Below are 57671 nucleotides of genomic sequence, written 5' to 3' on the forward strand. Positions count from 1 at the left end.
AATGTTTTTTCCACTCTGCAAAATGTTTGTGGTTGCTTGACTGCTCGACAACTTTCTCGATTTCAGCTTTGGTAAGGTCTAATTTGGTCAATTCGCTAGCCTTCTTACCTTTGCTCGCTGCAATAGCGTGAATTACTTTGACTTGATGTTGAAAATCAAGTCGCCCAAGCGTTAACATTGAGTTGTCGCTAAAATGCCCTATCTTTTCATGTCCAAAAAGTTCATTGGTAAAATGTGCTGACATAACCTGCTTTATCGCAGCGTGGTAGGTTATAGTTAGCTCATTCTCCACGTAACTTTTGAAAGAATTGTATTTAATTTTAAGGTACGCCTTTGTATACCAGATCAAGTACATAGCAACACGAATATCTGTAAGATTCTTATTAATCATCACAGTCATGCTATTTAACAGTTCACCTGTATCGGCCAAAAGAGACTCATGCATACTGGTAAAGTACTTTAAAACATCGTTCATAATTTGCATTTTGCTGTCCTCGACATAAATTTAAGTATCAGGATTATCAGCGCTGATGTGTTCATGATACACATCCACACGTACCTATAAAATGGAAAAACAATTGCGCAACAGCTTAAATCAATTCTATTTAACTCAACACTTTTCAATATGTTAGAGATAGCGGGTTCAAACTAACCATTTCAACACGATAACTATGGCAATAATTAAGCGTAAAAGTCATATTTATGCCAAACTAAAGCAAAAGCCACAACGAAATCGGTAATTCAAAAAAAATTTACTGATATGACATTGTTTTTATTTAAGATAAAAAAAGCATTACAAAAATCTAATTGAGTCAAAACCAATAATTTGGAGGGCTGCGCAATGGTTAATCTAGGGACAGAAGAGAATCGAATAATAGGATGCAGTATTTTCTCCGATCGCAGTAAACTTGCTGAACTTACAATTTCTGGAAATGGCAAATGTACACCTGACCGAGTTCCTGAAGTGGTAGAGACTAACTATTTACTTCTCAACTTAGCGTCGACACCCAACCTAAGTGTTAACGACATAAAACTTTGCTTATTCTTTTTTCACTTTGTGGCTAACGAAGATGAGCGAACAAAAATCGACAACGTGTATTCGCTCACAAATAAGGATGTAAAACTAAGGTCAATTGGTAAAGATTACTCTTTGTTTATCTATAACGTAGATGAGGACATAACTGAAGAGTACAAAATGCCGTTTGTCAGCCTCCACAATCGACTTCGAAAGGCAAATATTCACATTCCGCTGCACTCCTTAAGATCCTCGCTTGAGAATTTACATGAGTTAGGCTTTATTACCATCACCGAAATCAGCTCAGAGGCTGCTGAGTTTGAGACAGAAGAATACGTGTGGACCGATTGCATGTTAGTCAAAGTAAACTACTTTATGATGTTCACCAGACAAACTCAGAGGTGGAAATTGTCGGGTTAAAGATACTCGTTCTTCGACAATAACCGTGTCATAAATACTGGTTGTATTTCCACCAACTCCAGCGCTACCATGGCGTAGCGCTCTTTCTGGCGCTCCTTCTCTCACCCTATTTCAATCTGATTATCACTATCTAACGAGGTGCTCTATGAGTACAGCTTCGCCGTATTCGCTTTATTTAAGCAGGCTATCGGCTAATAGCAGAGCGTCTATTGCGTCACAGCTCCGCAGTATCGCTAAGATTATGGATTGGCCGGTTGATGATGTTAACCGCTTTAATCAAGTTAACTATCAAGACATGCTGCAGATACGTGCCATGCTGCAACATGCTGGCTGGTCGGCACGTTCGATTAACCGCGCACAGGTGGCAATTCGCAGTATCGTCAAAATTGCTGTGATGATGAAGCTGTCTGATAGTGAGCAGCTTAATCAGCTTTGTAGCCTAAGTAAGCTAAAACATGCCGAATACCCCGGCACTGCGCTGACTAAACAGCAGGTTCAGGCTCTATTTACACTACTGGAGCGTTCAACATCCGCAGTAGGTAAGCGCAATGTGGCGCTATTTGCAGTATTGCTTGGCACTGGCCTTCGACGTAGTGAGCTGGTAGCACTAGAGCTAAAAGATGTCGATTTGAACAAGCAAACGCTGCTGGTGCGTAACGGTAAGGGCAATAAATCCCGCACTGTATTCTTACCCAAGTGGTGCCTGAACTATCTGCAAAGCTGGCTGAAACTGCGCTCTATACAGCCTGGCTATCTGTTTTGCTCGATGTTGATAAACGGCAACGTTAAACCGGCCAAAGCCTTAAGCGTTTGGCTGGTGTACAGGCTAATCAAAGACAAGTTACAGCATATCGGTGTTGAGAATGCATCACCGCATGATTTACGCCGCACTTTTATTACCCGTTTGCTAGAGCAGAATATCGACCTTAATACGGTACGACAGATGGCCGGTCATGCGTCTATTACTACCACGACCATTTACGATAAACGCGATATGCAGTTTATGCAGCAAGCGGCAACGGCACTTAACTATGATATTTCCGGGGGCAAGCATGATAACCCCGCCTAATACGCCATTGCCCTGTCATTATTTAGCGGCGTTTTATGCCAGAAACGTGATTAGCTTAATAGATGTGGACTTGGCGATGACGAATGCTAGTCGCGCCATTATAAAGCGCATCAGCGGCAACGTGTTTGATAGCGATATTGAGCTGACTACGGCTACTGCGCTTAAGCACCTAAATATTGCTGATGCTATGCCTGAACTCACTGCCCGAGTAGAGCAAAACTTAGCGACACTATGCACCTTGTTTAATGTCGCACCAAACTTTGGTCCTGCCCTGGGCTTTTTGGTACTGATGAACATTAATCAGGGGCTTAATCAGCTGGTGGATTTTGTGGGTGGCCACTTTGAAGAAAAGGCACTGGAAAGACTGCTATGTGAGGTATCCGGTTTAAGCGCTAACGATGTCTCGCACAGCTTATCGATATTACAGCAAAACGGCGTGATATTGGTAGACCGGTATTTGAATGAGCTGCACGACATCACGATACCGGCCAGCATACTGTATGTACTGACCAGTGAGCAGATTGAAAGCAAAGCGCAGTTGCTGCGCCATCTGCTTTGTCCAAGCATCGAAACACCGTTAAAAACGGATGATTTTGGTTATGTCGATGTCGCGCTGCTGCAAGGCTATCTGGCCGAGGCGATAAGTCAGCAGCTTTGTGGCGTAAACATTCTGCTTTATGGCGAAGCCGGTAGCGGTAAAACGGCACTAGCCAAAGTGCTGGCGCAGAGTTTATCCGTACCACTCTATGAAGCCCGCAATATGCGTATGGACGATGGCTTTTTGTCTAACGAGTTTGGTGCAAAAAGCTCCGACACCCAGCGCATCCAGTACATCACTATGCTGCAAAGCTTAATGGGCGGCAGTGCCATGATGTTGCTGGTTGATGAATGCGAGAGCTTGTTCTATAGCGCCGATACGCATTACTCGAAAGAATCTGTACATCGGCTATTAGAGCAAAACGCCGTGCCGACTATCTGGATAACTAACTATGTTGACCAGTTAGAGCACAGCTACATTCGCCGCTTTAAGTTGGTGATGCCGGTTAATGCACCCAAAGATGAAGTGCTGGAGAAAATGAGCCGTGCTGAGTTTAAAGGTTTAGGGATAAGCAGTGAGTTTCATACACGGCTTAGTAAAACCCCTAACCTGACACCGGCATTGCTGGCTAACGCGTCCCATGTTGCCAGAACGCTGGGCGTGAAGCGCAATCTGGCGCAAGGCGTTATCGAGGATGTGATTGAGAACAGCCTGACGGCTTGTGATTTGTGGGATGACAGTATGCGCTATCAGGCAGAGCTGGCGTTTGATATGTCGCTGCTGAACATCAAAGAATCCGGAGAGGTGCTAAAGCAGATAAACCATGCGGTTGCCACTAATGCACCGATACGGGTATTAATCAGTGGTCCACCTGGCACCGGTAAAACCGCGCTGGCGCATCATTTAGCCGAGCAGCATAAACGGGAGTTAAAACGCGTATTAAGCTCGGATGTGCTGAGTAAATATGTCGGCGGCTCTGAGAAACAAATCGCCCGGCTATTTCAGCAAGCGCACCACAACAACCAGATGTTGCTGCTTGATGAAGTAGACAGCCTGCTCACCAGCCGGGAGCGGCTAAACATGCACCACGAGCGGCAAGTGGTGAACGAACTGCTGGCGCAGCTTGAGTGCTTTAGCTTCCCGCTCTTTGCTGCAACTAATTTCGAAACAGCTTTGGATAGCGCCATATTGCGCCGCTTTGATTTCAAGCTACAGTGTGACTACTTGAGCACACCGCAAGTGTTAACGCTGTACAAGCGCACTGTGAGCGCTCCACAGCTATCGACGTTAGAGACTGAGCAGCTAAGTTCACTTAGCAGATTAACACCCGGCGATTTTGCACTTTTAACCCGTCGTTTGCGCTTTAGCGCAGCGCACGAACATCGTCAGTTAGCGCTTGCCGTACTGACCGATGAAAACAACCGCAAGCAACCTAAAACCCCCATCGGCTTTGTGCAATAGCCACTAAGCCAACACCATAAGGAAAACACACTATGTCTATATTGAGTTCGCTCAAGGTTATCGCTCGCCCAAAAATTGAGCCCAAACCACCTATCTTAGGTAAACGCCTGAAGCTGATTGAAAAGCTGGATGAGCAGCAGGCAATGGCGCAGGCCATGTTAGATGGTCAGGCTTATGAAGCCTATAAAGACAAAAAGGTGAAAGACCCCGAAACCGGTGAGCGCAAAACCGTGCGTACACGCAAAGCGGTTCGCCCCTGGTACTTTGATGACAACGAGCACTACTACTTTGAAATCAAAGTTGGGCTTAAAACACTGGAGCTGGAAAAAGGCAAAGCGGCAATTGATGTCGGCAAGAAAGAGGATTTACCAACCGTCATTAGCACCATCATCAAGGCAGTTGAAAGCGGTGAACTGGATGCGCAGATATTGCAACTTTCACCGGCAAAACCACCGAAACCGCCTAAAGCCAAAACCACTGACAAGAAATGATGCGAAATGGCCGGTCACAGTGCCGGCCAATTCATTCAATCAGGTTAAAAAACGTTTAGCAGGTTTTGGAGGTGCATTATGGCAACCCTTAGAGAAATAGAACTGGCCTACCGCTTTAAAGAAGTGAACTGTGACATTACCGGTAAAATGGCAAACAGCCCTGAAGTTATCGGTAAGCTTTTTGACTACCTAAAGCATGAAACCAAAGAAGTGTTTATCGTGGTGAACCTCACCGCACAGCACGAAGTGAATTGCTTTGAAGTGGTAGCAAAAGGCACTGCCGATGCAATCAGCACAAGGCCGGTTGAGCTGCTACGCACGGCAGTCATTTTAAACTTAAAGGCGGTTATCCTAATTCACAATCACCCATCGGGGTTAAGTGAGCCGAGCCAAGCCGATGTGCGCTTTACCGAGCGGGTCATCGAGATTGGCAACATCTTAAATATCGCCGTGCTGGACCACGTGATTATCGGCCTTAACCAACACACCAGTATGCGACAAACCCACGCTCATATTTTTAAGTAAACACCCCATCTATTCAGGAGTAATCATTATGCGTATTCAGTACGAGGGCTTAGCTTTGCCTGTTTCAAAGCGATTTATAGATGCACTGATTAAAGCCATAGAGCCGCACCGAGAGCCATTAGCAGAATTTGTCTGCGTAAATTTTCGGGACCCAAAATACAGTGCAGAACAAGGCGGCTACCATCCCGTTGAGATACTACTGACCGGCACCAGTGGCCGTTATGACATCTGCTACATCACCGACTTTTGTTATGCCGGTATCGGCGATTGCGCAGAGCTGGTGAAGTCTTTGGACTTCGAGTTTATCGCTGGCACCTTTCAGGATATGACCGGCTACTACCCTATTGAAGTCGCAAGAGAAATCTACCCGATATGGGAAGATAACTTTTTAACCTACTGGCTGGATATGGGGGTTTTTGAGGTGGGGGTAAGCTAATGGAAGCATACAAACCTAAACGGGGTGAAGCCCACTTAAAAGCCAGCCCTAAACGCATTGCACTCGGTAATTGGTTACGAGAGCAGCGAAACGCTAAAGGTCTTACTATGCGTGACATGGCAGCGATCAGTGGCTTACCACATAGCTACTTCGGCAAGATTGAGCAGGGTATTCGGGGGTTGGATATTCTGGAGTTTCTGGAGCTCTGTCAGTGGCTAGGTATCAATTATCGTTCAGCTATAAACCAGGTAGACAAATTGTAATTCCATCTAGAACGAGGAATGCTTGCTTTACATCTAAGCAAGCATTTTTATTATATTTAAAAATTGACCTTATAGAATAAATACTAGCAAGGAATTCAAATACCTAGCGCTCGCCTAATGAATGCCTGATCGACGTACCCAATAGATCTATTCCAAATATCTTGAGTATCGCGAAGATACTGGCTTAACACATCCACATCGGCTTGTTCTGGAAACTCCAACAATTCTACCAGTCTGTGTAACGTCTGAATAGGAATGCCCATTTCCTCAAGAGAGTTAACTCCTGGCGGTAAGTGGTGACTCTCAAACATCAATTTAACGTGAGTGTAATCAATTTTGTTGCTGAAGCCCCTCTTCAGCGCATTGTGTTTAACGACATCTTCCATCAAGCTGAGCACCTTCGGTAGTGTATATCCGAATGTATTTGTGATGATCTTCAAGTCATTGTTTAGATAGAAAGAAAGAGTATTTTTTTCCCCTTCAGATATCCTCTGCCGAGCGTGATCAATCTGATCTTTAATATACTCTGAATAGCTTGCCGCATTATAATAGGCTACAAGTTTTGCAACTATGACATCAGTCGGCTTAATCGGAACCCCATTTCGGCGGAATGTGTGAGGAACTAATCTGGCAATAATATTTGCGAAGGTCTTCATGAAGTTTGTCGCAGGTGTCCAGTGAAACACAAGCGAGGCAAATTCTTTGTCGTCCATCATTTCCAATATGCTTTGTAGTTCTTCTAGTTGTTCAACACGGAAGTACGAGTGTCTCTTAACGAGATTAATGGAAATGCGATCATCGCCAAAGACATTGTTGAAGCGATCTTGTGAAAACTCAGATAAATGATCTGGCTGAACATTTGCTAAGAGATTGAGCGGTGTACCAATGTCTTGAATTCCAAGCGGAATATCAATTTCTTGATTTAGTTTATCTTCAGGGATTGCTTCCAAACAAAAGATTTTGCCAACGAAGTGAACTCCCATTCGTCCAGCACGCCCTTTAATATTACCGTGAGTGAATTTATCGATGCTGCGTATCCCGTCGCGGTTGTCATATATTACGACGTTTTTTGCAACAGTATTAACTCCCTCAATTATTGTCGAGGTACAGAGTAGAAAGCGGAGTTTTCCAGTATTGAATTGATCTATAGTATATTGCTGCAGTGCTCTGGGCAGCGCACCAAAATGCAAACCTATGCCATTCTTGAGAGCAACAGTATAATCCCAATCGACATCGAATTCGTTACTGATCCATTCGATATGAGGATTCTTAAACGAGGTGCCATGTCCTAGCTTGATAAGCTCACGAGCGACTTGTCCTGCGACCGTTGGTGATTTGCAATAAATAATCGTTGCGCCCACACATCTGTGAGCTATCGCCGCCAAAGCGTTTTTCTTCGCAACATCATCCGTCGGTTTGATGTTGAATGTCTCTACATCTAATGCGACTGTATTGAAGTCAGTGGATACAAAGGTATGTGAATAACCTAGCCTTTCGAGACCATGGATGCCTTTAACAAACGGTCCGGTTAGGTAAAATTGCTTTGAAACCTTGAGCAGCTTGCTCAGCGCAATATTCAACTCGACGACTCTCTCGTCTTGATGATCTACCTCGCCATTTTTAAATTGTCGGAATGCAAGCTTATAAAACTCGTCAATCACAAAAAGGTCGATGTCGACAATATCGTTTCGTTCATTAACCCGCTCTTGAGTTAACACGTAAACAACTTTATCAGAATGACATATTTGAGAACTATGGTGAATGATCTGGTATCTGTCACCGAACCTCTCATGCAATCGACGGCGAGTTTCGTCTGCTAGGGCCACAGTTGGAACTACCAAAACAAGCCTATGTAATGTGCCCAAACCTAGCAACGAATCTACGATAGCGCTTTTTCCCATGCTTGTCGGAGCACTGAGTACCACATTCTTGCCGGCCTTAAGCAAATCGAATATTTGGAATTGCATAGAATGGAAGACAAAGTTCTCTGAAAATGGCGTTCGGTACACATCAAGCACTCTGAGCTCTTCCGGCGTCAGATCGGAGAACTCTTTAACCAAATACGGAAACAAGCCAGATTTTCTCACCATATTTTTCAAGATGGTGGAGTGTGAAACAAAACGCTCCGGAACATCTAGAGCGCGCACGATTAAGTCCCGCCCGAGGTCTCTCGATACAGGGTTGGACAGTAACTTGTTAATAGCATGCAGGTAATTGAAGCATGAAAAGCATTCATCGCGAAGGCTGCTTTTCGCTTCCTCATAGACCAACGTCATATGGCCTCCTTTACTTTACTCTCAACCAACTGGGTCAACCGATCAAGACTCGGAGCAGGATAGATGAATACCTGGACGCAAATTCCCGTGAATGGAGAATTGTCCTTTAGATCCGAAGCAAATTTGTCAAAAAGCTCTACCGTTTCTTTTTCTAAGTCATCCTCGTAGCCTAACGTTTCTGGTTCAGTAAGTAATTTTGAGTTGTAACCTACAAACAGTACGAAAGTAAATCGATCTAGGTGGACATCGAAAGGTTGGCTGCCGTCAAGAATTTCATTGATGTCGTGACGAAGTAAGTAGTTATCATCTTTGATGTCTAGTATTTTCTTGCGAGCCACATCGATACACTCCAATATCTCTGCGTACAACTGATCACGTATCTCTGGTAATCTCACTGCAATGTCGATATCAGTTACCAACTCACTGAAGCCAATCCAAAGCTGATCATCATCTGGATCCCGGCGAACGATGTGTACGTTTTCAAGAATTTTTTCCGTTCCATTCTTTTCCATAAAAAGTAAACAGGGTATCGGCTGGCTATCGTGATATTGCCTGATCGTCGCATGCAACAGCACTCGGCCCAGGAATTCCCTAACGTCATTTAGCGAGTTGAAAACAGATTGTTTTAGCTGCTGTCGCTTTTCAACTAATGTGAGCTTCAGACTATCAGCCATTTCGTTAGGACGGAGAAAGACCTCATCTAACCATTGGCAGATATTGTCTGCGATGTGCTTATAGCGATATTGCTTGAGTGTATATTGCTGATGCAGGACTTGCCCTTTGCGCTTAGCGCAGGTCGAAATCATTTGAGCTCTGAATGGGGTCAATATATGCGGCAAATCTCTTTTGACATAGATTTTTCGGCCTGAACGAGATTGATCATTTTCTACATATTGCTTAAACCATTTAAGAAGATCGGACCGAGAGTAAGACTTGTCATCAATACTATTGATGCGTCGAGATAGTTCGCCTTTAAGTGTCACAGAGTGAAGAATATCGCACCAGATATCCTCTGCGACGGTTTCGGAACTGAGAATAACTCCATGAAGATCATTAGAGGCAAGTCGTATGTTCTTTATACCCAGTAGTTCCAATTCGCGAAGAGAAGAAAATACTTCCCATGTTGCCGAATCGACCCAATCTGAAACACAAATACCAGAGTTTGTTTGATAATTGTTAGTCCGTAAGTTCAGATCATCAATTAGCTCCTGACGACCAGGCTTGCCGTGCCTAGCGTTCTGACTGATTAAAAGGTACTCGAGGGTATTATTAACTTTTTCCTCTGTTACTATGGAGTATCTTCTGCCAAAAGCTGGATCCGACTTACACTGCATCGATTTATGCAAAATTGAGCTGTGTGGAATGGTTTTTTTGTTGCTTCCCTTGGAATTCAGAGCGAGTTGTGCAGTGCTCCATCGCAATTTGTCGGTACTTTTTACCTGAACGAAATCAATATAGCCGTCATATACAATATCAATGTCATCTGTGACCTCACAGCGAACACTTCGAATATTCTTGTCTCGGAGCATTCGAGTAACATGATAAGCAGCTACGCAGTCCTGAAATAGAAAACCGTGTTTTGCAGCTACACCACCTGAATCGTTTGATTCCATTTCAACATCCATGACTATATTTCGGGAATTTAAGAAGTATATTAAAAACTAAAAATCCCACCCCCTTACAAGCTCTCTCAACGCAAGCGTTACTCGAGCTAATTATTTTTCTTGGAGAAATGAGCCAGAATTTATACTCTTTGTACCAGAGTCTGCCACAACCCTAGATATAAAAACCACTAGTTAGGTTAATTATCAAAGGAATATCAAGAACCATTTTGAAATTTGCTAGGTATTAGTAAAAGTTAAAAGCGTCAAAAATGTAATTATAAAGTTAAATTTTAGGTGGGGAGCCATTTTAAATTTTTGAATCAAGCCAAATGCATTCTTGCAGCTGAATTTTATAAAACCGATTCAACTTTCGATTAGTTTCGATGCTAGCATTGAAATCAGACTGTTATTTCGATAACGCTTGAATATTATGGTTTAATTTCAACAACTAAAGATCAATCGCGATTAGAAATACCAGGTTTGGAGGAGTTAGTAATACTTATCTATTATGGTGCCTAGGGCCGGACTCGAACCGGCACGTTGTCGCCAACGGTGGATTTTGAATCCACTGCGTCTACCAATTTCGCCACCCAGGCATTGAGAGGACTTTTTCTTTTGTAACTAACCTAGTTACAGACCTTTGCAAAACTTTGCAAGCGACCTGCACTTTTAACCTTTGTCGAATCGTAGACTATTCAACAGGTTATGTCTACCTTTCCCTAAGACGCTTTGCATTTTGAATCCGCTGCGTCTACCGATTTCGCCACCCAGGCACTGAGGGATATTTTGAGGTAAACGCCTGCATTATACGATGCGATTAGCGTTGCGCAAGCGAATTTCTGTCATTCGCCGTTAGTTGCACAAAATATCAACAGCTTCGAAAAAGCCTTGCTGCATGCTACACTTGCGCCGTTTTTTTACTTCGGATAACACTATGTTTGCTGATGCACCCCGTGCCGGGTTACTGCGCCGTTTAGCGGCGTTGTTGTATGACTGGTTGATTTTAGCTGCGCTTTGGATGCTGGCGATGGGTATTGCCATGGCAGCTGTGGCGCTGCTAAACCAAGTAGGGCTGATTTCGCTGGCGGGTTACACCGACTATGCCGACTTTACTACCCAGCATAAAATCTGGTTTCAGCTGTATTCGGTAGGCTGCTTTTTTTGGTTTTATTTGTACTTTTGGTATAAAGGCGGCCAAACATTGGGCATGCGCGCCTGGCGCATGTTACTGGTGCAGCAAGACGGCAGCGCAATAAGCCTTAAGCAGGCAGCGTTGCGCGCCGTTACTGCACTGCTTGGGTTGGGTAACCTGTGGTTATGGTTGCGCTGGGGTAAAGGGCTGGCACTGCAAGACCAGCTAAGCGGCACTCAGGTGGTGGTGCTCACCAAAGAGCAAAGCAAGCAGTTAAACCTGCACAGAGCAGCCCGTTAATACGGGCGCTTTAGCAACCCTAATCGGCTAGACCTTTTTTCGCATAAAATATAACGACAACCCGATAAACAGCAGACTGGGCAGTAAAGCGCCAGCCAGTGGTGGTAGCTGATACACCAGCGCTACCGGGCCAAACACCTCGTTACTCATATAAAAGCCAAAGCCGGTCAATATGCCCATTAACACCCTGGCCGCCATAGTAACACTGCGCAGCGGGCCGAAAATAAACGACAGCGCCATTAATAACATGGCAATAATGGTGAGCGGCTGCAGCGCTTTACGCCAAAACGCCAGCTCGTAACGGCTAGCGTCCTGCGAGTTTTGCGCCAGATAATCCATGTAATCGGTCAGCCCCTGCAACGACAGCATTTCCGGCTTAATAGTAACCACACCCAGTTTGTCGGGCGTCAATGATGAACGCCAGCTCTGGCTTGGCCACTGTTGTTTTTCAACCCGCTCTGGCGTAAAGGCCAAACGCGTAACCTGCTGCAGCTGCCAGGCGTCCTGCTGATAGACTGCCGTTGCGGCACTGAGTAACGACACCAATTGCAGCTGATCATCAAACTGATAAATCACTACATCCTGCAGGTTACCAAAATCATCCACTTTGCGGATATTGACAAACTGATCGCCATCTTTGGCCCACACGCCCTGCTGGGCGGCAAACAGGCTGCCATCTGAAATAGCCTTGGTACGCAGCTCGCGCGCGGCTCTGTCACTGACCGGCGCGCCCCACTCGGCAATGGCCATCACCAGTAGCATCATCACCACAGCGGTTTTCATCACGGAGTTAATAATATTCACCCGGGATAAACCCGCCGCCTGCATAACCACCAGCTCACTGCTGCTGGCCAGCATGCCCAAGCCTATTAAGCCACCTATCAGCGCCGCCATCGGGAAAAAGGTTACTAAGTCGCCCGGTACGCTATACAGGGTAAATAGCGCTGCATGCACCATATCGTAATAACCGCGGCCGATAGAGCGCATCTGATCGATAAATTTAAACATGGCCGAAATAGCCAGCAGCACACTCAGCGTGAGTAAGCTGGTGCTTAAGATGGTACGGCCAATATAGATATCAATTATTTTCAGCATGTTAACTTCTACCTGCCAGCCAGGCCTGGAACCGCTGCGCAGTACTGCGGCTGCGTAAAATCAGCACGGTACCCAGTAATAAGGCAGCGCCATGTAGCCACCACATCCCCAGCGCTGGCGGAATTTTGCCATCTTCCAACGCCGAGCGGGCAATGATTAGCAGAGAATAATACCCCAGATACAATAACAGTGCCGGCAACAGGCGGCCAAATTTGCCCTGACGTGGGTTCACCCGGCTCAGTGGCACAGCAATCAGCGTAAGTAGCGGAATAGACAACGGAATGGCAATACGCCAGTGCCATTCTGCAATGGCTTCGTTACTGGGGTTGTGCAACAGTTCGGCGGTTGGCACACTGCCCAACTTGCGCCGGCGCTGCTCTACTTCCTGCTCGCGGATCTGCATTTGGTAGCGCTCAAACTCAGTCACTTCAAACGCCGGCGAGCTGACGGCACCGGTATAGCGCCGGCCTTGCTCTAGCTGCAGAATTTGTGCACCACTGGCATCTTCCCGCACACTGCCACTTTGCGCATACACTATGGCATGGCTACCGGGCTCATCACTGGCGCCACTTTGCGCCACAAACACCCGCGCTAAGCGACCACTGTCATCGCCACGGCCAACCTCGTGCACAAAAATTACCGCTTTTTCGTTTGATGTGTGCTGGAACCGCCCCGGCACCATAGATAACAGGCCAGCATTGGCATCAGCTTTTTCCAGTAGGCGGTATTCCTGCTCGGTGGCCCAGGGGCTTAAATACAAGGTGACGCTGCCAGCGAGAATCGCCATCAGCAACGACAATACCAGGGTAACACGGGTAACATACCATTCGCTGACACCGGTAGCATGCAGTACTGTCATTTCGCTGTCAGCGTAAATACGGCCATAGGCCACCAAAATGCCGATAAAGGCACTTAACGGCAGAATAATTACCGCCAGCTGCGGTAACTTTAACGCGACTATACTCATGACCAGTTGACCGGGCAGCTCACCCTCGGAAGCATCGGCCAGAATTTTGACAAAGCGCTGGCTGACGATAATGGTCATTAAAATGAGAAATACCGCCAGCTGAGATTTAAACACCTCCGCTAACAGGTAACGAAAAATAATCAAAACGCCCCCTAAAAACCTGCCTTTTTGCTGGAACCCTGGCGATTTTTCAGTAAACTTGATATTTATAGCAATTATTATCGACCAAACGGCGCAGAAAACCGAGCTTTTTTATAAATTCGCGGTAGAATTTAGCCAATAATGTGCCCGTTATCCTAGCACAGTCTCTTAGAATCAGGAGTTAGTATGGAGTTCAGCGTAAAAAGCGGAAGTCCGGAAAAACAGCGCAGTGCATGCATTGTTGTCGGGGTGTACGAACCACGCCGTCTTTCCGCCGTGGCAGAACAACTGGATAAAATCAGCGAAGGTTATATCAGCAACCTGCTGCGCCGGGGTGATTTAGAAGGCAAACCCGGCCAGATGTTGCTGTTGCACCATGTGCCTAACGTACTGAGCGAACGCGTATTATTAGTAGGTTGCGGCAAAGAACGCGAATTAGACGAACGTCAGTACCGCCAAATTATCGCCAAAACCATCAGCACCTTAAACGAAACCGGCTCAATGGAAGCAGTTTGCTTCTTATCCGAGCTGCACGTGAAAGGTCGCGACACCTATTGGAAAGTGCGCCACGCGGTAGAAACCACCCAAGACTGCTTGTATGTATTCGACCGGCTAAAAAGTAAAAAAGATGAAACCCGCCGGCCACTGCGCAAAATTGTCTTTAACGTACCCACCCGCCGTGACCTGACTATTGGTGAAAAAGCGGTTGAGCATGGCCTGGCGATAGCCGCCGGTATCAAGCAGTGTAAAGACGTTGGCAATATGCCACCGAATATCTGTACGCCACAATACCTGGCCGAACAGGCGCAGCTGTTAACACAGCACAGCGACAAAGTATCGGTTGAGGTACTGGGCCCGGACGAGATGCACAAATTGGGCATGCACTCTTACCTGGCGGTAGGCCGTGGCTCGGTAAACGGCCCTCGCATGGCGGTTATCCACTACAAAGGTGCCGGTAACGACAGCGCACCTGTGGTATTAGTGGGTAAAGGCTTAACCTTCGACTCTGGTGGCATAAGCCTTAAACCGGGCGAAGGCATGGACGAGATGAAATATGACATGTGTGGTGCCGCCTCGGTGCTGGGTACCATGCATGCGGTGGTAAACCTGAACCTGCCGGTAAACCTGGTGGCGGTATTAGCCGCAGCGGAAAATATGCCTGATGCCAACGCTTACCGGCCAGGCGATATTTTAACCACTATGTCAGGCCAGACGGTAGAAGTGTTAAATACTGACGCCGAAGGCCGGCTGGTACTGTGTGATGCCTTAACCTATGTTGAGCGGTTTGACCCTGAGCTGGTGATTGATGTGGCCACCCTAACTGGCGCCTGTGTTATTGCTCTGGGTAAACACGCCACCGGTTTAATGAGTAACCACAACCCACTGGCGCACGAGATTTTAAATGCCTCTGAGCAAAGTGGCGATCGCGCATGGCGCCTGCCGCTGTGGGATGATTACCAGGAGCAACTGGAAAGCCCCTTTGCCGACTTTAGCAACCTCGGCGGCCGCGCCGCCGGCACCATTACCGCCGCGTGTTTCTTGTCGCGCTTTACCCGCAAATATAACTGGGCGCACCTGGATATCGCCGGCACTGCCTGGCGCAGTGGTGGTAAAGACAAAGGCGCTACCGGCCGGCCGGTACCGCTACTGACCCAGTTTCTAATTAACCGGGTTGGTCAGCAGCAGGATCATTAATGCACGTTAGCTTTTATCTGCTAGGTACTGCGCAAGTAGACTTAGCGGCGCCCCAAAATGAGCTGAGCACCACGCCAGCTCATTTTGCTTTAGCCTGCCAGCTCTGTGCCGACTTGTACCGCGCCAGACAACGGGTTTTCGTTTATACTGCCAGCCAACAGCAGGCCGAAGCGTTTGACGAGCTGCTCTGGCAATTTGATGCCGAGCGTTTTGTACCGCACAACCTGGCCGGCGAGGGGCCCAAGCACGGCGCGCCGGTAGAAATTAGCTGGCAGCCGCCACGGCAAAACCGCCAGGTGTTAATTAACCTGGCCGACACTGTGCCGGCCTTTGCCAACCGCTTTAGCCAAATTATTGAATTTGTTCCCGTTGCCGAGCACGACAAGGCGCTGGCCCGGGCACGTTTTAAACAGTATCGCCAGCTGGGCTTAAACCCAGACACCATTAAAGCTGGCTGAGTAACAGGTATTATCATGGAAAAGACGTTTAACCCCAGTGAAATTGAGCAGGCAATGTATAACGCCTGGGAAGCTAAAGGCTATTTTAAACCCAGTGGCGATGAGCGTCTGGGTAATTACTGCATTATGATCCCACCGCCAAACGTTACCGGCAGTCTGCACATGGGCCACGCTTTCCAGCAAACCATTATGGACGCGCTTACCCGCTACCAGCGTATGCAGGGCAAAAACACCCTGTGGCAGGTAGGTACCGACCACGCCGGTATTGCGACGCAAATGGTGGTTGAACGCAAACTCGCTGCTGAAGGCCAACCTGGCCGCCATCAACTGGGCCGTGATGCGTTTATCGAAAAAGTCTGGCAGTGGAAGGCGGAGTCAGGCGGCACCATCACCTCGCAGATGCGCCGTTTAGGTAACTCGGTAGATTGGGAGCGCGAGCGCTTTACCATGGACGAAGGCTTGTCTAATGCGGTGCAGGAAGTGTTTGTACGACTGTACGAAGACGACTTAATTTACCGCGGCAAACGCCTGGTAAACTGGGATCCTAAGCTGCACACCGCCATTTCAGATTTAGAAGTAGAAAATAAAGAGCAGAAAGGCCAGATGTGGCACCTGCGCTACCCATTGGCCGATGGTGCCACCACAGCCGATGGTAAAAGCTATTTAGTCGTCGCCACCACGCGGCCGGAAACCATGCTGGGCGATACCGGTGTGGCAGTAAACCCGGAAGACGAGCGCTACAAAGCGCTGATTGGCAAAGAGATCATATTGCCACTGGTAAACCGGCGTATTGCCATAGTTGGCGATGAGCATGCCGACATGGAAAAAGGCACCGGCTGCGTCAAAATTACTCCGGCGCATGATTTTAACGACTACGAAGTCGGTAAGCGTCATCAGTTGCCAATGATTAACGTGCTGACACCGGACGCCACCATCCGCAGCGAAGGTGAGTGCTTCTTTACCAATGGTGAGGCTAACCCGAACCAAAGCGCTGCCATACCGGCAGAGTTTCAGGGCCTGGATCGCTACGCAGCGCGTAAAGCCATTGTTGCCGCCTTTGACGCGGCAGGCTTGCTGGATAAAGTAGAGGATCACAACAACACCCTGCCTTACGGCGATAGAAGTGGCGTGGTAATAGAGCCGTTACTGACTGACCAGTGGTATGTGCGCGTAGCACCGCTGGCGAAAACCGCTACCGAAGCGGTAGAAAACGGCCAGATTGAGTTTGTGCCTAAGCAATACGAGAACATGTACTACAGCTGGATGCGCGACATTCAGGATTGGTGTATCTCACGCCAACTATGGTGGGGACACCGTATTCCAGCATGGTATGACAACAACGGCAACGTCTATGTTGGCCGCTCGGAAGCTGAAGTGCGGGCGAAACATCAGCTGGCCGATAACATCACGCTTACGCAGGATAACGATGTACTGGACACCTGGTTCAGCTCGGCACTGTGGACCTTCTCAACACTGGGCTGGCCGGAAGATACTGATGCCCTGCGCACTTTCCACCCGACTGATGTATTGGTCACCGGCTTTGACATTATTTTCTTCTGGGTGGCCCGCATGATCATGATGACCATGCACTTTATTAAAGATAAAGACGGCAAACCGCAGGTGCCGTTTAAAACCGTGTATGTTACCGGCCTTATCCGCGATGAAAACGGCGATAAGATGAGTAAGTCTAAGGGTAACGTCATCGATCCGCTGGATATGATAGACGGCATCAGCCTGGCCGATTTATTGGCCAAACGCACCAGCAACCTGATGCAACCACAACTGGCAGAAAAAATCGCCAAAGCGACCGAGAAACAATTCCCGGATGGCATTACCGCCAGCGGCACTGACGCGCTGCGCTTTACCCTGGCAGCACTGGCATCAACCGGCCGTGATATTAACTGGGATATGAAGCGCTTAGAAGGCTACCGTAACTTCTGCAACAAGCTGTGGAATGCCAGCCGCTATGTGCTGATGAACACTGAAGAGCAGGATTGCGGCTTTAACGGCGGCGACATGCAGTTATCACTGGCCGATAAGTGGATTTTGGCGCAGTACCAGCACACAGTAAAGCAGGTGCGGCAGTATATCGACAGCTACCGTTTTGATATGGCGGCCAATACGCTGTACGAATTTACCTGGAACCAGTTCTGTGACTGGTACCTGGAGCTGACCAAGCCGGTGCTGTTTAAAGGCAACGACGCGCAGCAGCGTGCCACCCGCCACACCCTGGTGACCGTGCTGGAAAGCTTACTGCGCTTAATGCACCCGATTATGCCGTTCATTACCGAAACCATCTGGCAATCGGTTAAACCACTGGCAAATATTCAGGCTGACAGCATTATGCTGCAACCATACCCGCAAGTGGACACCCGCCTTATCGATGAGACGGCTACCGCTGATTTGGAATGGTTAAAGGCAGTCATTACCGCGATACGTAACGTACGCGGTGAAATGAACATTGCACCGAGTAAACCGCTTAGCATACTACTGCGCAACCTGGGCAACGACGAGCAGCGCCGTTTAAGCGAAAATGAAAACTTCCTGATGAATCTGGCTAAGCTGGACAGTATTAAAGTACTGACGGCAGGCGAGCCAGCACCGGCTAGTGCAGCCCAGCTGATAGGCAGCATGGATTTATTAATCCCAATGGCTGGTTTAATTGACAAAGACGCCGAGCTTAGCCGCATTGCCAAGCAGCTGGAAAAAACCCAGCAGGAACTGTCACGCGTTGCCGGCAAACTGGCCAACGAAGGCTTTGTGGCTAAAGCGCCAGAAGCGGTGCTGGAAAAAGAGCGTGCCAAACAGGCCGAGCTTGAGCAGGCCGTAGCCAAACTGCAGGCACAGCAAGCCGAAATTGCCGCACTGTAACACAGCGTTATTTGCCGTTAAAAGCCGGGCCCGACAGCCCGGTTTTTTTATCGCCGAGATTCCTACTACCTGACGGCTTTGCCCTTGATAGCCCTAAAGATCGCAGTTGTAGAACGTGAAATTTTTGCTATGATTGCGCGGTATTTCGGCAACTGGCTGACTATACGCTTGCACTGCGTATTTATGCAGTAAAGTCTGGTGTTTTACGGCTGTTTTTTTACAGCAGCACAAGGCTGATAAAGCAAGGAACCGCTCCGTTGAGTTGGGTTATCTGCTGCAACGGTTCACTTAATTTTTATCCGGCCTGCCGGATTTTTTTACAGAGAAAAATAAATGATGTCAGCAGATACCCTGGTCGAGAGTCTCGCCGAACCTGTTGCCACGGCGGCCGAAGCGGCCGCCGTTGTTGTCAGTGCCCCCCCTTCTGCACTGAGTTTAGTGCCGCCTGTAGTGGTACTGTTATTGGCCGTATGGCTCAAACGCCCCATCTTGGCCCTAATCATTGGCGCAGTCGCGGGCCTACTGCTGCTCAGCCCGGCTGAATCTTTATCTAATTTTTCTGATATCTCGGTCAGCGTGATGCAAGACGAAACCATCGGCTGGCTTATTCTGGTCTGCGCCGGCTTTGGTGCGCTGATCGGCTTGTTAATTCATACTGGCGGCGCCGTAGCATTCGGCCGGTTTGGTGCAGAAACAGCTAAAGGCCCACGCTCATCGATGTTTATGACCTTTGTGATGGGCTGCATTATTTTCGTTGACGATTATCTCAACGCCCTGTCGGTCGGTGAGGCCATGAAGCGCGTAACCGATAAGTACAAGGTGTCGCGGCAAAAGCTGGCCTACATCGTCGATTCAACCGCTGCGCCTATTTGCGTATTAGTACCAATTTCTACCTGGGCAGTGTTCTTTGGCGGTCTACTGGAAGATAACAACATTGCCGAAAAAGGCCGTGGTGTTGCAGTGTATATCGAAGCTATTCCTTACATGCTCTACCCGATACTTGCAGTACTGATGGTGATGCTGGTGGCGCTAAAAATTATGCCCGATATTGGCCCGATGAAAAAAGCCGAACTGGCAACCCAGCAAGGCACACCCATTGAGTGTGAACTGGCCGATAACCCTCAGGCCGGTGCGCGTCTGCAACACCATGCTGCAGAGGAAATGCCGTACCATACCAGTGATGATTATGCGGTAAGCTCGATTGAAGAAGAGTTCGAAAGCAGCAACAAGCAAGGCAAAGTGCACAATTTTATGGTGCCGATGCTATCGTTGATTGTCTTTACCGTGCTATTGGGCGACTCGTTAAGCGAACCTGATGTGCTAAAAGGCGTAATTGCCGCCTTGCTATTTTCTATAGTGTATTACGGCGTACAACGTGTCATGTCGCTGTCAGAAATGATGGACGTGATGATGAATGGTTTTAAAACCATGCTACCGGCCATCAGTACTGTTATTGCTGCCTTTATCTTTAAAGACGTGTGCGACAAGCTTGGCTTACCGCTTTATATTATCGAAAACCTGGCGCCGTACATGAATGCGCAGTTACTACCCGCGCTGGTGTTTTTCTCCATGGCTATTCTGGCGTTCGCTACCGGTTCATCCTGGGGAATTTTCGCTGTGTCTATCCCTATCGTAATGCCACTGGCGTTTGCGGTAGAAGCGAATATCCCGTTGGTAATTGGCGCGCTGTTATCAGCCAGCTCCTTTGGTAGCCAGGCCTGTTTTTACAGTGACTCCACGGTATTGGCCGCACAAGGCTCTGGCTGTAACCTGATGAGCCACGCTCTAACGCAGTTCCCTTACGCCTTTATTGCTGCTGTTTTGGCGTTCTTTGGCTTCCTGGCATTGGCCTGACAGTAAACCACAGGCACTAAAAAAGGCGCTTTAAGCGCCTTTTTTATTCACCAGGCCAAGCTTACTCTGCGGTGGTAAGAAACTGCGGCTGTCGGTATGCATCTAAATAGCGCTCAACCGCAGCAGCTAATGAAACAAGCTGCGGCTCAGACCAGGGTAAACCCACAACACTGACACCCAACGGCAACACGCCATCAAAGGTTGCCGGTACCGTCACCGAAGGATATCCGGATACGGCTGCAGCGGTTGAGGTACCAAAGTTAAACTTATCGCCGTTAACATGATCAATAGGCCAGGCCGGGCCATAAGCCGGTAAAATTATCGCATCATAGCCCTGCTGCAAATATTGGTTTAGCGCCTGCTCAGCAAGTTGCCGGCTTTGCTGTAGCGCAACCAGATATGCCGCTTCGTCTTTTGCTAAATCAATCGCCGCAGCCTGCTCAAGATACTCTTGGCCATAAAACGCTAACGCCGTTTTACCTTGTTGCTGGTTAAACGCGACAATTTTAGCCAGTGTGTTTACACTGCTATCGACCTTATATTCTGCCAGCCACTGCTCCAGATCGCGCTTAAACTCATAAATTAATACATTAAACTCCGCCTGATACAGCTCAGCAGGCAATTGCCAGCTGTCAGCATTAACCACCTCAATGCCCTCGGCTTGAAGCATTAGCGCAAGCTGATTAAACATCGGCGCCAAAGCCGTATTGCGCTTGTCATAGGCTCGCACCAACAGCACTTTTTTTGCCTGAGATGGCTGTAACGCCGCCTTAGCCAATGGTTGTGCGATTTTGCTACGTGCCTCGTCAGTTAACATGGCATCCAATAGTAGCGCCGCATCATAAACCTTGCGGGCCATTGGACCGGCGATATCCTGAGCATGCGCTATTGGAATAATACCTTCACCAGATACCCCCCCCCTGCTCGGTTTAATGCCAACGATACCGTTACTGGCTGCAGGACAGGTAATAGAGCCATCGGTTTCAGTGCCAACAGCTAAAAGGGTAAAATCGGCTGCCACCGCAACGCCTGAGCCCGAGCTGGAACCACAAGGGCTATGGCTGAGCAAATGCGGGTTTTTTACTTGTCCACCCAGCGCCGACCAGCCACTGGCTGAACCCTCACCACGAAAGTTGGCCCACTCCGACAAATTAGCCTTAGCCAAGATCACAGCACCCGCATCACGTAACTGCTTTACCAGCTGCGCATCTTTGGGCGCAATATGCCCTTTTAACGCCAGTGCGCCAGCTGTGGTCGGCATGTTATCTGCGGTGGCAATATTGGCTTTTAGCACCACAGGTAAACCATGGAGTGGCGACAATACCGCACCTGCAGCGCGCTGCTGATCTAGTATTCTGGCTTGTTCAAGCGCGTCCTTATTAATATCAGCTATAGCAGCAATGTTGAGGCCCTGCTGGTTATCACGCGCAATACGCTCAAGATAGTGTTGTACCAATTGCTCACTGCTCAGCTGGCCCTGCTGCATCGCCGTTATCGCCATTTTCGCATCCAACCACTGCGTGCTTTGCTCTGCGAGACAGGCCGTAGAAAGTAGTAGAGCGCTGCAGCCGGCTATCGTATTTCGTATCATGAGTTTACCTTCTTAGATTTGTATTAACTGATATTACGTGACATGCGCAAAAGTCGGTGAAATTTTGTCCTGTAAATCCCTCTATTGCCCGCAAAAACGGCATCTTGATAAAACGCTGCGGCTACAACACTTTGTCACTTTTTAATCCCTGACAAATTAGCGCTACACTGTTACCTTAGATAACAATCTATTACAGCGGGTTTACCGGGGGTATTATGCTGACATTACTGGCACGGATTTTAAAAGTACTTAACTCTCAGGCGTCGCCCTGGCAATTAGGCTGGGCGGTTGCACTGGGGCTGTTTACCGGCATTTTACCCTTTGGCCTGCTAAGCCTGCTGATTGTGTTACTGGTGTGCCTGCTGACCATTAACCTGTCGACCTTTATTCTGGTGTGGGGGTTAACTGAAGGCCTGATGCTACTGCTGGCCAATCCACTGGAACGCCTCACCTGGCACTATGCGCAGAACGAACAGTTACTGGCACTGCTTGCCAACAACGAAACCCTGCAGTTACTGCACTTACACCATACCCTGACCCTGGGTGCGTTTTTACTGGGTTTGTTATTGCTGCTACCCATTGCCTGGCTAAGCCAGCTGTTGGTTACACAGTACCGTGAGCGGGTAATGAACAATGTACAAAAGTGGAAGTTGATGCAGATGCTCAAAGCTAGCAAGCTGTTTACTCTGTACGAAAAACTGCAATAAGGAGCCGGCGATGAAAAATGCTATTGGTTTACGCCCCTCAGGCTGGTTAGTTTTTATCATTTTTTCCGCGACGTTATTAGCGCTGGTGTATCTGTTGGCCGGCCCGGCTATTCGCGTAGGCATGGTATATAGCCTGGAAAAATCTGTCGGTGCTGAGGTCAATATTGACAAAGTCTCACTGCAATTAGCACCACTGGCGCTGCGCATTGATGCGTTACAAATTACCGACCCCGCCAACCCCAGCCACAACAGTTTAAGTTTTAGCCAGGCCAGTGCCGCTATTGAGCTGTGGCCGGCGCTACTGGGCTATTATGTAATAGACGAGCTGAGCATAGACGGCCTGCAATATGGCGCACAACGGGATAAAGCAGGCGCTGTGTACCGCCAGCCCGGCACGCTTGGCGAAAGCATCGACCTGGCGCAGCTGCTACAAGTAGACCTGCCCGATGCTGATGAGCTGATTGCCCGTGCCCAACTGCAAACCCCTGCTAAAGCCGAGGCGCTAAAACAGCTGGCCCAGGCCGAACAGCAGCAGCTAACGAACCTGAAACAGCAGCTACCGAGCAAAGACAGCCTGGCGCAATATCAGCAGCAGGTGAAAGCGCTGACTGACAGCAAAATAGAGAATGCGACGGATCTGGCCGCCAAAGCTGAGCAGTTACAGCAGTTGAAACAGGCGCTGGGCGAAGAAAAGGCCAAGGTGGAGCAGGTAAAACAGCAACTGTCGCAAAGCAAAACTGCGCTGCAGCAAGCGGTAGAAGAGCTTAAAGCCGCCAGCAAAGCCGATTATGCCAAGGTGCAGCAACTGGCCAATTTAAGCGACGGCGGCCTGGCCGGCATTAGCCAGATCTTGCTTGGTGATGTGTGGGGACAGCGCATCAGCCAGTTACAAAGCCTGTACCTGCTGGCTAAACCCTACCTACCCGAGCAATTACCGCAAGGCGCAACAGGCAGCGCTACTAGCGCGCCAGAGGTAGTATTACCCAACCGCATTCTGCCACTGCCAAGCCAACCCTACCCGAATTTTTGGGTAAAAACCGCCCGGGTTAACTGGTTACTGGGCGGCGGCGAAGGCACCCTGACGCTAAGTGATATTACCGCCCAGCATGCGCTGATTAACTCAGCGACCAAATTTGCGCTGGATGTTAAACAGCTGCCGCAACTGGCGGCGTTTAACTTAAGTGGCGATTTTGCCGTACTCGATCAAATGGTCACTAATCTGAGCTGGCAATTAGAGGGCTTAAACCTTGAGCCACTGTCGTTGGGTAAAGGTGATACCGCCCTGGATTTAGCCGCCGGCTTATTAAGTTCCAGCGGCACCTTAAACCTGACCGATAACCAGCTGTCGCAGCAGGCCAGCTTGGTATTAAAGGCGGCGAATTTTAACAGCAGCGGCAATAAGTACCTGCAGCAACTGGCCAGTTTGCTTAACCAGCAAACGCAAATTCCGCTTAACATCAGCGCCAGCGGGTTAATCAGCGCCCCTGAGGTCAGTGTGCGCTCCTCACTGGATAAGCTGTTAGGCGATGCCCTGTTAGGTGAAGCGAAGCAAAAAGTCGCTGCCTATCAAAATGAGCTGTCGGCCAAACTCAACAGCCAGCTGCAAACTGGCCTGGGTGGGCAGGATGACTGGGCCGCCATGTTAACCCAGCAGGATGGTGAAGTAGCCGACATCAGCGCCAGCATTGAAAATATGCTCAATGCCAAACTGGCTGATGTCAAAGATCAGGCCAAAGACAAACTGAAAGACAAGCTGTTTAATAAACTGGGTGGCGGCAACTAGCTAACACCTTACAGGCTGTAACCAGCTGTTACAGCCTGTAAGGCTTTATGAATGGCGCGCCGTCTGACGCAGAATTTCCTCCACTTGCCCCATCAACATCGCTTTTTTTCTGCCAGCCGATAGATTTCAGCCTACTTCAGTGTCTGAGACTCTGCTATGAACCTGACCCGCAGTGCGCTTACTAACCCCGCCAGCGTCATTGTTATCGCCATCCTGCTGTTGCTGTTTGGCCTTATCAGTTTATTTAAGCTGCCTATTCAAATTACGCCGGATATTGAACAGCCGCAAATTTCGGTATTCACCGGCTGGCGCTCAGCCGCGCCACAGGAAGTAGAGTCGGTTATTATTGAACCGATTGAAAACGCCATTAAAAACACCCGTGGCGTGGTGAAAGTAGAAACCAATATCCAGCGCGGCTTTGGCGCTATTACCCTGACCTTCGATGTGGGCGCTGACATGCAGCAAGCCACATTGGATGTGATCAACAACCTGAACCAGGCACCGCCTTTGCCACTGGATGCAATAGAGCCCACCGTGGTTGCCGGTGGCGGGCAAAACGCGCCTAATGCCGCATCGCTGCTGATCCGCACCTTACCGGGTAACACAACACAGGACATTATAAAGTACCAGCAGCTGATTGAAGATGTCGTGTACCCGCGTTTAAGCCGTATTCAGGGTGTTGGCCAGGTGAACTTAAACAGCCAGCGGCCACGGGAGCTGAAAATCAGCTTCGACCCACAGCGCGCCGCTGCACTGGGACTTAGCATTAACCAGATTGCCAGCCAGGTACGCGCCGCTACCGATGCCTCCGGCGGCTTTGCCGATGTTGGTCGGCGCCAATACACAGTGCGCTTTGCCGGCCAGTTCAGCCCGGAAAGTCTGTTGCAGATGATCATCGGCTACAGTGGCGAACGGCCTATTTACCTAAGCGATATTGCCACTACCGAGCTGAGCTATAGCGACCGTACCGGCTTTACATTGCGTAACGGCGCTCAGGCTTATTACATCACCATCGCCCGTAATAACGACGCCAACACTGTTGCCCTGCTGGATGAAATTAACCTGGCGATAGCCGAGCTGAATCAGGGGGCATTGCGTGATGCCGGCCTGATAATGGAGCTTAGCTTTGATGCCTCGGTACATATTCGTAATGCGCTGGCGCTGGTAAAAAGCAATCTGGGGCTGGGCGTATTACTGGCACTGGGCTTGCTGTGGCTGTTTATGCGTGGCTGGCGTGCCACCGCCATTATTGCGCTTAGCATTCCGCTGTCACTGGCGATAGCGCTTATTACACTGCAGTTGATGGGGCGCAGTTTAAACGTGATCTCACTGGCTGGCTTGGCGTTTGCCGTGGGCCTGGTGCTGGATGCCGCTATTATTGTGCAGGAAAATATCCTGCGGCTGAAAAGCGAGGGGCTGGATGATAAAAAAGCCGCGCTACGCGGTGCCGCTCAGGTCAGTGGCGCCCTGCTGGCCTCCACCGCCACCACAGTGGCCATTTTTCTGCCCATTTTGTTTATGGCCGGCATTGAAGGGCAGTTATTTTCTGATCTGGCGTTAACCCTGTCAGTGGCCGTGTGCAGCAGCTTTATCGCCGCAGTAACAGTGATCCCGCTGGCAAGTCGGTATTGGCTGGGCAACACTCCAAGCAGGGATCCGTTCAGCCAGTATTGGCAGCGCTTAAGCCAGCTGATTATGCAGCTGACCAACAGCCGGCTAAAACGCTTAAGCTGGGTCGGCGGCCTGTTGCTGTGTTCGGTTTGTATCAGCCTGCTACTGGTGCCACGCACCGACTTCATGCCCAGAGCTCCCACTGATGGCTTTTTCTTCTCGTTTAGCCTGCCACCGGGCGGTAATATCGATTTTATTGAGCAAGAGCTGGCCAACCGGGTAGTACAGCGGCTGCAGCCCTATTACAGCGGCGAAAAAACGCCTGCTATTAAAAGCTATAACTTTTATACCTATGGCCCCAATGCCAGCGGCGGTTTTATTTATGCCGCCGACCCAACCCAGGTCGAACAACTGATGCAGCTGGTGCGTGATGAGGTATTTGCCGGTATTCCCGACACCCAGGTATTTTTATTCCGCGGCTCGATGATTAACGTCTCTGGCGGCGGTGATGGCCGCAGTATTGAGCTTAATTTGCAGGGGCCTGACTTAGCCGCGCTGATGCAGGCCGCACGCACTGGTGTCGCCGCCGTACAGCAGCACTTACCCGGCGGCAGTGCCCAGCCGGTACCGGCGCTGGATATGGCCGAGCCAGAGCTAAAACTGCTACCGGATGACAGAGCTATCAGCCAGGCAGGCTTAAACCGTGCCGAGGTGGCTAATTATGTGCGCGCCTTTACCAGTGGCTTGTTTGTGTCGGAATACTTTGATGGTAACGACCGGATGAATGTCATTCTGCGCGCCGGTCAGTGGCACACGCCCGAACAGCTGGCCGCCATGCCGCTGCTAACCCCGCGTGCAGGCGTGCAACCGCTGGCCGCCATGACACAATTGCAGCAAACCGTTGGCCCCTCACAGCTAAGACGGATTGGCGGCAAGCGTACCTTAAGTTTAATTGTGCGCCCGCCCGAGGGCATGTCACTAGATGAAAGCATGGAAATTCTGCAGCGCGAGGTACTACCGCAAATGCAACAGGCACTGCCTGAGGGCGCCAGCTTGCTGCTTAGCGGTAACGCCAGCCAGATGAACTCCGCCATTGACGAGATGCTGATTAACTTCGCACTGGCGCTGCTCATTTTGCTGCTGTTAATGACGGCGTTGTTCCGCTCGTTACGCGACGCCCTGCTGGTGCTATTAGTGATGCCACTGGCCATCGCCGGCGGCGTGATGGCTCTGGCGCTGGTAAACCTGTTTACCGTGCAGTCATTGGATTTACTCACCATGATTGGTTTTATTATCCTGCTGGGGCTGGTAGTAAATAACGCCATTCTGCTGGTAGATCAAACCCGCAGTGGTGAACGCTCCGGCCTTAGCAGCACAGACGCTGTGCGCCAGGCTATCGTTTTGCGGGCACGGCCGGTATACATGAGCACCCTGACCAGCCTGTTTGGCATGCTGCCATTAATGCTGATCCCAGGCGTTGGTGCCGAGATATACCGCGGCCTGGCGACGGTGATTGTTGGCGGCATGACAGTCAGTGCCCTGTTTACCCTGATTTTACTGCCGGCGGTGCTGCAGCTTCAGCGCCCGGCTGCGTTAACTACCCCGTTTGCCGCCGCAGCGGCTAAAGGATCTGCCCATGCGTAATACGTTACTACTGCTTACCCTGTGCTATGCCGGTATGGCTGCTGCGCAAACTGCGCCGGCGACGTCGGTGCAACTGGGCGAAAGCCGCTTATCCTATGAGGTGCCTACCACTGAAGTGGCCGGTACTGTGTACAGTGTAAACAACACTGAGCTTACCGCCGGTATCGATGGTCGTTTAATCTGGGTAGCTGAGGCCGGCAGCCGGGTTAACGCCGGCGATCCGGTGGCCAGGCTTGACCCGCTGCCGTTGCAGCTACAACAGGCAGAGCTAAATGCCCAGTTGCAACGTGCCCAGTTACTGGCCAACTATTTACAGCGCGAGCATCAGCGCCTGCAAGAGCTGCAACAAAGTCAGAGCATTTCCCGCTTACAGCTGGATAAAGCCCTGTCAGATTATCAGTTAGCCCAGGCCGATGCCGACATTATCAGTGCCCGTATGGCGCAGCTGTCCGATCAGCTTAGCCGCACTGAAGTGACCGCCCCCTTCGCCGGTGTCGTGGCCGCGCGGCTGCGTGAAGCCGGGGGCGATGTCAGCCGCAGCACGCCGCTGCTGCGGCTGCAAGATGTTTATCAGCTGGAAGTGCGCGCCTATGTGCCGCTGCAGTACGTGCGCTTTGTACAGCCGGGCGACACCCTGAGTATTCACAGTGCGCAGCAACAGGGCAGCGCTGCGGTAAGCGCGGTTATTCCGGCAGCTGACGGTCAAAGCCAACGCGCCGAGCTACGGCTTAAACTGGGTACTGCGTCGAAAGACTGGCTGGCTGGCGAGCTGGTGAGTGTAAAAGTGGCCACCCGCGATGCCAAAGCCGCTGTTACCGTGCCACGCGATGCCCTGCTGCTGCGCAGCGACGGCACCTATGTCGTTACAGTGGATGACAACAATCTGGCGCAGCGTAAAGCGGTAAAAGTCAGTGACGGTAATGGCGACTGGGTTACGGTAGATGAAGGCTTAAACGCCGGTGAAAAAGTGGTGACCCGTGGCGCCGAGCGGCTGCGCGACGGCCAGGCCGTCACGCAAAGTTAGCTTAGCAACGTCAGCGACTGCTTTTAGCAACTATATCAGCGACTATGCAAGGCAACTTTGTTGCCCTCGCTGTCGGTGAATATGGCAATAAAACCATGCTCGCCAATCGACATTTTACTCTGCAACACCTTGCCACCTGCATGGCTAATGCGCTCCAGGGCGTTGTCGATACTCTCTACCTCAAAGTAAATCAGCGTACCGCTCTGGCTTGGCTCGTAGCCCTCGCCCTGCACCAGGGCGCCGCTGCTGCCGGCTTTGTCATGGTCAAACGGAAAGCAGGCCATACTGCAACCCGGCATCTCCATTAAATGAAACTCTACGCCCAACACCTGATGATAAAAGTGCCTGGCACGTGATAAGTCGGTTACGGCGATTTCAAACCACCCCACCGGATTTGGGTTAAACATAACAAGGTCTCCTGTAAGTCAGCTATCGCCGCTAACTATAGTCGTCACAGCGCTCTCGCTCCACTTAACAGCCAAAAGAAAACCGCCAAACGGCGGTTTTCTTTACCAGTGTGTTTTATTCTTCATCGTCGTCGTAATCGACATCGTCGTCACCTTCAAAATAGGTGCCCCATCCGTCGTATTCTACCTTGTGCTTTTTCGCCAGCTCTTCGAGTTTAATGGCATCGGCAACGATGCTGTCAGCATCCAGTGACTGCTCGCGAATGGCATCGAACACCCAGGCATTACCGCCATCTTCAAACTCGACTTCTTCGGCGTCAGTGACTTCATAGCCCAGTTTAAACAGCTCTACCGCCAGCTTTTCCAGCTTGGCGAAGTCGCGGTCATAGAAATGGTGCTCAATGGTGTAAAGCGCATCCGGATCGCTACCATCTTCTAACAAGGCGGCGATGGTGTCTTCGGTGAATTCCTGCCAGTTTTCCATAAAATTACTCTTTAGCTGCTTTTGTGCTGGCAGTGTAGTCGTTGCCCAGTTCGCTATCAAGCAATGCTATCTGCGCCTGCATCTGCTGGTGCATATTTTGTGCGAAGTCGCGGATGTTCAGCTGCTCTTTGGGCAGTTCTACTGGCGCCATTACCTGCACTATTACTTTGCCGTTATTCCAGCGGTTTAGTTTAAACTGGCCATGGGTGCTGCTCATACACACCGGCACCACCGGCACGCCGGCTTCCAGCGCTATATGAAAGGCGCCCATTTTAAACGGCAGCAGGCCGCGGCCATAGCTGCGGGTGCCTTCGGGGAACATCCACACTGACAAGCGTTTTGCCCGGATGCGCTCAGCCGCGGCCAGCATGGTATTCAGTGCTTTAGATTTGTTGTTACGGTCAATCAGGATATTGCCGCTTAACCAATACAGTTGGCCAAAAAACGGAATAAACTTCAGGCTTTTCTTACCAATGGTCACGGTACCGGGCTCTACCGCATTGCTGATGGTAAACAGATCCAGATTATTCTGGTGGTTTGCAATAAACACACAGGGTTTACCAATAGGCGCCCCCTGATAGGGCCGTACTTCCACCTTAATGCCAAATACCCGGCTCATAAAGCCGTACCAGTGCGAAAAAATATACACATTGTTGGCATGAAAGGGTCTGAACAAACAAATAATCAAACCTGCCAGGGTGCTGAGCAGAAAAAACAACACCAACACCAAAATACGAACCACCGCTACCACTGTTGTCTCCAGTTGCCGGTACTGTTATTACCGGCCAATAAAAAGGCGCCTGAAAAAAGGCGCCCAGTATAACGGCTTTACTCGCTCAGGCTGGTTTGATCACTGTCCGGCTCAGCGGTCTGATTCACCAGCACCTGGTCGATACGCTGCAGGCCGCGCGGTAATTTATTGCCGCGCCGGCCGCGCTCGCCCTGATAATGCGCTAAATCGTCGGCTTTAAGCCCCAGCTTACGCTTACCTGCCACCAGCGTAACGCTGCCACCTGCCGGCACCACCGCCAACTGACAGACATATTCCTCACGACTGGCAGCACGGGCCGAGGGGATCGACATCAGCTTATTGCCTTTGCCTTTGCTCAGTTTGGGTAGCTCGGCGACCGGGAACACCAGCATACGGCCTTCGTTAGAGATACACAGCAGCAAATCTGTCTCCGGCTGTTTAATCACCAGCGGCGGCAACACTTTAGCGCCCACCGGCAAGCTTAATACCGCTTTACCCGCCTTGTTGCGGCTGAGTAAATCAGCGTATTCGGCGACAAAGCCATAACCGGCGTCGCTGGCCAGTAATAGCGCCTGTTTTTCGTCGCCCAACAGCACATGTTCAAAACTTTCGCCGGCAACTACGGCAAAGCGGCCACTTAACGGCTCGCCCTGGCCACGGGCCGAGGGCAGCTCGTGCGCTTCGGTGGCAAAGCTGCGACCCGACGAGTCAATAAACACCGCCTGCTGGTTCGAGCGACCACTGGCCAGGGCTTTAAAGGCATCGCCGGCTTTATAGCTTAACGCATTGCCATCTATATCGTGGCCTTTGGCGCAGCGTACCCAGCCTTTTTCCGACAGCACTACCGTTACCGGCTCGCTTGGCAACAATTCTTTTTCAGTTAAGGCTTTGGCTTCTTCACGCTGCACGATAGGGCTTCTGCGCTCATCACCGTATTTCTCGGCATCGGCCAGAAGTTCATCACGGATAAGCTTGGTGAGCTTTTTCTCTGAACCCAAAATAGCCTGCAATTTGTCGCGCTCTTTGGCCAGCTCGTCCTGCTCGGCGCGAATTTTCATTTCTTCCAGCTTGGCTAAGTGGCGCAGCTTCAGCTCTAAGATGGCTTCAGCCTGGCGCTCGGTAATGCCAAAAAACGCCACCAGCTCGGGTTTGGGCTCATCAAAGGTGCGGATAATCCGAATCACATCGTCAATGTTTAAGAAGGCGATTAACAAGCCTTCCAACACGTGAATGCGATCGAGTACTTTATCTAAGCGGTACTGCAAGCGGCGGCGCACGGTGTCGCGGCGAAAGCTGAGCCACTCGGTTAAAATGTCGGTCAGGTTTTTCACCCGAGGCCGCTGGTCCAGCCCCAGCACATTGATATTCACCCGGTAGCTTTTTTCCAGATCGGTGGTGGCGAACAGATGCTGCATTAACTGCTCGACGTCAATGCGGTTAGAGCGCGGCACGATCACGATACGGGTGGGGTTTTCATGATCCGACTCATCGCGTAAATCACTGACCATTGGCAACTTCTTCGCCTGCATCTGGCCGGCAATTTGCTCCAGCACTTTCGCGCCCGAGGTTTGGTGTGGCAGCGCAGTAATAATAATGTCGCCATCTTCCAACTGATATACGGCACGCATTTTTACGCTGCCACGGCCGGTTTCGTAAATGGCGGCTAAATCCGCGGCTGGGCTGATGATCTCCGCATCAGTTGGGTAATCTGGCCCCTTGATGTACTGCATCAGGTCGCTGACGCTGCTGTGCGGGTTATCTAATAGCGCCGCACAGGCATTGGCGACTTCACGCGCATTATGCGGCGGAATATCGGTGGCCATACCTACGGCAATACCGGTAATACCGTTGAGTAAAATATGCGGCAGCCGCGCTGGTAATACTTTAGGCTCTTCCAGGGTGCCGTCAAAGTTCGGCAGCCAGTCAGTGGTGCCGGAACCCAGCTCTGACAGCAGCACTTCAGAGAAGCGTGATAACTTGGCTTCGGTATAACGCATGGCAGCGAACGATTTCGGATCGTCCGGCGCCCCCCAGTTTCCCTGGCCGTCTACCAACGGGTAACGGTAAGAAAACGGCTGCGCCATCAGCACCATGGCCTCATAACAGGCACTATCGCCGTGCGGGTGAAATTTACCCAGCACGTCACCGACAGTACGCGCCGATTTTTTATATTTGGCTAAGTGCGATAAACCCAGCTCAGACATGGCGTAAACGATACGCCGCTGCACCGGTTTTAAACCGTCACCTATGTGTGGCAGCGCGCGGTCCATAATGACGTACATCGAATAGTTTAAATACGCCTCTTCGGTAAAACGGCGCAGCGGCAGCTGCTCAATACCATCTTGTGAAATTACCGTTTCAGTCATCGCTTATCCTGTCTGTTTACTACCGGATGCGCCGGTGGCCTGCTGTTTAGCACTACGCCGTGTCAATTGCCACAGCAGTAAAATAAGCAGCACTAAGGTACTGCAGCCTAATATCGCCAGCCATAACCATTGCACTTGCCGGCTTCGCTCGACCTGTTGCAGCTTAAGGGCGTTAATTTCGTTATCCTGCTGCAGCAAGCGGGTTTGCTGTTGTTGTCGTTCGTGTTCAAAACCGGCGCGGATTTGCTCAAACGCCAGCTCATTTTCGCGGTTACGCATATCCTGATACTCTGCGACAAAGTCATACAGCTGGTGATAGGCTTTTTCAAACTCGCCCTGCTCAGCAAACAACTGGGCTTTTAAATGCCAGATAGCCAAGCGGCTGGCAACATCTTCGCGCAGGCCCTCTTTGTTCAGGTTTTGCTCCGCCAGCAGTACCTGCTGTTGCGCTAAGGAAACTTGCTGTAGCTTCTTGTACATCAGCGCTTTTTCATAGTAGTGAGTGGCAACATGGGCGCTGGATTGTAACAGCGGCAGATACTGCTCGGCCTTGTCCATATACGATAGCGCCGCGTCATGCTGTCCAGCATCCATGCTGGCTATCGCCAGGCCGGAATAAGCATGATACAAGTTAACATTGTCTTGTAGCTGCTGGCTTCGTTGCAGCATCTGGTTGTAGGTTTGCAGCGCCAGCTCGTAGCGGTCCAGATAACTGTAGGTACGGGCCAGATTGTACAACACGGTAATCTGGTTTTTCGGCCAGCCCAGCTGCTGATACTGCGCTAGGGCCTGTTGCAGCAGACTGACAGCTTCTTCGTCATAACCCAGCGAGGTGTACAGTAAGCCCAGCTCAGCCGTCACTTCAGCCAGCACTTCTTCGTCGTTCAGTTGCTGCGCGCGCTGATAGGTGTCTTTTAACAAGGCCAAGGCCTGCTGATCGTTATTTTGCAACGACAACATGGCAGCATGATTAATTTGGCCCAGTAACAGGTATTTTTCGTTCTCCAGCTGCTCCGCCAGTGTCATACCGGCCAGATAGTGCTGCAGTGCTGCCGGGTAATCGGTTTGCATTTCACGGGCAAAGCCCAGCTCGTACAGCAGTTTAACTTTTAACAGGGCGTCACGCTCGCCCAGTACCGCCAGGCCACGCTCGGCCGCCTGTTGCTGCTGTTGATGACGCCCCAAGGCGTCCAGTAACGCCGCCTGCAAATAATACCATTTGGCCTGTAATACAGGGCTTAACCCTGCCAACTCTGATTGGTGCTGTTGCAACACAGCCAGCATCGCTTCCGGTTGCTGGCGTTTTTTCGCCGCCACTTCCGTTAGCCAATCAGGCTCGTTAGCCGCTGCAACCGGCAGGCTTAGCATGCCCAATAGCGTTAGCAGTAAGAGGAGTGGATAAAATCGCTTCACAATCAGTTTGCCTTGTTATCCGTCACTAGACCGCAATGGCGGCTTTATCACCCTTAAGTTCCAGCCAGTCACGCCGGTCGGTGGCACGCTTTTTCGCCAGCAGCATATCCATCACTTCCAGCGTTTGTGCCACGTCGTCTACCGTGAGCTGCACCAGCCGGCGGGTGTTAGGGTCCATGGTGGTTTCGCGCAATTGCAGCGGGTTCATCTCGCCTAAGCCTTTAAAGCGCTGCACATTCACTTTACCGCGCTTTTTCTCCGCTTCTATGCGGTCGAGAATGCCGTTTTTCTCATCTTCGTCCAGCGCATAATACACTTCTTTACCAATATCGATGCGGTACAGCGGCGGCATCGCCACATAGACATGGCCCGCCTCAACCAGGGTGCGGAAATGACGCATAAACAGCGCGCACAGTAAGGTGGCAATGTGTAAGCCGTCAGAGTCGGCATCGGCCAGAATACAAATTTTGCCGTAGCGCAAACTGGATAAATCGCTGCTATCCGGATCCATGCCAATCGCGACAGAAATATCATGCACTTCTTGCGAGGCGAGAATTTGCCCCGACTCGACTTCCCAGGTATTAAGAATTTTACCGCGTAGCGGCATTACCGCCTGAAATTCACGGTCACGGGCTTGTTTGGCGCTGCCGCCGGCCGAGTCCCCCTCTACCAGAAACAGCTCGGTGTGGTTTAGATCCTGTGCCGAGCAGTCGGCAAGCTTACCCGGCAGCGCCGGGCCTGAGGTCACTTTTTTACGTACGACCTTTTTCGCTGCTTTTAAGCGTTTTTGCGCGTTGTTAATACAAAAATCGGCCAGGCTTTCGGCAATATCAGTGTGCTCGTTTAGCCACAAGCTAAATGCATCTTTGACAATCCCGGTAACAAAAGCGGCTGACTGCCGTGACGATAAGCGTTCTTTGGTTTGGCCGGCAAATTGCGGATCTTGCATTTTCAGCGACAAAATATAGCTGCAGCGATCCCAGATATCTTCCGCCGACAGTTTAATACCGCGCGGCAACAGGTTGCGAAACTCACAAAACTCACGCAGTGCTTCCAGCAAGCCCTGGCGTAACCCATTCACATGGGTGCCGCCCTGTGCGGTAGGAATGAGGTTCACATAGCTTTCGGTCACCAGCTCGCCGCCCTCGGGTAACCACAGCAGCGCCCACTCGACCGCTTCGGTGCTGGCACTAAAGCTGCCGGTAAACGGCTGCTCGGGCAGGCAGATGTAGTCTTTTACCGACTCAGCCAGATAATCTTTAATGCCGTTTTGGTAACACCACTGATATTGTTGCTGGTTGACCTTATCGTCAAAGCTAACGGTCAGGCCCGGGCATAACACCGCCTTGGCTTTAAGCACATGCAATAAACGGCTGACCGAGAACTTTGCCGAGTCAAAATAGGATGCTGTTGGCCAAAAACGCACCCGGGTGCCGGTGTTGCGTTTACCCACAGTGCCGGTGATGGTTAACTCACTGACCTTATTACCATGTTCAAACGCCATCTCGTACACATTGCCGTCACGGCGCACTGTCACGTCAACCCGGCTGGATAACGCATTCACTACCGAGATACCGACACCGTGCAAACCACCGGAGAACTGGTAGTTTTTATTAGAGAACTTACCGCCGGCATGCAAGCGGCAGAATATCAGCTCAACCCCGGTAACACCCTCTTCCGGGTGAATATCGACCGGCATACCGCGGCCGTTATCGATGACTTCCAGCGACTGGTCATCGTGCAAAATCACCTGCACCGCATCCGCATGGCCAGCCAGCGCTTCATCCACACTGTTATCTATTACTTCCTGGCCTAAGTGGTTTGGCCGGCTGGTATCGGTATACATACCGGGGCGACGCTGCACCGGCTCAAGCCCGGTCAGCACTTCAATCGAATCGGCGTTGTACTGTTGTGCAGTCATAGTTTCGGTCACTGGCTGATTGGATGTAGCGCGTTTTACGCGAGTTGGCAAAAGTTGGCAATAGTTTCCAGCTGTGCAGCATAGCCGACATAGCTGTGATCGCCACCCTCACTCAGTTTTATGCTTGCGCCCTGATAGTAATCAAGCGCAAGACGGTAATCTAACACTTCATCACCGCTTTGCAACAGCAGCAGGTAATTCTCTGGTTGTTTCAGCGCTTTTGGCATTAGCTGCTCGAGTATCGACATGTGTTCAGCGCTAATCTCATAATGCTGTTGCAATACCGGATGATAATAGCAGCCCAAATGCTGATGCAACACCTTATGGGGTGCCACGGCAGGGTTAATCAGGCAGGCGCGACAGCCCAGCTGCTCAGCGATACAAGTCGCCAGAAAGCCGCCCAGTGAGCTGCCAATAAGCGCGACGTCGGTTGCTTGGCCGATATGCTGGCGAATACGCGCCAAAGCCGCGTCCGGCGCGTAGGGTAAATCCAATGCCGCATAGTCGATATGCGGGTAATGGCTGAAAAAAAACGCACTGGTTAACAGGGCCTTCTCCGATTGTGACGAGCTGGCAAAGCCATGTAAATACACTACTTTTTTAGTCATTATTACTACTTTTGCTTAAATTAACGCGCTGAAACTGCCAGCGCACCTCACCATTGGCACTAAAATGCCAGTCGCACCACTGCGGCCCCTGATCAACCGTTTGCCAGTCGGGCGTGGGTAAAAACTGCACTGAACTGGCCGGGCAGCCGACAATGTCAACCTGTTGCTGCCGCCGATGATAGGCATAATGTGCATGGCCATGGCCAATACCACGAATACGCGGCTGCTGGTTAATACTTTGCCACAGCGCTGCCTGATGCCGCTGGCCATGTTTGTCGATAAAGCAGTTAAGCGGCGCCGGGTGATGATGACAAAACAACCAGATAGCCTCAGCGTCTGTCTGCTGACATTGCTGCTGCAACCAGTGCTGCTCGGCCGGCAAAAACACCCCGGCCGGGGTGTCGCCTTTGGTGTTCAGCAGCAACAGCTGCCAGCCGTCCAGATTAAGGCTTCGCTCAGGGCGAAACGGCGCTTGCTCACATAGCCATGCTAATTGCTCTACATCATCATGATTACCCGGCAGACAAAACACCGGGCAACTTAGCGGCGCCATAATATGGCCCAGCAGCTGATAAGACGCTGGCGTATGATCCTGGGTGACATCGCCGGTTAACAGCACAGCATCTGGCTGTTGCTGTACTAAGTGCGCCACAATCGCCGCCAGATAAGGGGCAGGCTGCACGCCCTTATATAAACCTTCACTACTGGCCAGTAAATGACAATCGGTAATTTGCGCCAACCGGTACTGCGCTTTTTTGGCAAAACGATGTTGCATTAAGCAAACACCAAACTGTCACGCCGGTAACCGCAGGCACTGCACAGTTTTAGCCAATCGCGCAGCAATAAATTAATCTGTCGTTTTTCATCTGGCAGCAACATCTGGCTGTTCGGGTAATCGTAACGGGCAGCAATACGGCTGAGATGCTGGCAGGTTAACACTTCGGCCACCTGGGCATCATGGTATAGCCGTACAGTAAAGCGCGGGGTAAAAAAGCTGCCCTGCTGCAGCAATTCAATCTGCAAGGTGGTGGTAAAGCGGGCCAACTCAGTAATGGTGAGCCGGTAGCAGTGCTGGTCTGTTACCTGAATATCCATGCGCTGGCCTTCGCGCACCTCAGCGCTAAGGTAACGGTTAAGCTGCGCATAATTACGCTCGCACAGCGCCAGAAAATCCGGCAACTTTGGCACATACTTCTGCCGTTTAAACCACACGTTAGCCTCCCCAGGCTTGTTTTACTTTGTCCAGATTAAGCGCCAGCCACTGCAGCGCTATCACACTGGCGGCATTATCAATCTTTTGCTCAGCCAACAGCTGCATCGCATCAGTTCGGCTTACTACATGCACTTTAATGTCTTCGTGTTCATCGGCCAAACCGAACACCCCAGCACTTACCGGCGCGGTTAGGCGGCCCAGGAACAACTGTATACGCTCGGTGGTACCACCTGGGCTGGATAAGTAGCTAAGCATAGGCCAAAGCTCGGTAATTGTTAACCCTGCCTCTTCTTGCGCTTCGCGCTGCGCCACCTGCTGTGCACTCTCTCCCGGTTCAATCATGCCGGCAATCGCCTCCAGCAACCAGGGGCTTGGGCTTGACGCCAGCGCCCCCAAACGAAACTGCTCAATCAGCACCAACTCATCGGTTTGGACGTTATAAGGCAGCACGACTACCGCATGGCCGCGCTCAAACATTTCCCGCTGCATCGGCGTACTCCAGCCGCCGTTAAACAAACGGTGGCGCAGTGTGTAGCGGTCGAGGCGGAAAAAACCCTGAAAAACCGTGCTTTTGTCGATAATCTCAACATCCGTGGCGCTAAATGACGGATACTGCTCAGCCTTGAATTCTGACATTACTGTACTCACATTCTGTTACACTCTAGCGCGTAACTTTACGGTTTAAAGATTACCTAGTTTACCGTAACAGAGTATTATTCGTGCAGTTTCCTTTTTAGACGGCCAGGATAGGTAAAAATGAAAAAGACCTTATTGAGCACCTTGTTAGCCACCGGTTTCGCGATGTTCAGCGCTCAGGCCGCTGACAACCTGCAAAGCATTTACCAGTTAGCAACGCAAAAAGATCCGCAGTTACTCAAAGCCATGGCTACCCGTGATGCCGCCAAACAGGGCATTGATGTGTCCAAAGCCAGCTTATTGCCCCAGGTAAATTTAACGGCCGGATACAGTAAATCGATGGCCGAACGCGCGCAGTTGTTAGAGTCTGGCTTGGCCATCATCGACAATGACACTACCGGTTGGAGTGCACAAGTCAATCTGTCACAGTCATTGTTTGACTGGAACAACTGGGAGAATTTAAACACCGCTGAAAAACGGGCGATGCAAAGCCAAACCAACCTGGATGCGGCAACTCAAGGCTTGATCGTTCGGGTATCACAAACCTACTTTAACGTGTTAAAAGCGGTTGACGATTTAGGCTTTGCCGAAGCAGAAAAGCGCGCCATAGAGCGCCAGTTAGAGCAAACCAAACAGCGCTTCGCTGTAGGCTTAACGGCGATTACAGACGTGCATGAGGCCCAAGCTCAGTTTGACAGTGCCCTAGCCCGTGAAATCACTGCACAGAACAACCTGGAAACTGCCCGTGAAGCCCTGCGCGAAATTACCGGCCAATACCATGACGAGCTGGCCAGCTTAAATACTGATAAGTTTTCCACCCAGACGCCATCACCTGCAACCGCAGATGAATGGGTAAAACTGGCCGAGCAGCTGAACTTAAGCCTTAAAGCCAATAAGTTAGCGTTGGAAATTGCCCAAAACGACATCGATAAAGCGGTTGCTGGCCACTACCCAACCGTCAGTCTGGACGCTTCTTATGGCACCTCTGACAACACCACTGAAAACACTCTTGCAGGTCAGACACAAAAAACCAACCTGCCGCGTTTGGACAGCAAGCAAATCGGTTTGAACCTGCGGGTGCCGCTGTACAGTGGTGGTGCTACTGTGGCACAAACTAGCGTAGCACGGGCTAACTATGTTGCTGCCAGCCAGGATTTAGAGCTCAGCTATCGCACAGCAGTCCGCCAGGTACGCAGCTCATTTAATGATATCAACGCCAATATCGCCACCATCCGTGCCTTAGAGCAGGCTGTGGTGTCAGCAGAAAGTGCGTTAAATGCCACTGAAGCAGGCTTTGAAGTGGGCACCCGTACCATTGTTGACGTACTGCAAAGTACCCGTAACCTGTTTGAAGCCCGCCGCAACTTATCCGGCGCACGCTACAACTACATTATTGCCATTCTGACATTGAAACAGGCAGCAGGTAACTTGTCGGAACAAGATTTACAGGCTATTAATCAGGCTCTGTCCAGCTAAGCTCTCCTTGCAGGTTCACCGCAGCGGCGGTGAACCTCTTACCAGTTTTCACTATCCCCCCGGTCAATTTTCGCTACAATAGCGCATCATTTTTTCACTGAGGATATCGCGTGGTTCAGGCTCCGCAGTTCAGCTGGCGTTTTTTATTGCCACAATACTGGTTACTTTGGTTTGGCGCAGCGCTGCTGTGGATAATCAGTTGGTTGCCTTACCCGGTATTAATGGCACTGGGCAATGGCTTTGGCCGCCTGTTAGGTAAAATGCTTAAATCGCGCCGCAAGGTGGCCCTGCGCAATATCCAGTTGTGTTTCCCCGACATGCCCGCCGCCGAGCAACAAGCCCTGGTAGAACGCAATTTCAGTGAGACCGGCAAAGCCCTGTTTGACACCGTCATTGGCTGGTGGTGGCCAAACTGGCGGATAAAAAAACTGGCGCATTTTAGCGGCTATGAACACATTGAAACCGCTTTAGCCGAAGGTAAAGGCGTACTGCTACTAGCGGCGCATTTTTTACACCTGGAAGGCGCTTGCCGCGTGTTTGGTCTTACTCACCCCAGCGTCGGGTTTTATCGGCCCCACAACAACCCGCTGATGGACTATCTGCAGTACCATGGCCGCAACCGCGCCAATAAATATATGATTGGCAAACGCGATGTTAAGGGGCTGATTGAAGCACTTAACCAGCAGGAAGTGTGTTTTTACTTACCGGATCAGGACTATGGCCGCAATCGCGCCGAATTTGTGCCATTTTTTGCCGTGCCAGATGCGGCCACCACTACCGGTACGCTATTATTTGCCAAAGCGGCCAACTGCGTGGTTATCCCGGTAATCACCAGCCGGCTATCGGGCAGCCAAGGCTACAAAATTACTGTATTACCCGCGTTAGAGGGTTTCCCCAGCGGGAATGACAAAGCCGACGTTACCCGGGTGAACCAGTGGGTAGAGCAAGCGGTACTGCAACATCCGGAGCAATATATGTGGTTGCACCGGCGCTTTAAAACCCGGCCCGATGCTAACGCGCCGTCACTTTATAAAGGACAGTAAAAATGTGGTTCTGGATCCGTAATATCAGCTTGCTGCTTATTTTAGGCGGCCTGGCGTACCTGCTTTTGACCAAGCCGGATTTTTTGATCCGTAAAGACTCCACCAATGTGGCGGCTGAGGGCTTTAGCGAGTTTTACAGTAAAATTCGTGGCTCATTAGCCGATGGTGCCCGTGAACTGTCGCAATTCAAACTTACCCTGCCCGATACCAGCGACAAGTTAAGCACACAGCTGCAGCAGCGCAGCGCTGTAGTGGTGCCGGCCGACATCAACTGGCGCGGCTCTGTGACCGACCGGCGTTTTCGTGAGGGTGATACGCTTAAAACAGAACTGACCGAGTTCGCCCGCGCCGAAGGTCTGGAGCTGTTCTGGACCTTACCGCGTGACTACGTGGTAAAGCAGTATTTTCAGATTGATGACTCGTTAATTGCCACCATACATAAAGTGTCTGTTGCTATTGCACCGGATTTTTCGTCCCCGGTACAGGCGTTCTTTTGCCCGGGGGAACGGGCCGCGGTGATCACAGACAAAAGCAATCCATATCTGTCAGAGCACTGCATCAGTGCCGCCACGCCGCCGAAAAAAGACTAGCCGACGGCTCCGCCAAACAACTGTTGCCACACCTGCGCCACCTGTGCTTTCGCAATCTGTAAACTGTCATCGGCCGGTAAGGTAGCCGGTGCCAGGGTTTGTCGGTGGCCGTAACCGCGCAGCAACTGATAAGCCTGCTGTAGTTGCTGTACTTGTGCGCTGCTGAGCAAACCGCACTCGGCGGCGGCATCTAAAATGCGGATATTATCGCTGTAACGATACAAAGCGGCATGCTGATGTGCATAGGCCAGCACTAAAAACTGGCTGATAAACTCCAGATCAACAATGCCGCCACTGCTGTGCTTGGGGTCTTCCGTCTCCACACCATGATGCTGCCGCAGTTTCTGCCGCATCTGCACCACATCAGTAGCCAGTTTGGCTAATTCGCGCGGCGAGCTGAGGATCTGCTGACGGATATGTAAAAAACGCTGTTGCATAGCGTCGGTGCCATAAATGGCGCGCGCCCGCACCAGTGCCTGATGCTCCCAGGTCCAGGCCTCTTGCAGCAAGTACTGCTGGTAAGTATCGATATTCACTGCCAGCAAACCTGAATTGCCCGACGGCCTGAGCCGGGTGTCAACCTCGTACAGTACACCGCTGTTGGTGCGGGTAGTACACAGATGCAATACCCGCTGCACCAGCTTTAAATAAAACTGTTTGGAATCTATCGACCGCTCGCCGTCCGTCGGTGCCTGACTGTCACAATTGTGCACAAAGACTAAATCGAGATCTGAGCCATAACCCAGCTCCCAACCGCCCAGCTTGCCATAAGCAATTACTGCCAGGCCTTTGTCCTGCTCACTGGCATTGGCAGGTATACCGTAACGCTGCACCATTTGCTGCCACGCCAGCTCGACAACCTGCGCCATGATCACTTCGGCCAGCCAGGTCAGATGGTCGCTCACTTTCATTAGCGGCAGTGCTCCACTGATGTCGGCAGCGGCGATGCGCAGTTGCTGCGCCTGTTTAAACTGGCGCAGGGTTTCCATTAGCAGCTCTAAATCATCATCAGGCACCCGCAGCATATGTTGGCGCAGCCGGTCGCGATAATCGGCGACGGTGGCAACCTGATATAACTGAGCCGGATCAATCAGCTCATCCAGCAGCATCGGATAGCGCGCCAACTGCTCGGCCAGCCAGCCACTCTGGCTACACAGCAACACCAGCTGTTTTAGCGCGGCATTATTTTCAAATAACAGTTCCAGATAAGCTGTGCGGGTGACAATTTGCCGGAACACGCCCAGCACGCGGTTTAGCACCGCCGCTCCGGCCTGTTGTTGTTGCAGTAAATACAAGAGTTGTGGCACCAGTTTGGCCAGATAATCGCGGCCACGCGGCCCGACACTGCGCCTTTGGCAGTCCTGTTTAAATTGCTGCAGCGCACTAATCAGTGCTTGCGCTTCCTCTTCTGCTAACCATTCCAGCTGGCTGGCCAGCTCAGTCGGGCTTTGCTCGCTGTCCCAAATCAGCCGACCTAAGCTGTTGTCCTGAGCCTCGGCCTCATCGCCGTTATCGATAACCTGCTTAAACTGCTGATGCACCCGCGCCATGGCAGTATCGAGCTGTTGCTGTAGCACTTGCCAGTCGGTTTGCCCCAAGGCGGCCAACAACTGGCTGCGCGCCAGGGCTTGTTGCGGCAAGGTTTGGGTTTGTTGATCATCAATACCCTGCAAAAATTGCTCAACACGGCGCAGCAGCAGGTAATCTTCGCGCAGCGCATCGGCCTGCTCTGAGGTTAATATCTGTTCATTGCAAAGTACCTGAAGGGCTTTCAACAACGACGGCTGCTGCAGTGCCGGAATACGCCCGCCGCGAATAAGCTGCAGGGTTTGCACGATAAATTCCACTTCACGGATGCCGCCAACCCCGAGCTTAATATTGTCACGCCGGTTTAAGCGGCGGTTCTCCTGCTCAATTTGCTGCTTCATGCGTCGTAGCGACTCGATAGCAGAAAAATCAATATAACGGCGGTAAATAAATGGCTTTAACAGTTGCTGCAGCTCCCGGCTGTGATAGCCATCGGAGTTTAATACCCGGGCTTTTAGCATGGCATAACGTTCCCACTCGCGGCCCTGCTCCTGGTAATAGTCTTCCATCGCCGCAAAACTGAGCACCAATGGCCCACTGTCGCCAAAAGGTCGCAGGCGCATATCAACCCGATAGACAAAGCCATCGGCCGTTACCTGATGCAAAGCCGCAATCAGCTTTTGCCCAAGCTTAGTAAAAAACGGCTGATGTTCGCAGCTGCGCCGCCCGCCTTGGGTTTCGCCATTAGCCGGGTAGGTAAAGATCAGGTCAATGTCGGAGGAAAAATTCAGCTCAGCGCCGCCCAATTTACCCATGCCCAGAATAAGCAGTGGCATCGGCTGACCACGTTCGTCCAGCGGCGTGCCCCACTGCGCCGTTAACTGCTGATAAGCCCAACGATAGGCCGCATTAATCAACTGATCAGCAAGCGCAGATACCGCCAGCAGGCTTTGCTCTATGCTCTGCAGCTGAAGCACATCGGCGGCTAAAATGCTGCCAAGCCTGGCATTGCGTACCTGTCGCAGCAGGCGAAACAATGCCGCCTCGTCCAACTGCTCGCAGCCGGCTAAGGCTGCGCTGGCGTAATGCTCCATTTGCTTTAGTTGGTTGGCGTCGCCAAACACCTGAAGCAGCGCAGGCTGCTGCACCAGCGTACGGCCAATAAAGCTACTGGCGGCCAGCAACTGACCAAGCTGCGCCTGTTGCGCTTCGGTTAACTGCCCGGTATCAAGCTGGCTAAGCTGCTGCGTTAACACCTGCGCTAAAGCGCCGTCCTTTATCATGTCAGCCGTTGCCATCTTGGCCTCCGTCACCACTTTGCTGATACAGGTAGTGTGATACGTCAAGTAGCCACAGCTGATAAGCAGTAGAGGCAAAGACTGGCTCGCCTTCGGCACAGTGCTGTGCCCACTGCTGCGCCTGTGCCGCCTGGGTATCAAGCGCTATCTGGTCCAGCGTGTCGGCCAGCTGTTGCAGATACTGCGCCGCGACCGGCAAGGCCAGTGTGCCCTGCTGTGGGTAACAGGCTTCCGCTTGCTGCAGAGCACTCAGCTGTCTGGTCAGCTGCTGCTGTAAATTCAAGCTGTCTTCAGCAACTGGCGCTGCAGGTAACGCCAATGACCGGTCGGCACGCAGCAAATAACCGCGCGCCGCTTTACTTAACCAGCCGGCCTGTAGTGGCAGGCTACTGAGTAACTGTCGGGCCAGGCTAAATAAGGTCTCACCATTGCCACTTAGCAGCTCTAACTCTAATTCTGCAATCGGTTGCTGCTTGCATGACGCCTCAATACAACCGGTATCGTAAGCCAGCTCGACCCTGCTGCCATCACGGGTGTTAAGCTGCCAGCTATGGCGGATAAAATCGGTGCGAAACAGTTCGGTAAGCTTACTTTGCAACGCTTGAATGTCAGTATTTGCCGGCCAGATATGTGGCGGAAAGTCTGCCAGTACCGGCAGTACAGATGCACAGGGCATATTGTATTCCGGCCGCATTTGCAAGGCGCCATGCTGCTGGCCGGATAGCTTGATGGTTTGCTCATAACGGCCGTTTTTCAACCGGCTGCGCAGCCCCATATCATGGCGGCGAAACCAATTATCGGCGGTATCGAAATAGGCATTCAGTAACGCATGCTCAGCCTGGTGTTGCACCTGCGCCAGTTGCGGCAACAGCGAAATTAATTGCGGTAAATACGTTGCCGGCAAGGCAAACTTCAGCTCAAGTTCATTACTCATCTGCTACTCTGTGACGTTGGTGCTGGCAATAACAGCCATTACCGTTTTAAACCTTGTCAATTGCGGCGCAACTCCCTATCATCCAAGGTGTTGGCAGCAAAGCTGTTTTATAAAAATAAGCTCAGGATACCTATGTTCAGATTAATTAAAAGCACCCTGCTGGTATTATTTTCCGCTTACTGGCTAACACTCAGCGGTGCCGTTTACGCGCAAGCTGAAGCCAAACCCGCTTTCGTCAGTGATGCCCTGTTTGTTTACCTGCACTCTGGCCCCAGTAACCAGTACCGTATTATCGGCACCGTCAACGCTGGACAAAGTATTACTTATTTGGGCGAAGACGCTGAAACCGGCTATGCCCACATTCAATATGACGCCGATAAAACCGGTTGGCTGCCAAAAGAGTATGTCACCTTTACTCCCGGCTTGGTGGCACAGCTGGCCGATCTAAAAGCGCAATATGCCAAACATAATGAAACCGTGCTGGCGTTAGAGCAACAACGTGACGAGTTAAATAGTCAGTTGACTCAGGCAGTAACTGAGCGTGAAACCGCTTTGGAGCAATTGCAGCAAGCCAACCGCGCTTACGAGCAGTTAAAAGTACAGCTGGAAAACACACAAAGCTCGATTTGGGAAAAGCCCATGGTGCTGGGCTCGCTGATTTTGTTGGCGGGTTTAATCTTTGGTTTAGTGTTACCACTGCTCATCCCTAAACGCCGCAACAGCGAACGCTGGATGTAACCAGGCAACCTTAGCCCGTTGTAGGCGGGCTCTCTGTTGGCTTAATCGGCAAGCCTGCATCATTTTTCACCTGTTCAATCACCACATAAGTATGGGTTTGCGCCACACCAGGCAAATCGACAATCAGTGCCAGTATACTGCGATAAGCATCCATATTAGGCAGGCGCAACTTTAACAAGTAGTCAAAACCACCAGCGACCATATGACACTCTGCCACCTGTGGAATTTGCACCACGGCATCGCGGAATTTATCAAACACTTCACTGGTGGTTCTGTCTAGCGTCACCTGAATAAAGGCCGCTGTACCAAAGCCTAGCTTGGCGGCGTTTAAGCGCGCCCCGAAGCCGTCGATGTAGCCTTCTTTTTCCAATCGTTTGACCCGGTCAATGCAGGGGCTGGCACTTAAATTGACCTTTTTTGCCAAATCAACATTAGCAATGCGGCCGTCGCGCTGCAGGGTGTCGAGAATACTGAGGTCAATCCGGTCTAAGCCTTTACTTTTTGCAGGTGTATTCATGGCAGTAATTTTTCTGGTTTTACTGAATTCATACAGAATTATATAGGGTTAAAACGCAAAAATAACCACCCTATGCTGCGGACATTTTACTAAAATGCCGCATTCTTATTCTTGTCAGGAAGCTAACTGCAATGTTGTATAACGGTTCCCTGGTTGCCACCCAACCGCTGCGTCAAACTATCCGAGATTTCTACCGTGCTGATGAAGACAAGGTATTAAGTTACCTGTTGCCACTGGCCGATATTGGCGTTAATGCCCGCAGCCGGGCCTGGGAGCGCGCCCGCCAGTTAGTGCTGACTATTCGCCAGGCCCAGGTGGGCAAAGGCGGCGTTGATGCCTTATTAAATGAATTTTCTTTGTCGACCGAAGAAGGCCTGGTGCTGATGTGCCTGGCAGAGGCCCTGCTGCGGGTGCCGGATAAAACCACGGCCGACCGCCTTATTCGCGACAAACTGTCACAAGGTGACTGGAGCGCACACTTGGGCAACAGCAGTTCGCTGTTTGTTAACGCCTCAGCCTGGGGTCTGCTGTTAACCGGCAAGCTGGTGAACTACTCAGACGAGCAAAAGAAACAACAATTTGGCCTGTTAAAACGCACTTGCGGCCGTTTAGGCGAGCCCGTGATCCGTCAGGCAGTGCGTTATGCGATGCAAATTATGGGCGCGCAGTTCGTGATGGGCACCACTATTGATGCCGCGCTTGAGCGTGCAACCGAAATGGAAGCTAAAGGCTTTCGTTATTCCTACGACATGCTGGGTGAAGGTGCCCGCACCATGGCCGATGCCGATCGCTATTTTGACAGCTACATGCGCGCCATCGACACCATTGGTAAAGCTGCCAAAGGCCGCGGCCCGTTTAACAGTCCGGGCATTTCCGTCAAGCTGTCGGCCATTCACCCGCGCTATGAATTCAGCCACCGCGACCGCGTAATAAACGAGCTGGTGCCGCGGGTAAAACAGCTGGCACTGGCTGCCAAAGCCTATGATATTGGCTTTACCATTGATGCCGAAGAAGCCGACCGGCTGGATTTGTCACTGGATATTATTGAAGCAGTGTTTAGCGATCCGGCGCTGGATGGCTGGGAAGGCTTTGGCCTGGCGGTGCAAGCGTACCAAAAGCGGGGCATCCATGTGATTGAGTGGCTACGCGAATTAACGCTGAAAGTGGGCCGTAAAATGATGGTACGGCTGGTAAAAGGCGCCTATTGGGATACCGAAATTAAACTAAGCCAGTTAGAGGGTTTTAGCGACTTCCCGGTATTTAGCCGCAAGCCGTCAACCGATGTGTCGTATCAGGCCTGTGCCAAGAAAATGCTCAGCTACCGCGACAGCATTTACCCGCAATTTGCCACCCATAATGCGTACACTGTTGCCACCATTATGGAAATGACCACCGATTACAGCGGTTTTGAGTTCCAGCGCCTGCATGGCATGGGCGATGCGCTGTACGACGAAATCGTTATTAAAGATAAGATCCCCTGCCGCATTTATGCGCCGGTGGGCGAGCATTCTGACTTGCTGGCCTATTTAGTGCGCCGTCTGCTGGAAAACGGTGCCAATAGCTCCTTTGTAAACAACATCGTCGATGAAACCATACCGGTGGAGTCACTGCTGACGGATCCGGTTGAAACGGTTCGCGGCTGGCAAAGCGTGCGCAACCGGCAAATTCCATTGCCGGCTAATTTATATGGTAGCGAGCGGCTCAATTCTAATGGCCTGGATCTGACCGACATTGACCAGTTAGAGCAGGTTAAAAAAGTGGTGTCGCTATGGTTTGACAGCATTAAACAGCTGCCAGTGCAACACGATGCGGTGCCGGTAACCAACCCGGCGAATCTGGATGAAGTGATAGGTTACCTGCACTACGCCGACGAAAAGCAAATGCAGCAGATTTTGGCCAATGCCGAAACGGCCTTTGCCAGCTGGTCTCAGACCGACGTAAAAGAGCGCGCCGAGCTGCTGCGCCGTATTGGCGATGCCTTAGAAGTACACCGCAATGAACTGTTGGCGCTGTGCGTCAAAGAAGCCGGTAAAACCTTAGGCGACAGCGTGGCTGAAGTACGCGAAGCCATCGATTTTTGCCGCTACTATGCCGCCCGCGCTGAAGAGCTGTTTGCCAAGCCGCAGCAGGCGCGTGGGGTGTTTTTATGTATCAGCCCGTGGAACTTCCCACTGGCCATTTTCTTAGGCCAGGTGGCAGCCGCTATTGTTACCGGTAACACCGTGGTCGCCAAACCGGCCGAGCAAACCAGTTTAATTGCCATTCGCACTGTAGAGATTATGCGCGACTGCGGCATGCCCGAGCATGTGGTGCAGCTGGTGATTGCCCCAGGCCGTCAGATGGGCGAGCACATCGTGCCAGACAGCCGCATTCAGGGCGTCATGTTTACCGGCTCTACCGAAACCGGTTGCTGGATTGCGCGTAAACTGGCCGAGCGCGGCGGCGAGCCGGTACCTTTGATTGCAGAAACCGGTGGCCAAAACTGCATGATCGTTGACTCTACCGCCCTGCCAGAGCAGGTGGTTGACGATGTGATCTCATCCGGTTTCCAAAGTGCCGGCCAGCGCTGCTCAGCCCTGCGGGTACTGTTTTTACAGGACGATGTGGCCGATAAAATTATCACCATGTTAAAAGGCGCCATGGCGCAGCTGCATGTCGGCGACCCGCAGTGGCTTAGTACCGACTTAGGCCCGGTCATCGACGCCAAAGCCCACGAGCGCTTAAGCGCCCATGTGCAGTATCTGGCCGATAAAGCCACCTTGCATTATGAGTGCGCCATCCCGCAGGAAGGCAAACACTACTTCTTTGCTCCACGTTTATATGAAATCAGCGATTTAACCGTGCTGGAGCGTGAGGTATTCGGCCCTGTAGTGCACATTATCCGCTTTAAAGCCGATGAGCTCGATAGCATTATCAACCAGATTAATGCCACCGGTTATGGCTTAACCATGGGCGTACACAGCCGTATTGAGCAGTTTACCCGTCGTATTGCCCGCGACATTAAAGCCGGCAATATTTACGTTAACCGCAATATGATTGGCGCTGTGGTCGGCGTGCAGCCGTTTGGCGGCCGCGGTTTATCCGGCACCGGCCCTAAAGCCGGCGGTCCGCTGTATTTAACCCGGCTGGTGAAAGATAATCTGGATGCCAGCTGCGCAGCGCTTAGCGAGCAAAAACGCCACAGTCTGCTTAGTGAGACCACCAGTAACGCTGTCGCTTACGCTATGCCAGTAGCCGCCAGCGCCCAACAGGCCTGGGCCATGCTGCCCATTAACCAGCGCACCTCGGTACTGCGGCAGTTCTTAGCCTCGCTGGCCGCAAACACTGTGGTTAATAAGCAAGAGCCTGATTTAGAACAAGTGCTGACGCTGGCGCAGCAAAAACTGCAGCGGGTCGAACGTGAACTGCAACGCCCAGTGAGCCTGCCCGGCCCCACTGGTGAAAGCAACACGCTAGTGCTTGACCCGCGCGGCGTGCTGGCACTGGTACGTGACGACAGCAGCAGCTTTAGCTACTGGCTGGTGGCGATTATTACTGCGCTGGCGGCCGGTAATGCCGTGATCACTGCGGTAGAAGAGCAGGATTTTGCCGAAGCCGAAGCCTGCATTAAAGCCCTGCAGCAAGCCGGTATGCCACAGCATTTGCTGGCTGTAGTGCGGCTGGACTGCCTGACAACCCTGCTGGCGCATCCCGACCTGGCCGGTGCCATGGTAGAAGTCAGCAGTGCAGTAAAACCGCTGTGCGCCGAGCTTGTTGCTGCGCGGCCGGGTGCCATACTGCCACTGATTACCGCGCCAGCCGGCCCGCAGTTACTGCACCGTCTGGTAACGGAAAAAACCATTACCATCAACACCACTGCCGCCGGCGGCAATGCGTCACTGATGACGATGGCAGACAACGTCGGTTAATATTTCTCCGCCACCTTTACGATAAAGCCCGTTTTTACGGGCTTTATGCTATGTTTTAATTCAGATTGTCGCAGCGCAGCGACAAATCATCTTTTTGTTAATTTATAGTTAAGGTGCTTCAGGTATACTGAGCCGCTAACAGAGCGTTTGGCAAAGGTGTTATAGATGCCGTATCAGGAAGTCCGCATCGCTGATCTGCAGCCGGGAAGCTACGTGGTGCAGGTACTACAACAAAGCGGCGAAGTGATCGTTAAACATGCCGGTTGGGTGCGCACTACCCAGGCCGTCGATGTGCTGCGCCGCAAGGGCGTGCAGGTTGTACTGATTGATCCGGCTAAAACCCTGAAACCAGAGCCTGTTGAAAACCTTACTGATAGCGCCAGCCAAACCACCCGCAGCGATGAAGCCCCAGCGCGCAGTGTATTTAGCGATGAGTGGCCCAAAGCCGAACGTGCCCTGCTAAATACACAAAAGGTTCAGCGCCAGCTGCTCGACGCCGTGCGCCAGCAACAGCAAATTGACCTTACCCTGGTTTATGAGGTCAGCGCCGGTTTAGCCGAGTCGATTAGCCGCAATCAGGACGTGCTGTTGTGCTTAAGTCGTATTGCCGAGCAAAGTGACAGCCTGCTGCAGCACAGTATTAATTGTGCTGTGTATATGGCGGCTTTTGCCCGTTATCTGAATTTACCGCCACACAAGGTGCAGGCCCTGATTACCGCCGCACTGCTACATGATATTGGCAAAGCGATAAACCCCGATTTGCTGCAAGCCGAAGATCACAAAGCGATACCGGCCAGTCTAAATGCGCTGCAAAAAACCGCCAATCTCGCCGGTGAAGTGTCATTGTGGATCAGCCAGCACTGCGCCCACTTAGATGGCAGCGGCTCACCGAAAATCAGCGCCGGCCAAATCGAAAAAGCCAGCCGCATGCTGGCTATTGTTAACAGCTACGAAAAGCTTACCTCACCGCAAACCAGCAAATTGGGACCGCTGGCAGCGTCGCGCATGTTACTGGAGCGTACACCGCATAAGCTGGACGCGGAACTGTTACAGCAGTTTATTAAATGTATTGGTATTTACCCGCCGGGCTCAGTGGTAAAACTCAGTAGCGGCAAACTGGCGCTGGTACTGGAAAATAACGCCAAAAAGCCGTTACTACCGAAAGTAAAAGTGTTTTATCACAGTGTGCATCAACACCATATTCCGCCTAAGGTACTGGATTTAGCCCGCCAGCAGGAAGAACAGATAGACAGCTGTGTGGAGTTAAAAAAATATGGTCTGGACGTGCACAACTATATCTAGTCTTAGCAGTGCAATCACTGTATTCGGCTGCCAGCCTCAAACACCCTGCCATTCGCTTAACGCGGCCATGCTAAACAACTGATTGCCCAGCTGCAGCAGCACGAACTGCGGCGTAATTTCTTTAATACGAATGTCGGCCGTTACCCACTGGCCTTCCTGCAGCGTCTTGCCATTCACCTTGACCCAACGCTGGTTAGTGCTGGTGGCATAGACATGCGCCTCAAATTTAAGCGGCGGGATCTGCAGCTGTAATGGCCGCTCCAGGCTGGCGATATCCACTGCCGGCGCGTTATGGCTGCGCACTGGAGCTGGACGTACATTTTGCGCCGTAGCTTCTAACGCTGAGGCAAATTTGTCTCTGAGCTCAGCCGACACTTCGGTACTGTTAGCGATTGGCTCGACACCGGTTTTACTGGTGGCCTGTAGCGGCTGAGGCTCAGCGGCGGCAGTGCCAGCCGTCATGGTAGCAACCGGCGGCGGGGTAACAAACTCTTCTTGTACCGGCGCAGGCGGCGGGTTCAGGCTTTGCTCCAACTGCTGTGGCAGCTGTGTCGGTGAGGCGGTATCGGGGTTTAGCGTTAATGCCGCACTAATTTGCTCGCTGCTGGCCGGTGTGGCTGTCTCGTCGGCTGCTGCCTGGCGATTAAGCTGCACAGCGGCAGGGCTAAACCAATAGGCCAGCAAGGCGCCAAGACACAGTGCCAACAACAGGGCTAATGCCAGTGCCAACTTGCGCCAGAAGGCCAGGCTGTCATTGGGCTGCGGTAGTGTGTGTTGCTGCTGTTGTTTCAGCGCATCCATTAAAATTGACATCTCGTCTCTTCTACACCTTGTCGTTAGGGCGCGGTTAACCAGGGTAGCACCAACATGGCTAATCCGAAGCCCAGCACTATAGCGCAAAGGCCCAGTACAGGCCAGAACCAGCGTGGCAATGCTACGGCCTTGCTTTGCTGCGATAATGGCAAAATTTCACCGGCAGCCTGACGTACCAGCTTGTCGCTGACGATCGCCTGCTGCTGGCTGTAAGCGCCCAGTAAGGCCCGATCAGCCATTAAATTTAATAGCCGCGGTATACCGCCAGACAAATGGTATAAACGTTTTATTGCCGCCTCACTAAACACCGGCCGGCTGCAGCCGGCTACCTGCAAGCGAAACTTCAGGTAGTGCCTGACTTCGTCTGGTGTTAATGGCAGCAGGTGGTAACGCGCAGTGATGCGCTGGGCTAACTGGCGTAAATCATTACGTTTTAACAGCTGCTGCAGCTCGGGCTGGCCTATTAGGATCACCTGTAGTAATTTGCGGGTATTAGTTTCCAAATTGGTCAGCAGCCTAAGCTGCTCCAGCACAGCTGGCTGCAAATGCTGTGCTTCATCAATGATCAGTAAGGTGTGTTTACCGGCTTCGTGGTTTTTCAGTAAGCGGGCTTTAATTTTGTCGCCCAGCAGCTTTAAGCTGGCATCGGCTTTTTTGTAGCGGATTTTCAGCTCATCACAAATGGCGGCTAATAGCTCCAGCTCTGACAGCGTTGGGTTTAAAATAAACGCCACCTCGGCTTTATCATCCAGCTCCTGCAGCAAACAGCGCGATACCGTGGTTTTACCGGTGCCCACTTCACCGGTAAGTAGCACAAAGCCGCCCGCTTCGCCTAAGCCAAAACGTAAATGCGCTAAAGCCTCGGCATGGCGCGGGCTCAGGTACATAAAATCCGGGTTGGGCGCAATGGAAAAAGGCGCACTGCTTAAGCCAAAAAATCCGGTATACATACGGCTTCCTGCTGGTTGAAGTGAACTGCATCCTGGTGCAGCCGTGCATTTTGCAACTCGGCGGGTATAATGGCAAAAAATTACGCAGCAGGAAAGCCGGTGCAACGTTATCTGGTGGGTGGTGCCGTTCGCGACACCCTTTTAGGTTACCCGTTTCATGAACGTGACTGGGTTGTGGTAGGTGCCACACCCCAGCAAATGCTGGATCTGGGTTATCAACAAGTCGGGAAGGATTTTCCGGTCTTTTTACACCCGCAAACCAAAGAAGAGCATGCACTGGCGCGCACCGAGCGTAAAAGTGGTCGCGGTTATACCGGCTTTAGCGTCTATGCCGCACCGGATGTCACTCTGGAGCAAGATTTACAACGGCGTGATTTAACCATTAACGCCATAGCGCAAGCCGATGACGGCGAGCTGATTGATCCCTTTGGCGGCGTGGCTGATCTAAAGCATAAAGTGCTGCGCCATGTGTCTGAGGCCTTTGCCGAAGATCCGCTGCGCGTACTCAGGGTGGCACGCTTTTATGCCCGCTATGCGCATTTGGGTTTTAGCGTGGCGGCAGAGACGCAACAGTTGATGCGCACCCTGGCAGACGAGCTGGCGACGTTAACCCCCGAACGGGTATGGCAGGAAACCGCTAAAGCGCTGGGCGAGCGCACACCGCAAGCCTACTTTCAGCTGCTGTATGATACCGGCGCCCTGCAGGTGTTAATGCCAGAGCTGGCCGCGTTGTGGGGCGTACCACAACCGCCACAGTGGCACCCGGAAATTGATACCGGCGTGCATACCCTACTGGTATTGGCGCAGGCCGCCGTGTTATCAGCACGTATCGACATCCGCTTTGCTGCGCTGGTGCATGACTTGGGTAAAGGCGTCACTCAACCCGAACTTTGGCCGTCGCATCATGGCCACGAGCATACCGGGCTGCCGCTTATAAACCAGCTGTGCGACCGTCTAAAAGCACCCAACGACTGCCGCGAGCTGGCGCTACTGGTGTGTGAGTATCATCAGCTGGTGCACCGTGCTCTTGAGCTAAAAAGCGCCACTGTGCTAAAGCTGTTTGATGCGATTGACCTGTGGCGTAAACCCGCCCGGCTGGATGCCATTTTACTAAGCTGCACCGCCGATTTACGTGGCCGCACCGGCTTTGAACAGGCAGAGTACCGGCAGGCAGACTACCTGCAAGCGCTGGCCGGCGCCGCGCGGCAGGTTTCAGCAAAAGATATGGTCGCTCAGGGTCTGCAAGGCGAAGCGATAAAACAGGGCTTACACCGCGCCCGTTTAGCCGCCATTGAGGCCGCCAAACAGCAGTGGCAGGCAGGGTAAGGCGCAAGCTTAGCGCGGTTTAAACCGCGCTAAATAAGCTCTGGGCGCTAATCAGGCTGCGCTGCTCAGCACCAACAGCAACACCACACCCAGAATGAGCCGGTAAATGACAAAAGGCAACATGCCCATACGCTCTATCACTTTTAAAAACAGGTGAATACAGATAAAGGCACTGATAAATGACAAACCGGTGCCAAGCAAAATGGCACTGACATCGTACTGGGTGGGTTCGGCTATTAGTTTGGAGCCCTGATAGCCGCCGCTGAGAATAATAATAGGAATAGACAACAGAAACGAGAAGCGCGCCGCACTCACCCGATCCAGCCCCAGCATCAGCGCTGCTGTCATGGTAATGCCGGAGCGCGACGTACCCGGTATAAGCGCCACTGCCTGGGCAATACCAATCAGTAGCGCCTGCTTCCAGCTCAGCTGTGCCATGCTTTGCACCTGCTTTGCTGTGGCATCCGCCAGCCAAAGCGCCAAACCAAATACGATAGTGGTAATGGCAATCACATAGGGCGAGCGTAGAAAGGTTTCAATTAAGTCACCAGCCAATAAGCCAAACAGCCCGGCAGGAATGGTCGCCAGGATCACCCACCAGGCCAGCTTACTGTCAGTACTGTGTTTACCTGCTAATGACTGCACCCAGCCGACCGTCAGCTGTCCGATATCGCGGCGAAAGTACAGCATCACCGCCAGTAAAGTGCCAACATGCACCGCCACATCAAATACCAGGCCCTGGTCCTGCCAGCCTAAAATGGCTGACGGCAAAATAAGGTGGGCAGAAGAAGAAATAGGTAGAAACTCCGTCAGGCCCTGAATAATGGCCAGAATAATCACTTCCACTGTACTCAAGGTTACTCGCTCCAGTTAAATGGCACCGGCCATAGTTTTTGTTGTTTGCTGTAGCTCTGCCATAAGCTGGCATAGGTTTTACCGCTGCTTGGATGCAGCACATCAGGGGCAAGTTCCGCCAACGGCCACAGCACAAAGGCATTTTCAGTAATTTCAGCCCGCGGCAATTCCACCGGTTGCTGACAAATCAAGTTATCATAAGTCAGTAAGTCCAAATCCAGTGTACGGCCACTAAATTTGGCCGCGCTGCGATCGCGGCCAAACTGATCTTCAATCTGTTTAAACAGGGCAATACAATCTGCCACTGACAAATGCGTGTCTGCAGCAGCAACCAGGTTATAAAATGGCTCGCCGACAAAGCCGACCGCTTCACTTTCATATACAGACGATAACTGCACGGCGCCAAACTGCTTTTGTAATTCGGCCACAGCAGCGCGTACATGGTAGTCCCGGCGTGTATTGCTGCCAATACTGATATAAATACGTGCCATTAACTGCGGCTCCGCACTATTTGCACGCCCACGGTTTGCGCTTGCTGCACCGCCCCGGGCTTACTTACCGTCACCTCGACTTTTTCCGTGGCAAACTCAGACAGCAGCATGGCCGCCACCCGCTCGGCGACAGTTTCTATCAGCTCAATCGGCTGGGCAGTAATAAGCGCCGTGACTTTTTCGGCGATGACGGCATAGTCCAGGGTTAATCTAATGTCGTCCTGATCTGCTGCTGCTGTTACATCCGTATACAGCGTAATATCGAGCAGCAGACGCTGCTGAATGGTTTTTTCCCAGTCGTAAACGCCAATCACGGTGTCTACTTGTAGCTGTTTTATAAAAACTATGTCCATTCAGTTACATCCGCATTGCGTTATTTCTCGTTTCAGGTAGGCTGGTCGGATAGGCAAAACCGTGAAAACCCTATATTCTGCTGGCGTTTCGCCGGGATGCAATCTTAACGTAAAAACTGGTGCTGAGGAACCGCCTTAATGACCCCGCTGATTGGAATTATGATGCTGGCAGCCTATCTTTGTGGCTCCATTTCGTCGGCAGTGCTGGTCAGCAAGCTGTTTCGCTTACCCGACCCCCGCTTACATGGCTCGGGCAACCCCGGCGCCACTAACGTTCTGCGTCTAGGTGGTAAATTACCGGCGGTACTGGTGCTGGTATTTGATATTTTAAAAGGCACTATACCGGTATGGGGTTCGTATTTTCTTAAAATTGAACCGCTGTATTTGGGCCTGATTGCCATTTGCGCTTGTCTTGGACATATCTTCCCGCTGTTTTTTGGCTTTAAAGGCGGCAAAGCCGTTGCTACGGCGTTTGGCGCTATGATGCCAATTGGGCTTGATTTAGCCGGCCTGTTAATTGCCAGCTGGCTCATTATTGTCGCGCTAAGTGGTTACTCATCACTGGCCGCCATTTTAACCGTTAGCCTGGCACCGCTATTTACCTGGTTTATTAAACCGCTGTATACCGTGCCGGTGTTAATGCTGAGCGTGCTGATTATTTTGCGCCACCGCGAAAATATCGTGCGGCTGTATCAAGGCAAAGAAAGCAAAGTTTGGGACAAATCCAAACGCATTCGGGAATAATCAAACCGCCGGCAATTCTTGCATTGGCCAGCGTGG

At 51.4% G+C, this 57671-nt stretch carries 49 protein-coding genes and 1 tRNA gene (2 of these 50 cut by a window edge); 24 read left to right on the top strand and 26 right to left on the bottom strand.

Translation table 11 applies throughout. The annotated features are described in order from the left end of the window. Positions 1-484 carry the 5' end (the start) of a hypothetical protein gene (locus ABGI61_RS00160; RefSeq protein WP_347595049.1) on the bottom strand. Its footprint begins 719 nt before the window's first position, so the window shows 484 of its 1203 coding nt (coding positions 1-484); it begins with the start codon at positions 482-484; the stop codon falls past the left edge of the window. A gap of 357 nt (positions 485-841) precedes the next feature. Here ABGI61_RS00160 and ABGI61_RS00165 point away from each other — a divergent pair, with 357 nt between their 5' ends. The 7 genes from ABGI61_RS00165 to ABGI61_RS00195 all read left to right on the top strand — a co-directional run bounded on the left by ABGI61_RS00165 (position 842) and on the right by ABGI61_RS00195 (position 6218). After that, positions 842-1435: a hypothetical protein gene (locus tag ABGI61_RS00165; protein WP_347595052.1), complete on the top strand. Its 594-nt coding sequence runs from the start codon at positions 842-844 to the stop codon at positions 1433-1435. Between the two features lie 241 nt (positions 1436-1676). Continuing rightward, positions 1677-2504 (top strand): tyrosine-type recombinase/integrase, encoded by an 828-nt coding sequence (locus ABGI61_RS00170; RefSeq protein ID WP_347595055.1) that lies wholly within the window; start codon positions 1677-1679, stop codon positions 2502-2504. Continuing rightward, a complete protein-coding gene (locus ABGI61_RS00175) occupies positions 2488-4503 on the top strand; it encodes an AAA family ATPase (protein WP_347595058.1) in 2016 nt (671 codons plus the stop codon). The genes ABGI61_RS00170 and ABGI61_RS00175 overlap by 17 nt, the downstream gene beginning before the upstream one ends. Positions 4504-4535: 32 nt before the next feature. Beyond that, positions 4536-4994: a DUF6641 family protein gene (locus ABGI61_RS00180; RefSeq protein WP_134059267.1), complete on the top strand. Its 459-nt coding sequence runs from the start codon at positions 4536-4538 to the stop codon at positions 4992-4994. 78 nt (positions 4995-5072) lie between these two features. Further along, complete coding sequence (locus tag ABGI61_RS00185; RefSeq protein ID WP_347595062.1) at positions 5073-5519, top strand: JAB domain-containing protein; 447 nt, start codon at positions 5073-5075, stop codon at positions 5517-5519. 28 nt (positions 5520-5547) lie between these two features. Next, complete coding sequence (locus tag ABGI61_RS00190; RefSeq protein ID WP_347595065.1) at positions 5548-5955, top strand: DUF2787 family protein; 408 nt, start codon at positions 5548-5550, stop codon at positions 5953-5955. Beyond that, a complete protein-coding gene (locus tag ABGI61_RS00195; RefSeq protein ID WP_347595068.1) occupies positions 5955-6218 on the top strand; it encodes a helix-turn-helix domain-containing protein in 264 nt (87 codons plus the stop codon). The genes ABGI61_RS00190 and ABGI61_RS00195 overlap by 1 nt, the downstream gene beginning before the upstream one ends. Positions 6219-6313: 95 nt before the next feature. On the opposite strand, the gene ABGI61_RS00200 is transcribed toward ABGI61_RS00195, so the two are convergent. The 3 genes from ABGI61_RS00200 to ABGI61_RS00210 form a co-directional block, all read right to left on the bottom strand. Then, entirely contained in the window at positions 6314-8494 is a 2181-nt protein-coding gene (locus ABGI61_RS00200; RefSeq protein WP_347595071.1) for a DEAD/DEAH box helicase, read from the bottom strand. Beyond that, positions 8491-10107, bottom strand: a complete 1617-nt coding sequence (locus ABGI61_RS00205; protein ID WP_261255358.1) for a HamA C-terminal domain-containing protein — start codon at positions 10105-10107, stop codon at positions 8491-8493. Before ABGI61_RS00205 ends, ABGI61_RS00200 begins: the two co-directional genes overlap by 4 nt. 500 nt (positions 10108-10607) lie before the next feature. Then, positions 10608-10694 (bottom strand) — tRNA-Leu (locus ABGI61_RS00210). A gap of 338 nt (positions 10695-11032) precedes the next feature. Between ABGI61_RS00210 and ABGI61_RS00215 the strand changes: the two genes are divergently transcribed. Continuing rightward, a complete protein-coding gene (locus ABGI61_RS00215; protein WP_347595075.1) occupies positions 11033-11530 on the top strand; it encodes an RDD family protein in 498 nt (165 codons plus the stop codon). 27 nt (positions 11531-11557) lie between these two features. Here ABGI61_RS00215 and lptG read toward each other — a convergent pair whose 3' ends face one another. Continuing rightward, positions 11558-12625 carry an LPS export ABC transporter permease LptG gene (gene lptG, locus ABGI61_RS00220; RefSeq protein ID WP_347595078.1) on the bottom strand — a complete coding sequence of 356 codons (1068 nt, stop codon included), beginning with the start codon at positions 12623-12625 and terminating at the stop codon, positions 11558-11560. Position 12626: 1 nt separating this feature from the next. After that, complete coding sequence (gene lptF / locus ABGI61_RS00225) at positions 12627-13736, bottom strand: LPS export ABC transporter permease LptF (RefSeq protein ID WP_347595081.1); 1110 nt, start codon at positions 13734-13736, stop codon at positions 12627-12629. Positions 13737-13919: 183 nt separating this feature from the next. Between lptF and pepA the strand changes: the two genes are divergently transcribed. The 4 genes from pepA (at position 13920) to ABGI61_RS00245 (ending at position 20611) form a co-directional block, all read left to right on the top strand. After that, on the top strand, positions 13920-15428 hold the full coding sequence (pepA, locus tag ABGI61_RS00230; RefSeq protein ID WP_008221231.1) for a leucyl aminopeptidase: 1509 nt from the start codon (positions 13920-13922) through the stop codon (positions 15426-15428). After that, positions 15428-15886, top strand: coding sequence for a DNA polymerase III subunit chi (locus ABGI61_RS00235; RefSeq protein ID WP_347595084.1), 459 nt, complete (start codon positions 15428-15430; stop codon positions 15884-15886). The genes pepA and ABGI61_RS00235 overlap by 1 nt, the downstream gene beginning before the upstream one ends. A gap of 15 nt (positions 15887-15901) precedes the next feature. Next, positions 15902-18757 (top strand): valine--tRNA ligase, encoded by a 2856-nt coding sequence (locus tag ABGI61_RS00240; protein WP_347595087.1) that lies wholly within the window; start codon positions 15902-15904, stop codon positions 18755-18757. 333 nt (positions 18758-19090) lie between these two features. Further along, a complete protein-coding gene (locus ABGI61_RS00245; protein ID WP_347595090.1) occupies positions 19091-20611 on the top strand; it encodes a Na+/H+ antiporter NhaC family protein in 1521 nt (506 codons plus the stop codon). A 61-nt stretch (positions 20612-20672) separates the two neighbouring features. On the opposite strand, the gene ABGI61_RS00250 is transcribed toward ABGI61_RS00245, so the two are convergent. Next, positions 20673-22202, bottom strand: a complete 1530-nt coding sequence (locus ABGI61_RS00250) for an amidase (RefSeq protein ID WP_347595093.1) — start codon at positions 22200-22202, stop codon at positions 20673-20675. 215 nt (positions 22203-22417) lie between these two features. Between ABGI61_RS00250 and ABGI61_RS00255 the strand changes: the two genes are divergently transcribed. From ABGI61_RS00255 to ABGI61_RS00270, 4 genes are all read left to right on the top strand, one after another. Next, entirely contained in the window at positions 22418-22909 is a 492-nt protein-coding gene (locus ABGI61_RS00255; RefSeq protein WP_347595096.1) for a TIGR03546 family protein, read from the top strand. A gap of 10 nt (positions 22910-22919) precedes the next feature. Beyond that, a complete protein-coding gene (locus ABGI61_RS00260; protein ID WP_347595099.1) occupies positions 22920-24692 on the top strand; it encodes a TIGR03545 family protein in 1773 nt (590 codons plus the stop codon). A 156-nt stretch (positions 24693-24848) separates the two neighbouring features. Further along, a complete protein-coding gene (locus ABGI61_RS00265) occupies positions 24849-27947 on the top strand; it encodes an efflux RND transporter permease subunit (protein ID WP_347595102.1) in 3099 nt (1032 codons plus the stop codon). Then, positions 27940-28971, top strand: a complete 1032-nt coding sequence (locus ABGI61_RS00270; protein ID WP_347595105.1) for an efflux RND transporter periplasmic adaptor subunit — start codon at positions 27940-27942, stop codon at positions 28969-28971. The genes ABGI61_RS00265 and ABGI61_RS00270 overlap by 8 nt, the downstream gene beginning before the upstream one ends. Positions 28972-29006: 35 nt before the next feature. Here the strand turns inward: ABGI61_RS00270 and ABGI61_RS00275 are convergent, their stop codons facing one another. From ABGI61_RS00275 to nudF, 10 genes are all read right to left on the bottom strand, one after another. Beyond that, complete coding sequence (locus tag ABGI61_RS00275) at positions 29007-29378, bottom strand: VOC family protein (protein WP_347595108.1); 372 nt, start codon at positions 29376-29378, stop codon at positions 29007-29009. Positions 29379-29493: 115 nt separating this feature from the next. Further along, positions 29494-29862: a ribonuclease E inhibitor RraB gene (gene rraB / locus ABGI61_RS00280; RefSeq protein WP_347595111.1), complete on the bottom strand. Its 369-nt coding sequence runs from the start codon at positions 29860-29862 to the stop codon at positions 29494-29496. Between the two features lie 4 nt (positions 29863-29866). Then, entirely contained in the window at positions 29867-30613 is a 747-nt protein-coding gene (locus ABGI61_RS00285; protein WP_347595114.1) for a 1-acylglycerol-3-phosphate O-acyltransferase, read from the bottom strand. Between the two features lie 77 nt (positions 30614-30690). Beyond that, a complete protein-coding gene (gene parC / locus ABGI61_RS00290) occupies positions 30691-32979 on the bottom strand; it encodes a DNA topoisomerase IV subunit A (RefSeq protein ID WP_347595117.1) in 2289 nt (762 codons plus the stop codon). 3 nt (positions 32980-32982) lie between these two features. Continuing rightward, a complete protein-coding gene (locus ABGI61_RS00295) occupies positions 32983-34392 on the bottom strand; it encodes a tetratricopeptide repeat protein (protein ID WP_347595120.1) in 1410 nt (469 codons plus the stop codon). Positions 34393-34417: 25 nt separating this feature from the next. Continuing rightward, the gene (gene parE / locus ABGI61_RS00300) at positions 34418-36313 is read right to left on the bottom strand and encodes a DNA topoisomerase IV subunit B (protein WP_347595123.1); all 1896 of its coding nucleotides are present in this window, start codon (positions 36311-36313) and stop codon (positions 34418-34420) included. Positions 36314-36348: 35 nt separating this feature from the next. Continuing rightward, positions 36349-36921: a YqiA/YcfP family alpha/beta fold hydrolase gene (locus tag ABGI61_RS00305; protein WP_347595127.1), complete on the bottom strand. Its 573-nt coding sequence runs from the start codon at positions 36919-36921 to the stop codon at positions 36349-36351. Next, positions 36914-37696: a metallophosphoesterase gene (locus ABGI61_RS00310; RefSeq protein WP_347595130.1), complete on the bottom strand. Its 783-nt coding sequence runs from the start codon at positions 37694-37696 to the stop codon at positions 36914-36916. The genes ABGI61_RS00305 and ABGI61_RS00310 overlap by 8 nt, the downstream gene beginning before the upstream one ends. Further along, on the bottom strand, positions 37696-38133 hold the full coding sequence (locus ABGI61_RS00315; protein WP_347595133.1) for a DUF1249 domain-containing protein: 438 nt from the start codon (positions 38131-38133) through the stop codon (positions 37696-37698). The genes ABGI61_RS00310 and ABGI61_RS00315 overlap by 1 nt, the downstream gene beginning before the upstream one ends. Position 38134: 1 nt before the next feature. Further along, positions 38135-38770 carry an ADP-ribose diphosphatase gene (nudF, locus tag ABGI61_RS00320; protein ID WP_347595136.1) on the bottom strand — a complete coding sequence of 212 codons (636 nt, stop codon included), beginning with the start codon at positions 38768-38770 and terminating at the stop codon, positions 38135-38137. Between the two features lie 120 nt (positions 38771-38890). Here nudF and tolC point away from each other — a divergent pair, with 120 nt between their 5' ends. From tolC to ABGI61_RS00335, 3 genes are all read left to right on the top strand, one after another. Continuing rightward, the gene (gene tolC, locus ABGI61_RS00325; RefSeq protein WP_347595139.1) at positions 38891-40246 is read left to right on the top strand and encodes an outer membrane channel protein TolC; all 1356 of its coding nucleotides are present in this window, start codon (positions 38891-38893) and stop codon (positions 40244-40246) included. 110 nt (positions 40247-40356) lie between these two features. Continuing rightward, positions 40357-41289: an LpxL/LpxP family Kdo(2)-lipid IV(A) lauroyl/palmitoleoyl acyltransferase gene (gene lpxL / locus ABGI61_RS00330; protein ID WP_347595141.1), complete on the top strand. Its 933-nt coding sequence runs from the start codon at positions 40357-40359 to the stop codon at positions 41287-41289. A 2-nt stretch (positions 41290-41291) separates the two neighbouring features. After that, entirely contained in the window at positions 41292-41879 is a 588-nt protein-coding gene (locus ABGI61_RS00335; protein ID WP_347595144.1) for a TcpQ domain-containing protein, read from the top strand. Here ABGI61_RS00335 and glnE read toward each other — a convergent pair. Both glnE and ABGI61_RS00345 read right to left on the bottom strand, forming a co-directional pair. Next, complete coding sequence (gene glnE / locus ABGI61_RS00340) at positions 41876-44704, bottom strand: bifunctional [glutamate--ammonia ligase]-adenylyl-L-tyrosine phosphorylase/[glutamate--ammonia-ligase] adenylyltransferase (RefSeq protein ID WP_347595147.1); 2829 nt, start codon at positions 44702-44704, stop codon at positions 41876-41878. The two genes, ABGI61_RS00335 and glnE, sit on opposite strands and share 4 nt — an antisense overlap. After that, a complete protein-coding gene (locus tag ABGI61_RS00345) occupies positions 44691-45638 on the bottom strand; it encodes a CYTH domain-containing protein (protein WP_347595150.1) in 948 nt (315 codons plus the stop codon). Before ABGI61_RS00345 ends, glnE begins: the two co-directional genes overlap by 14 nt. A gap of 132 nt (positions 45639-45770) precedes the next feature. Here ABGI61_RS00345 and ABGI61_RS00350 point away from each other — a divergent pair, with 132 nt between their 5' ends. After that, entirely contained in the window at positions 45771-46376 is a 606-nt protein-coding gene (locus ABGI61_RS00350) for a TIGR04211 family SH3 domain-containing protein (protein ID WP_347595153.1), read from the top strand. 10 nt (positions 46377-46386) lie between these two features. Here the strand turns inward: ABGI61_RS00350 and ABGI61_RS00355 are convergent, their stop codons facing one another. Next, complete coding sequence (locus tag ABGI61_RS00355; protein WP_347595156.1) at positions 46387-46893, bottom strand: Lrp/AsnC ligand binding domain-containing protein; 507 nt, start codon at positions 46891-46893, stop codon at positions 46387-46389. 131 nt (positions 46894-47024) lie between these two features. Here ABGI61_RS00355 and putA point away from each other — a divergent pair, with 131 nt between their 5' ends. Together putA and ABGI61_RS00365 are read left to right on the top strand one after the other, a co-directional pair. Further along, the gene (gene putA / locus ABGI61_RS00360; RefSeq protein ID WP_347595159.1) at positions 47025-50801 is read left to right on the top strand and encodes a bifunctional proline dehydrogenase/L-glutamate gamma-semialdehyde dehydrogenase PutA; all 3777 of its coding nucleotides are present in this window, start codon (positions 47025-47027) and stop codon (positions 50799-50801) included. A 165-nt stretch (positions 50802-50966) separates the two neighbouring features. Beyond that, positions 50967-52103 carry a cyclic di-GMP phosphodiesterase gene (locus tag ABGI61_RS00365; protein ID WP_347595162.1) on the top strand — a complete coding sequence of 379 codons (1137 nt, stop codon included), beginning with the start codon at positions 50967-50969 and terminating at the stop codon, positions 52101-52103. Between the two features lie 36 nt (positions 52104-52139). Here ABGI61_RS00365 and ABGI61_RS00370 read toward each other — a convergent pair whose 3' ends face one another. Next, positions 52140-52916: a general secretion pathway protein GspB gene (locus ABGI61_RS00370; RefSeq protein ID WP_347595165.1), complete on the bottom strand. Its 777-nt coding sequence runs from the start codon at positions 52914-52916 to the stop codon at positions 52140-52142. A gap of 23 nt (positions 52917-52939) precedes the next feature. Beyond that, on the bottom strand, positions 52940-53866 hold the full coding sequence (locus tag ABGI61_RS00375; RefSeq protein ID WP_347595168.1) for an ExeA family protein: 927 nt from the start codon (positions 53864-53866) through the stop codon (positions 52940-52942). A 69-nt stretch (positions 53867-53935) separates the two neighbouring features. Here ABGI61_RS00375 and ABGI61_RS00380 point away from each other — a divergent pair, with 69 nt between their 5' ends. After that, positions 53936-55192 (top strand): multifunctional CCA addition/repair protein, encoded by a 1257-nt coding sequence (locus tag ABGI61_RS00380; protein ID WP_347595171.1) that lies wholly within the window; start codon positions 53936-53938, stop codon positions 55190-55192. A 51-nt stretch (positions 55193-55243) separates the two neighbouring features. Here ABGI61_RS00380 and ABGI61_RS00385 read toward each other — a convergent pair whose 3' ends face one another. The 3 genes from ABGI61_RS00385 to folB are packed head-to-tail and all read right to left on the bottom strand — an operon-like array spanning position 55244 to position 56891. Beyond that, the gene (locus tag ABGI61_RS00385) at positions 55244-56047 is read right to left on the bottom strand and encodes an undecaprenyl-diphosphate phosphatase (protein WP_347595173.1); all 804 of its coding nucleotides are present in this window, start codon (positions 56045-56047) and stop codon (positions 55244-55246) included. Positions 56048-56049: 2 nt separating this feature from the next. Continuing rightward, positions 56050-56538: a 2-amino-4-hydroxy-6-hydroxymethyldihydropteridine diphosphokinase gene (folK, locus tag ABGI61_RS00390; RefSeq protein WP_347595176.1), complete on the bottom strand. Its 489-nt coding sequence runs from the start codon at positions 56536-56538 to the stop codon at positions 56050-56052. After that, positions 56538-56891 carry a dihydroneopterin aldolase gene (gene folB, locus ABGI61_RS00395; RefSeq protein WP_347595179.1) on the bottom strand — a complete coding sequence of 118 codons (354 nt, stop codon included), beginning with the start codon at positions 56889-56891 and terminating at the stop codon, positions 56538-56540. The genes folK and folB overlap by 1 nt, the downstream gene beginning before the upstream one ends. A 138-nt stretch (positions 56892-57029) precedes the next feature. On the opposite strand from folB, the gene plsY reads away from it, so the two are divergent. Continuing rightward, positions 57030-57635, top strand: a complete 606-nt coding sequence (gene plsY, locus ABGI61_RS00400) for a glycerol-3-phosphate 1-O-acyltransferase PlsY (RefSeq protein ID WP_347595182.1) — start codon at positions 57030-57032, stop codon at positions 57633-57635. Here plsY and tsaD read toward each other — a convergent pair whose 3' ends face one another. Further along, on the bottom strand, positions 57636-57671 hold the end of the coding sequence (gene tsaD / locus ABGI61_RS00405) for a tRNA (adenosine(37)-N6)-threonylcarbamoyltransferase complex transferase subunit TsaD (RefSeq protein ID WP_347595185.1). It continues 978 nt past the right edge of the window; the window shows 36 of its 1014 coding nt (coding positions 979-1014); its start codon lies beyond the right edge, outside the window; it ends in the stop codon at positions 57636-57638.

Origin of the sequence: Rheinheimera fenheensis (genome assembly GCF_039871805.1) — a bacterium.
Classification (GTDB): Bacteria; Pseudomonadota; Gammaproteobacteria; order Enterobacterales; family Alteromonadaceae; genus Alishewanella; species Alishewanella fenheensis.

Excerpts from the sequence above, each read along its gene's own strand:
- plsY (WP_347595182.1), top strand. The coding sequence starts at position 57,030 with ATGACCCCGCTGATTGGAATTATGATGCTGGCAGCCTATCTTTGTGGC.
- ABGI61_RS00365 (WP_347595162.1), top strand. The coding sequence starts at position 50,967 with ATGCCGTATCAGGAAGTCCGCATCGCTGATCTGCAGCCGGGAAGCTAC.
- ABGI61_RS00175 (WP_347595058.1), top strand. The coding sequence starts at position 2,488 with ATGATAACCCCGCCTAATACGCCATTGCCCTGTCATTATTTAGCGGCG.
- ABGI61_RS00350 (WP_347595153.1), top strand. The coding sequence starts at position 45,771 with ATGTTCAGATTAATTAAAAGCACCCTGCTGGTATTATTTTCCGCTTAC.
- ABGI61_RS00205 (WP_261255358.1), bottom strand. The coding sequence starts at position 10,107 with ATGGAATCAAACGATTCAGGTGGTGTAGCTGCAAAACACGGTTTTCTA.
- ABGI61_RS00215 (WP_347595075.1), top strand. The coding sequence starts at position 11,033 with ATGTTTGCTGATGCACCCCGTGCCGGGTTACTGCGCCGTTTAGCGGCG.
- parE (WP_347595123.1), bottom strand. The coding sequence starts at position 36,313 with ATGACTGCACAACAGTACAACGCCGATTCGATTGAAGTGCTGACCGGG.
- putA (WP_347595159.1), top strand. The coding sequence starts at position 47,025 with ATGTTGTATAACGGTTCCCTGGTTGCCACCCAACCGCTGCGTCAAACT.
- ABGI61_RS00170 (WP_347595055.1), top strand. The coding sequence starts at position 1,677 with ATGGATTGGCCGGTTGATGATGTTAACCGCTTTAATCAAGTTAACTAT.
- ABGI61_RS00240 (WP_347595087.1), top strand. The coding sequence starts at position 15,902 with ATGGAAAAGACGTTTAACCCCAGTGAAATTGAGCAGGCAATGTATAAC.
- ABGI61_RS00305 (WP_347595127.1), bottom strand. The coding sequence starts at position 36,921 with ATGACTAAAAAAGTAGTGTATTTACATGGCTTTGCCAGCTCGTCACAA.
- ABGI61_RS00370 (WP_347595165.1), bottom strand. The coding sequence starts at position 52,916 with ATGTCAATTTTAATGGATGCGCTGAAACAACAGCAGCAACACACACTA.
- rraB (WP_347595111.1), bottom strand. The coding sequence starts at position 29,862 with ATGGAAAACTGGCAGGAATTCACCGAAGACACCATCGCCGCCTTGTTA.
- glnE (WP_347595147.1), bottom strand. The coding sequence starts at position 44,704 with ATGGCAACGGCTGACATGATAAAGGACGGCGCTTTAGCGCAGGTGTTA.
- ABGI61_RS00275 (WP_347595108.1), bottom strand. The coding sequence starts at position 29,378 with ATGTTTAACCCAAATCCGGTGGGGTGGTTTGAAATCGCCGTAACCGAC.
- nudF (WP_347595136.1), bottom strand. The coding sequence starts at position 38,770 with ATGTCAGAATTCAAGGCTGAGCAGTATCCGTCATTTAGCGCCACGGAT.
- pepA (WP_008221231.1), top strand. The coding sequence starts at position 13,920 with ATGGAGTTCAGCGTAAAAAGCGGAAGTCCGGAAAAACAGCGCAGTGCA.
- lptG (WP_347595078.1), bottom strand. The coding sequence starts at position 12,625 with ATGCTGAAAATAATTGATATCTATATTGGCCGTACCATCTTAAGCACC.
- ABGI61_RS00380 (WP_347595171.1), top strand. The coding sequence starts at position 53,936 with ATGGCAAAAAATTACGCAGCAGGAAAGCCGGTGCAACGTTATCTGGTG.
- ABGI61_RS00250 (WP_347595093.1), bottom strand. The coding sequence starts at position 22,202 with ATGATACGAAATACGATAGCCGGCTGCAGCGCTCTACTACTTTCTACG.
- ABGI61_RS00345 (WP_347595150.1), bottom strand. The coding sequence starts at position 45,638 with ATGAGTAATGAACTTGAGCTGAAGTTTGCCTTGCCGGCAACGTATTTA.
- ABGI61_RS00265 (WP_347595102.1), top strand. The coding sequence starts at position 24,849 with ATGAACCTGACCCGCAGTGCGCTTACTAACCCCGCCAGCGTCATTGTT.
- ABGI61_RS00200 (WP_347595071.1), bottom strand. The coding sequence starts at position 8,494 with ATGACGTTGGTCTATGAGGAAGCGAAAAGCAGCCTTCGCGATGAATGC.
- ABGI61_RS00335 (WP_347595144.1), top strand. The coding sequence starts at position 41,292 with ATGTGGTTCTGGATCCGTAATATCAGCTTGCTGCTTATTTTAGGCGGC.
- parC (WP_347595117.1), bottom strand. The coding sequence starts at position 32,979 with ATGACTGAAACGGTAATTTCACAAGATGGTATTGAGCAGCTGCCGCTG.
- ABGI61_RS00235 (WP_347595084.1), top strand. The coding sequence starts at position 15,428 with ATGCACGTTAGCTTTTATCTGCTAGGTACTGCGCAAGTAGACTTAGCG.
- ABGI61_RS00355 (WP_347595156.1), bottom strand. The coding sequence starts at position 46,893 with ATGAATACACCTGCAAAAAGTAAAGGCTTAGACCGGATTGACCTCAGT.
- ABGI61_RS00270 (WP_347595105.1), top strand. The coding sequence starts at position 27,940 with ATGCGTAATACGTTACTACTGCTTACCCTGTGCTATGCCGGTATGGCT.
- folK (WP_347595176.1), bottom strand. The coding sequence starts at position 56,538 with ATGGCACGTATTTATATCAGTATTGGCAGCAATACACGCCGGGACTAC.
- folB (WP_347595179.1), bottom strand. The coding sequence starts at position 56,891 with ATGGACATAGTTTTTATAAAACAGCTACAAGTAGACACCGTGATTGGC.
- ABGI61_RS00375 (WP_347595168.1), bottom strand. The coding sequence starts at position 53,866 with ATGTATACCGGATTTTTTGGCTTAAGCAGTGCGCCTTTTTCCATTGCG.
- ABGI61_RS00190 (WP_347595065.1), top strand. The coding sequence starts at position 5,548 with ATGCGTATTCAGTACGAGGGCTTAGCTTTGCCTGTTTCAAAGCGATTT.
- ABGI61_RS00310 (WP_347595130.1), bottom strand. The coding sequence starts at position 37,696 with ATGCAACATCGTTTTGCCAAAAAAGCGCAGTACCGGTTGGCGCAAATT.
- ABGI61_RS00165 (WP_347595052.1), top strand. The coding sequence starts at position 842 with ATGGTTAATCTAGGGACAGAAGAGAATCGAATAATAGGATGCAGTATT.
- tolC (WP_347595139.1), top strand. The coding sequence starts at position 38,891 with ATGAAAAAGACCTTATTGAGCACCTTGTTAGCCACCGGTTTCGCGATG.
- ABGI61_RS00180 (WP_134059267.1), top strand. The coding sequence starts at position 4,536 with ATGTCTATATTGAGTTCGCTCAAGGTTATCGCTCGCCCAAAAATTGAG.
- ABGI61_RS00260 (WP_347595099.1), top strand. The coding sequence starts at position 22,920 with ATGAAAAATGCTATTGGTTTACGCCCCTCAGGCTGGTTAGTTTTTATC.
- ABGI61_RS00195 (WP_347595068.1), top strand. The coding sequence starts at position 5,955 with ATGGAAGCATACAAACCTAAACGGGGTGAAGCCCACTTAAAAGCCAGC.
- ABGI61_RS00255 (WP_347595096.1), top strand. The coding sequence starts at position 22,418 with ATGCTGACATTACTGGCACGGATTTTAAAAGTACTTAACTCTCAGGCG.
- ABGI61_RS00245 (WP_347595090.1), top strand. The coding sequence starts at position 19,091 with ATGATGTCAGCAGATACCCTGGTCGAGAGTCTCGCCGAACCTGTTGCC.
- ABGI61_RS00185 (WP_347595062.1), top strand. The coding sequence starts at position 5,073 with ATGGCAACCCTTAGAGAAATAGAACTGGCCTACCGCTTTAAAGAAGTG.